Annotated in this window: 40 protein-coding genes (2 of these 40 running past the window's edge); 18 read left to right on the forward strand and 22 right to left on the reverse strand. The window is 46.7% G+C overall.

Translation table 11 applies throughout. The features are described 5' to 3' along the window. From H8S84_RS14090 to H8S84_RS14120, 7 genes are all read right to left on the reverse strand, one after another. Positions 1-261: the 5' end (the start) of an OmpA family protein gene (locus tag H8S84_RS14090; RefSeq protein WP_230407186.1), read on the reverse strand. 1734 nt of this gene lie to the left of the window's left edge; only the first 261 of its 1995 coding nucleotides appear in the window; its start codon is at positions 259-261; its stop codon lies beyond the left edge, outside the window. A gap of 12 nt (positions 262-273) precedes the next feature. Further along, positions 274-1236 carry a PorP/SprF family type IX secretion system membrane protein gene (locus H8S84_RS14095; protein WP_230407187.1) on the reverse strand — a complete coding sequence of 321 codons (963 nt, stop codon included), beginning with the start codon at positions 1234-1236 and terminating at the stop codon, positions 274-276. Positions 1237-1241: 5 nt separating this feature from the next. After that, on the reverse strand, positions 1242-6164 hold the full coding sequence (locus tag H8S84_RS14100) for an ice-binding family protein (protein ID WP_187068002.1): 4923 nt from the start codon (positions 6162-6164) through the stop codon (positions 1242-1244). Between the two features lie 582 nt (positions 6165-6746). Beyond that, on the reverse strand, positions 6747-7709 hold the full coding sequence (locus H8S84_RS14105; RefSeq protein ID WP_187068003.1) for a PorP/SprF family type IX secretion system membrane protein: 963 nt from the start codon (positions 7707-7709) through the stop codon (positions 6747-6749). Between the two features lie 3 nt (positions 7710-7712). Beyond that, entirely contained in the window at positions 7713-11408 is a 3696-nt protein-coding gene (locus tag H8S84_RS14110; protein ID WP_187068004.1) for an Ig-like domain-containing protein, read from the reverse strand. A gap of 355 nt (positions 11409-11763) precedes the next feature. After that, on the reverse strand, positions 11764-14139 hold the full coding sequence (locus tag H8S84_RS14115; RefSeq protein ID WP_187068005.1) for an endonuclease: 2376 nt from the start codon (positions 14137-14139) through the stop codon (positions 11764-11766). Positions 14140-14284: 145 nt separating this feature from the next. Then, positions 14285-16402, reverse strand: coding sequence for an Ig-like domain-containing protein (locus tag H8S84_RS14120; protein ID WP_187068006.1), 2118 nt, complete (start codon positions 16400-16402; stop codon positions 14285-14287). Positions 16403-16587: 185 nt separating this feature from the next. Here H8S84_RS14120 and H8S84_RS14125 point away from each other — a divergent pair, with 185 nt between their 5' ends. The 3 genes from H8S84_RS14125 to H8S84_RS14135 are packed head-to-tail and all read left to right on the forward strand — an operon-like array spanning position 16588 to position 18201. Continuing rightward, positions 16588-16752 (forward strand): hypothetical protein, encoded by a 165-nt coding sequence (locus H8S84_RS14125; RefSeq protein ID WP_187068007.1) that lies wholly within the window; start codon positions 16588-16590, stop codon positions 16750-16752. Positions 16753-16754: 2 nt separating this feature from the next. Continuing rightward, positions 16755-17570: a helix-turn-helix domain-containing protein gene (locus tag H8S84_RS14130; RefSeq protein ID WP_187068008.1), complete on the forward strand. Its 816-nt coding sequence runs from the start codon at positions 16755-16757 to the stop codon at positions 17568-17570. Between the two features lie 52 nt (positions 17571-17622). Continuing rightward, entirely contained in the window at positions 17623-18201 is a 579-nt protein-coding gene (locus tag H8S84_RS14135; RefSeq protein ID WP_222621666.1) for a P-loop NTPase family protein, read from the forward strand. Positions 18202-18336: 135 nt separating this feature from the next. Here H8S84_RS14135 and H8S84_RS14140 read toward each other — a convergent pair whose 3' ends face one another. Then, a complete protein-coding gene (locus H8S84_RS14140) occupies positions 18337-19509 on the reverse strand; it encodes a PepSY-associated TM helix domain-containing protein (RefSeq protein ID WP_187068010.1) in 1173 nt (390 codons plus the stop codon). Between the two features lie 159 nt (positions 19510-19668). Here H8S84_RS14140 and H8S84_RS14145 point away from each other — a divergent pair, with 159 nt between their 5' ends. The 4 genes from H8S84_RS14145 (at position 19669) to H8S84_RS14160 (ending at position 27219) form a co-directional block, all read left to right on the forward strand. Continuing rightward, positions 19669-22029 carry a TonB-dependent receptor gene (locus H8S84_RS14145; RefSeq protein WP_187068011.1) on the forward strand — a complete coding sequence of 787 codons (2361 nt, stop codon included), beginning with the start codon at positions 19669-19671 and terminating at the stop codon, positions 22027-22029. A gap of 233 nt (positions 22030-22262) precedes the next feature. Beyond that, positions 22263-24668 carry a TonB-dependent receptor gene (locus H8S84_RS14150; RefSeq protein WP_187068012.1) on the forward strand — a complete coding sequence of 802 codons (2406 nt, stop codon included), beginning with the start codon at positions 22263-22265 and terminating at the stop codon, positions 24666-24668. Between the two features lie 27 nt (positions 24669-24695). Then, positions 24696-25916 (forward strand): DUF4374 domain-containing protein, encoded by a 1221-nt coding sequence (locus tag H8S84_RS14155; RefSeq protein ID WP_187068013.1) that lies wholly within the window; start codon positions 24696-24698, stop codon positions 25914-25916. Between the two features lie 82 nt (positions 25917-25998). Continuing rightward, positions 25999-27219, forward strand: a complete 1221-nt coding sequence (locus H8S84_RS14160) for a PepSY-associated TM helix domain-containing protein (protein WP_187068014.1) — start codon at positions 25999-26001, stop codon at positions 27217-27219. A 457-nt stretch (positions 27220-27676) separates the two neighbouring features. On the opposite strand, the gene H8S84_RS14165 is transcribed toward H8S84_RS14160, so the two are convergent. The 3 genes from H8S84_RS14165 to H8S84_RS14175 form a co-directional block, all read right to left on the reverse strand. Continuing rightward, a complete protein-coding gene (locus H8S84_RS14165) occupies positions 27677-29146 on the reverse strand; it encodes a hypothetical protein (protein WP_187068015.1) in 1470 nt (489 codons plus the stop codon). A 35-nt stretch (positions 29147-29181) separates the two neighbouring features. After that, positions 29182-29889: a hypothetical protein gene (locus tag H8S84_RS14170; protein WP_187068016.1), complete on the reverse strand. Its 708-nt coding sequence runs from the start codon at positions 29887-29889 to the stop codon at positions 29182-29184. A 131-nt stretch (positions 29890-30020) separates the two neighbouring features. Beyond that, positions 30021-30599 carry an RNA polymerase sigma factor gene (locus H8S84_RS14175; protein WP_187068017.1) on the reverse strand — a complete coding sequence of 193 codons (579 nt, stop codon included), beginning with the start codon at positions 30597-30599 and terminating at the stop codon, positions 30021-30023. Between the two features lie 529 nt (positions 30600-31128). Between H8S84_RS14175 and H8S84_RS14180 the strand changes: the two genes are divergently transcribed. Both H8S84_RS14180 and H8S84_RS14185 read left to right on the forward strand, forming a co-directional pair. Continuing rightward, complete coding sequence (locus H8S84_RS14180) at positions 31129-31818, forward strand: hypothetical protein (protein WP_187068018.1); 690 nt, start codon at positions 31129-31131, stop codon at positions 31816-31818. A 214-nt stretch (positions 31819-32032) separates the two neighbouring features. After that, complete coding sequence (locus H8S84_RS14185; protein WP_187068019.1) at positions 32033-32752, forward strand: PD-(D/E)XK nuclease family protein; 720 nt, start codon at positions 32033-32035, stop codon at positions 32750-32752. Positions 32753-33344: 592 nt separating this feature from the next. Here the strand turns inward: H8S84_RS14185 and H8S84_RS14190 are convergent. The 3 genes from H8S84_RS14190 to H8S84_RS14200 are packed head-to-tail and all read right to left on the reverse strand — an operon-like array spanning position 33345 to position 36603. Further along, complete coding sequence (locus tag H8S84_RS14190; protein WP_187068020.1) at positions 33345-34727, reverse strand: GH1 family beta-glucosidase; 1383 nt, start codon at positions 34725-34727, stop codon at positions 33345-33347. A 50-nt stretch (positions 34728-34777) separates the two neighbouring features. Then, on the reverse strand, positions 34778-35764 hold the full coding sequence (locus H8S84_RS14195; protein ID WP_187068021.1) for a glycosyltransferase family protein: 987 nt from the start codon (positions 35762-35764) through the stop codon (positions 34778-34780). After that, positions 35761-36603: a UDP-2,3-diacylglucosamine diphosphatase gene (locus H8S84_RS14200; RefSeq protein WP_187068022.1), complete on the reverse strand. Its 843-nt coding sequence runs from the start codon at positions 36601-36603 to the stop codon at positions 35761-35763. The genes H8S84_RS14195 and H8S84_RS14200 overlap by 4 nt, the downstream gene beginning before the upstream one ends. Positions 36604-37039: 436 nt before the next feature. On the opposite strand from H8S84_RS14200, the gene H8S84_RS14205 reads away from it, so the two are divergent. Then, positions 37040-37354 carry a carboxypeptidase-like regulatory domain-containing protein gene (locus H8S84_RS14205; protein WP_187068023.1) on the forward strand — a complete coding sequence of 105 codons (315 nt, stop codon included), beginning with the start codon at positions 37040-37042 and terminating at the stop codon, positions 37352-37354. Between the two features lie 1341 nt (positions 37355-38695). Here H8S84_RS14205 and H8S84_RS14210 read toward each other — a convergent pair. From H8S84_RS14210 to H8S84_RS14220, 3 genes are all read right to left on the reverse strand, one after another. After that, positions 38696-40513, reverse strand: a complete 1818-nt coding sequence (locus tag H8S84_RS14210; RefSeq protein WP_230407188.1) for a cytochrome-c peroxidase — start codon at positions 40511-40513, stop codon at positions 38696-38698. A gap of 50 nt (positions 40514-40563) precedes the next feature. Further along, positions 40564-42048: an alkaline phosphatase PhoX gene (locus H8S84_RS14215; RefSeq protein ID WP_187068025.1), complete on the reverse strand. Its 1485-nt coding sequence runs from the start codon at positions 42046-42048 to the stop codon at positions 40564-40566. Positions 42049-42260: 212 nt separating this feature from the next. Beyond that, positions 42261-42455 carry a hypothetical protein gene (locus tag H8S84_RS14220; RefSeq protein WP_187068026.1) on the reverse strand — a complete coding sequence of 65 codons (195 nt, stop codon included), beginning with the start codon at positions 42453-42455 and terminating at the stop codon, positions 42261-42263. Positions 42456-42814: 359 nt separating this feature from the next. Here H8S84_RS14220 and H8S84_RS20220 point away from each other — a divergent pair, with 359 nt between their 5' ends. From H8S84_RS20220 to H8S84_RS14235, 4 genes are all read left to right on the forward strand, one after another. Next, positions 42815-42937: a hypothetical protein gene (locus H8S84_RS20220; RefSeq protein ID WP_262890237.1), complete on the forward strand. Its 123-nt coding sequence runs from the start codon at positions 42815-42817 to the stop codon at positions 42935-42937. A 924-nt stretch (positions 42938-43861) separates the two neighbouring features. Beyond that, the gene (locus tag H8S84_RS14225; protein WP_187068027.1) at positions 43862-44059 is read left to right on the forward strand and encodes a hypothetical protein; all 198 of its coding nucleotides are present in this window, start codon (positions 43862-43864) and stop codon (positions 44057-44059) included. A gap of 407 nt (positions 44060-44466) precedes the next feature. Next, the gene (locus tag H8S84_RS14230) at positions 44467-45036 is read left to right on the forward strand and encodes a recombinase family protein (protein ID WP_187068028.1); all 570 of its coding nucleotides are present in this window, start codon (positions 44467-44469) and stop codon (positions 45034-45036) included. Between the two features lie 1204 nt (positions 45037-46240). Continuing rightward, on the forward strand, positions 46241-46924 hold the full coding sequence (locus H8S84_RS14235) for a hypothetical protein (RefSeq protein ID WP_187068029.1): 684 nt from the start codon (positions 46241-46243) through the stop codon (positions 46922-46924). Positions 46925-47520: 596 nt separating this feature from the next. Here the strand turns inward: H8S84_RS14235 and H8S84_RS20000 are convergent. The 4 genes from H8S84_RS20000 to H8S84_RS14255 all read right to left on the reverse strand — a co-directional run bounded on the left by H8S84_RS20000 (position 47521) and on the right by H8S84_RS14255 (position 52954). After that, on the reverse strand, positions 47521-49509 hold the full coding sequence (locus H8S84_RS20000) for a T9SS type A sorting domain-containing protein (RefSeq protein ID WP_222621667.1): 1989 nt from the start codon (positions 49507-49509) through the stop codon (positions 47521-47523). 989 nt (positions 49510-50498) lie between these two features. Further along, a complete protein-coding gene (locus H8S84_RS14245) occupies positions 50499-50846 on the reverse strand; it encodes a hypothetical protein (RefSeq protein ID WP_187068030.1) in 348 nt (115 codons plus the stop codon). 701 nt (positions 50847-51547) lie between these two features. Beyond that, positions 51548-52288: a porin family protein gene (locus tag H8S84_RS14250; RefSeq protein WP_187068031.1), complete on the reverse strand. Its 741-nt coding sequence runs from the start codon at positions 52286-52288 to the stop codon at positions 51548-51550. A 30-nt stretch (positions 52289-52318) separates the two neighbouring features. Next, a complete protein-coding gene (locus H8S84_RS14255; protein WP_187068032.1) occupies positions 52319-52954 on the reverse strand; it encodes a porin family protein in 636 nt (211 codons plus the stop codon). 340 nt (positions 52955-53294) lie between these two features. Here H8S84_RS14255 and H8S84_RS14260 point away from each other — a divergent pair, with 340 nt between their 5' ends. Further along, positions 53295-54509: a T9SS type A sorting domain-containing protein gene (locus H8S84_RS14260; RefSeq protein WP_187068033.1), complete on the forward strand. Its 1215-nt coding sequence runs from the start codon at positions 53295-53297 to the stop codon at positions 54507-54509. A gap of 637 nt (positions 54510-55146) precedes the next feature. Here H8S84_RS14260 and H8S84_RS14265 read toward each other — a convergent pair. After that, positions 55147-55335, reverse strand: a complete 189-nt coding sequence (locus H8S84_RS14265; protein ID WP_187068034.1) for a hypothetical protein — start codon at positions 55333-55335, stop codon at positions 55147-55149. A gap of 117 nt (positions 55336-55452) precedes the next feature. On the opposite strand from H8S84_RS14265, the gene H8S84_RS14270 reads away from it, so the two are divergent. From H8S84_RS14270 to H8S84_RS14280, 3 genes are all read left to right on the forward strand, one after another. Beyond that, positions 55453-55719 (forward strand): type II toxin-antitoxin system HigB family toxin, encoded by a 267-nt coding sequence (locus tag H8S84_RS14270; protein WP_230407189.1) that lies wholly within the window; start codon positions 55453-55455, stop codon positions 55717-55719. A 162-nt stretch (positions 55720-55881) separates the two neighbouring features. Then, positions 55882-56181, forward strand: coding sequence for a helix-turn-helix domain-containing protein (locus tag H8S84_RS14275; protein WP_230407190.1), 300 nt, complete (start codon positions 55882-55884; stop codon positions 56179-56181). Positions 56182-57397: 1216 nt separating this feature from the next. Further along, positions 57398-57671 carry the 5' portion of a hypothetical protein gene (locus H8S84_RS14280; RefSeq protein WP_187068036.1) on the forward strand. 839 nt of this gene lie beyond the right edge of the window, so the window shows 274 of its 1113 coding nt (coding positions 1-274); it begins with the start codon at positions 57398-57400; its stop codon lies off the right edge, out of view.

A 57671-nucleotide genomic window follows, 5' to 3' on the forward strand; every position in this document is an offset into this window, starting at 1 on the left:
TGGGAAGTTTACCACTTGTGCATACCAGAACTCAGCCTCCTTGCTGTTATTCAGTATGCGGTAACTGTCGGCAATACGCTGCACTACTGCAATGTTAGGCTCGCCTGTGTCCAGTATTTTTTTATAGGCTTCTAAGGCAAGGCTAAACTCAAAGTTGTTAAAGTATTTGTCTGCCTGCTTCATATCCTGCGCCAGCACAATTGCCGGCTTCATCCAAACCGACAGCATCAACAAAAAAGCAAGACGTAAGCGTAATTTCATATAAGGGTGGTATTATAAATTTCGAGGCGTCAGGATTCTGCCACCATGCATTTTAAAGAAGGAGTAACCCAGCGAAACCTCGTGGCTTGAGTAGTTATTCAGCTCATTCAGGCTCATATCATAAGAGTAGCCTACACGCATTCTCGGTGTCACGTACAACTGCACCAGTGCCGCCGCCGCATTGCGCTTCGAGAGTTGTTTCATCTCCAGGTTTGTGAACATCGGAACAGAAGTACGGTAAGAACCGCCTACCCAGAAACGATCACTCAAAAGCAGGAATGTGTTTAGGTCCACGTTGGTTGGGCTATGGAAGTCTTCTTTCAGAAGTATACTTGGTTTCAGGCGCATATCATTCCCCAAGTCAAACATATATCCTGTTGATAGGAAATAGTGCCTGCGGGGATTAGTAACGATTAGTTTATCGCTGTTATAAGGCACTAGATTGGCTGCGGTTAAGCCCGCAAAGAAACGCTCTGTGTTGAAGAATATACCTACTTTGGCATCTGGCAATACCCTTGACTCACGCCCCTCCGGAATGGCCGCGTCCGGCGTCTGGCTACCCGAGTTCAGCATAGTGCCATCTAAGGTGTATTGAGCAGCACCAACCGAGGCGCCAAAAGCCAGCTTAGTGTATCGGTCCAGGTTTATCCTGACAGACATGTTACCGTAAGCTCCAATTTTGCTTTGCGCTCCCAGCCTATCGTGCACCAGATAGCCTGCCCAGCCAATATTAGACTTTTTGGTAGGGCCATCCACACTTAGTGTTTGCGTGGTTGGTGCTCCTTCCAGGCCTGTCCACTGGCTACGGTAAGTGGCGTTGATATTAAGTATGCCTTTACTTCCGGCATAGGCAGGGTTTATCACCAGCTCATTAAAGATGTACTGGGTATACTGCGGAGCCTGCTGGGCTGTAGCGGCATGGGCGCTTAATATGAAAAGCACCACAAAAAGTTTGTTCAGTAGATTTGTTTTCATAGGCATTACCTAACGATCATCACGTAACCCTTAAATATTTTGTCTTTACCGTCACACATGGTAGCACGCACAATATAATAGTAAGTGCCTTCGCTCAGGCCGTCGCCGGTCCAGTTGTTTTGGTATGATTTTGCTTTGTACACCTCGTTGCCCCAACGGTTAATAATGGTCAAATTGTTGTCGGTGTATTTGTTGAGGTTCTTCACCACCCAGGTATCGTTGTTGCCATCGTTGTTTGGCGAGAAGACGTTAGGAAATACCAGATCGGTACTGGCAAGTTCTTTATCCGCCGGAATACTAACCGGCTCACTCACGCAGGTACCGTTATCAACTGTAACTGTGATGTTGCCTTTACCCTCGCCTGCTGTTACCGAGATAGTAGTCGTGCCCTGGCCGCTGATGATCATCCAGCCTGCTGGTACTGTCCAAGTATAGGATTTTGCACCAGCCACTGGCTCTACTTCATACACTAGGCCTGAACATGGCGCGCTTCTATCCAGAATAGTAGCAGGAGGTGTTAAGATTTGTATACCTACATTCAGGGCAGCACTCTGTGTTGAAACTCCGCAACCGTTTTTAGAAACCACAGTTACGCTGCCTGCCTTTGTGCCTGTTAATACTGTTATCTGTGTGGTACCTTGGCCTGACACAATAGTCCATCCTTCCGGCAACTTCCACTCATAAGAAGAAGCGTTTGCAACATCGTCGATAGTGTAAGTTATGGTGCGACCTGCACATGCATTGGCAGCTCCGCGTATTGTGCCCGGAGTAGCAGGCACTGTGTTTACCGGCTTCACCTGCAGTTGTGCTGCCGTGCTGGCGCCACAGGTGTTATTTGCCGTTACGCTAACTGTGCCTGCTGTAGTAGTTGGTTTTACTGTGATTTTATTTGTACCCTGGCCGCTTACAATTGCCCAGCCTGCTGGCACTGCCCAAGTATAACCTAAGCCGCTTACGCCTGTCACACTATATTCTATTGTGGAGCCATTGCACGGATCAAGTGAGCCAACAATAGCGGATGGCTGTGCCGGCACTGTATTTGGCTTTACGGTTAGGCTCTGGGCGGTGCCTGTACCACATGGATTGCCTGCTGCAACTGTTACTTCTCCGCCAACTGTACCTGCCGTTACTGTTATCTCTGTTGTACCTTGTCCGCTGGTGATGGTCCAGCCTGTTGGCACTGCCCAAGTATAAGTTGTAGCGCCTGCCACCGGACTGATGCTATACTTTAGGTTTGGCTGGTTTTGGCAGAAGTTTGCCGCCAGGCCATTTATACTTGTAGGTTTAATTAGATTGGTTTGCAGTGGCGCCACATCCAGTGTGCTCGGTGTGCTGCTGTTGCCGCAGGCATTAACTGCGAATACCTTTACTGTACCTGAGTTGCTGCCTGTTTGCACCTGTATGCTGTTCGTGCCTTGACCGGCTGTTATCACCCATCCTGCCGGTACCTCCCACGCATAAGAAGTTGCCCCAGAAACAGGCGCCACCGAAAATATAGACGATGCCCCCATGCAAACTGCACCTGTACTTGTAATGGCTCCTGGTGCATTAGGCTTTGTTGTAGAGATGCTAACCTGCTTGCTTATCGTTGTAGTTCCGCAATCGTTTCCGGCTGTAAGGCTAACTGTACCTGCCGTTGTGTTGGCTTTAACTGTAACTTCTGTTGTGCCCTGGCCTGATAGAATTGTCCAGCCAGCCGGTACAGCCCAGGTATAAGTTGATACATTCACACCCGCATCTACTTTAAAGGTTGCTGTGCTGTTGCTGCATACATCTGGGCCGCCTTGCACTATTGTAAAGCCGCTTGGCCCTTCTGTGGTTGGCTTAACTGCCAGTGTTTGTGCTTCGCCGGTACCGCAGTTGTTTGTAGCGGTAACCATTACATTGCCCGGTGTTGTACCTGCTATAACTTTTATAGAAGTGCCATTCTGAGACACAACCTGCCAGCCTGCCGGAACAGACCAGGTATAGCTTAGGGCTGTTGGCACATCTGCAATGCTGAATGTATACTCTTTGCCCACACAAGGTATAGTTGTACCTGTTATGGCACCGGGCTTGGCAGGAGGAGTATTGGTGATGATTGTCGTAAGCTGGGTCTCGCTGGTGATGCCGCAAATGTTAACTGCCTGCACCGAAATAGTAGCTCCCACTGAGCTGGCATTTACAGTTATACTTGTGGTACCCTGACCTGATATGATTGTCCAGCCGTTGTTAACTGTCCATTTGTAAGAAGAGGCTGTGGCAACTGGTGCAATGGTATATACAAGGTTTTTCTGGTTGTTACAAACAGATATAAATCCAGATATAGCCTCTGGTTTGGCTGGTGGCGAAGGCACAACCTTCACGTCCATACTTGCAGCAGCACTTACGCCGCAGTCGTTTGTAGCTGTTACTGTTACCTTGCCTTCGGTTCCGCTTGGGGTTACGCTTATCTTGTTTGTTCCTTCGCCACTGTTTATCACCCAGCCGCTTGGCAAAGTCCAGGTGTAGGTAATAACTCCCACCATGGGCGCCACGCTGTACTCAAACCCAGGCACACCCTGGCATACTTCAGCTGGCCCGGTAAGCGTGGTAATTGGGCCCGGAACATCTGTTTGCGGTGTTACATCCAGTTCTCTGGTAGCTCCCACACCACAAATGTTGCTTCCTTTTACAGTAACTTTTCCTTTTTCTGCGCCTACAGTTACAGTTATAGATGTAGTGCCTTGCCCTGAAACAATTGCCCAGCCTGCAGGTACTGTCCAGGTATAGGTTGTGGCTCCGGCTACATTGGCTACAGTATAGGTTGCTGTGCTCTTAGCGCAGCCATATTGCTTGCCACTGATTGGACCTGGCAAAGCAGGAACACCCTGAGTAGGCTGCACCTCTTTAATACTTGCTGCACTTGGCCCGCATTCATTTACTGCTCTTACCGTAATCTGGCCACCGCTTGTGCTTGCGTTAACTGTTACACTTGTGGTGCCTTGTCCGGCTGTAATCACCCAACCTGAAGGAAAAACCCATATATAACTAGAGGCTCCTGCAACAGGCTCAACAGAATATATGAGACCTTTTTCGTTGGCACAAGAATTTAAGGCACCCGTTATTGGGCCTGGGGCATCCGTAGGGGAAAAGGTTGGTGTTACCGTCATGGTCTGTGCTGTACTCAGGCCACAGGCATTGCTGGCTTTTACTGTTATACTCCCAGATGTTTTACCAACTGTAACGGTAATGCTGTTTGTGTTTTGCCCAGACTTGATGATCCAGTCAGACGGCACCGTCCATACATAACCTGTTGCTCCCGGTGTAGCATCAATCTCAAATGTAGCATTGCTGCCCACACAGCTATTGTCTACACCGCGAATAGATACATTGATAGTAGGTACCTCTGTCGTTACGTTTACCTGAAAAGTTTGCGCTGCACTGGCCCCACACTTATTTGATGCCACCACTGTTACAGGCCCTGTTGTCGGGCCAGCCTTAACCGTAACTTCAGTGGTTCCTTGTCCTGCTGTAATGCTCCAACCCTCAGGTAGTGCCCACGTGTAAGTCGTCGCATCCTGTACCGGATCAATTTTATACTTCAGGCCTTCTGTGCCCACACATACATTGCTTTCTCCGGTTATCGGGCCTGGCTTCACCGGTGGGTCTGGCAACACAGTTACCTGTAACACCTGTGCTGGTCCTTCGCCGCAAATATTGCTGGCCTTTACTGTTATCTGCCCCGACTGCGTGCCTGGTTTTACACTTATACTTGTTGAGCTAAGCTGCGTGTACTGCCAGCCGGCTGGCACACTCCAAATGAATTTAGTAGCACCAACTACGGGTGCAATGCTGTACGTATAGCTCCCGTCGCGGCATACCTCAGATGGACCCGAGATATTGCTGGTTTCAGAAAGCAGCACGCAGTAGTTTATAATAGTAGAGTTGTTTAGAAGGTCCTCATCAATGTTGTCGCCCTCTACTACGGCACGTGTATAGCCAAAGCCAGATTTGTTTAGCCTTACTTTTAGCGTAAGTATAACAGACTCTTTATAGGATATCTTACCGATTTTCCATTCTCCTGTTTCAGAATTAAAGGTAGTGCCTGTTCTACTGGTACTGTAACCGAGCAGTTCTCCAATAAAGGCTACTGTTCTTACATAAGCATTATGCTCATCGGCAGGTCCGTTGTTTGTGATCTTGAAGTAGATGAAAACTTCTTCATTATGATGATATGATTCGGTACCAGTAGTACTAGGACTCATGGTAATCTCAATCTTTAAATCAGATGGCGTGTTTAGCAACGCCTGGTTCAAAAATATTTCGTCTTGCAGCGATATAATGCGCCCCTGCAATCGTGTGCCATCGCCAAGTGTTACTTTCCCTTTGGCAATAAATGTGCCTTCTAGTACAGCATTCTTTCCTACAGTCAGGTCGCCTTCTACTACCCAAAGGATGTTGCTTGTTGCAGCTTTGTTAGCATAATCTAAAACTGCATTGTTAGAGATAGTCAGGTTTCCGGCAATCTGAAAAATATAGGTGGGTTTTGACCTGCCGTTATCACTTAACACGACATTGCCTGAAAATATGGCGTCGCCTTCTATTCTATGAACTCCTGGGTTGTAGGTAAGGCTTCCTAAGTTGCGGTTATCTTCTACAAGATTCGGTGCGAGTGCAAAAGCGCTGTTAAAGGCCTGGCCTGCGTCCTGTATTGCCTGCTTAGCTGCACTGCTGTTGATGTCTGGGGTGCGCACTGATACGCCGGGAGGAAATCCAGCAATTGTTCCGTTGGCAACACCAAGGGTAGCGTTTACTACTGTGTTGCCCGTGCTGGTAACTTTTTTGTCGGCCAGGGCATTGTAGTTGTAAGCTAACCCAAGTGAAGGGATTTGCTGAGCGGAAGCAAGAAAAGACGGAGCGCAAAGGCATACTACAAGTAGTATAACTTTTCCTAATAAGCTTCTCATTAAGATGTTTTGTAAAAGTTTGCTATAAAGACCTTATTTAAATAAACTCTATACAGCTAATGCAGCACTCCCCCTTTGCACTAAATTAGCCACCTAGTTTCCGGGCATAACCATTAAGTATATTAAATGGTGCAATTGCCTGGATAAAAATTAACATTAACAATTACTTTAACTTCTAATTGCCTGTTGGTGTCTGTTTGCTCTTCTAAATTTTACATTTTTTTTGTACAATCCAAATTTTATCTAAAAAATAAAATTTAATTGTTTAAAACCCACCTTATTACATATGAAAAAGGAGTTATATAAAGGTAGTGCAATTTATCTTTTGTATGCACGCAGCAATAACAAACAACTAAAAAATTGGATTATACCAATTTTGTCTATCGTTAAAGGAACGCAAAGGTAACACACTATTAATCAGATACAAACAATTAAAGAAAATAATAGGAAGGGCAAAACAGGTTAGGCTAAGCCTACTTGAACATAATTTTAAATAGCAACTGAAAGGATTTTAGTTACTGTGCAAACAACTAATAAAAAGTATAACTGACTTGGGTAAATTAAAATTAAACAATTACTATATTACCATATCCATTGTGGGCAAATGATTCTTCTGGTATTTAGTAATTTAAAGCCAACCACTACCTCGTGTGTACCTGCACTTACCCGGTTCAGGTTTGACAAAGTGGCATCATAGGAGTATGAAATATCAAGCAGTGGATTTACATAAACACCCACCATGGCTACCAATGCATCATCGTGGCGATAGGAGGCACCTGCCCAAAACTGCTTACTATATAGAACACGCACGTTCACATCTATAGAAGCCGGGCTTGGATCAGCTAGCTTAAGCATAACTGAAGGTACTACGTCAAGCTTTTTGGTAGGAGAGAAGCGATAAGCCCCTGTTATAAAGTAGTGCCTTTGCAGATCCAGCGTGGGGTTTTTGCTACCCTCCGGCTGAAAACTGCCTACATCCTCCAACAGCTGCGCACCGGCCACACCCACAGAAAAATTTTGAGAATACACCCATAGCCCTAGGTTCAGGTCGAGTACGTTGTTGTTAAAGCTGCCACCGCCTACTAGTGGGTCGTTCGGGTTTGTGAACTCCAGATCATTGGCATTTACGCTGTTTCTGATAATCCCTACAGCTGCCCCTGCCGAAGCATTTATTGAGTTTGTTAAAGGCAAGTGATATGCATAAGAGCCTGTGACACCTGTTCTGCGCAATGGCCCTGTTTTATCTGTATGAAACGCCACTCCTACGCCATGATGCGCCAAGGCCCTGTGGTACTTTGTACTGGCTGCGCCTTTGTTTAGAGGAGTATGTGCTGTCAGGTATGTTGTTACCGGCGCACCATCCAAACCTACCCACTGCCTCCTGTGGCTTACCCTGATGTCAGCGTAATCCTCTATACCTGTAATGGCCGGATTTAAAAGGTAGTTGTTCAGCATGTATTGGCTGTACTGCGGGCGCTGCTGTGCCTGCGCCTGTGCCAAACAAGCCAGAAGTATAGTAAGTATAAAAAGTAGGCGTCTGTTCATCTGCTATCGGATAATGGTGACATGCCCTGAAATCGGCTTTTCAGACTTGTTCAGGTAAATCATATAATAGTAAGTTGCTACCGGCAGGTCTTCTCCCTTGTAGGTGCCATCCCATGGTGTGCCGTAGCCATTAGAGGTAAAGATGAGATTACCCCATCGGTTAAACACCTCTACTCTTGCCTCAGGGTAATTCTGGATATTCTCAATTTCCCAGATTTCGTTAACGCCGTCTCTGTTTGGCGTAAATGCATTCGGAACAGTGATAGCCGGTATTACCTCCACGGTTACCTCATCGGTATCAACGCAGCCTTCGGCAGTTGTCACAGTTACGGTATAGGTTGTCGTTTTATCAGGACTTGCCACCGGATTCGGCACATTCGGATCACTTAAGCCTTCGGCTGGCTCCCATACATAGGTATCACCTCCTGATGCCCTCAGCTCCACGGTTCTGCCCTGTATAATCGTCACATCTTCGCCGGCGTTGGCCTGTGGCGTAACCACTGTTACTGTGGCTGTGGTACGGGTGGTGCTGGTACATCCGCTGGCACTTACAGCCTGCACAAAGTACATAACCGATTGCGTAAGCGTTGGCGTCTGGAAAACAGGTCCGATAAATATCGGCGATCCTCCGGTAGCGACATCATACCACTCATACGTCTCTCCATTAGGATTCTCAACTGTAAGCGTTGCCGATTCGCCCACACAGGCTTTTGCATTTTGCACTGTAAGTTTAGGGGCAGCCGGCACCGGTATAATAGTTATAGAAACTACATCTGACGTATCAGTACAGCCAGCTGAGGTCACCAACCTCCTGAACCAGGTATTCTGGCTTATGGCTGGAGGCGCATAGTTTTGACCGTTATTTGTGCCGCCGGCATTCACGAAGCCTGCTGTCGCGCTTATCGTGCTGCTTTGCCACAAGAAAGTAAAGGCGCCTGTTCCGCCGGTCGGTGCACTGCCTGTTAGCTGCTGTGGCTGCGTTCCGGCACATACTGTCTGGTCTGCAGCAATACTGTTATTAGTAACTCCCGGATTGATCGTGACTCTGACAACAGCACTTGTATCCCCGGAGCATCCCGCTGAGGTTACTACTCTTCTGAACCAGGTGGTTCGCGTTACAGGGCCCGGTGTGTAGCTTTGGTTAGTGTTATTACCTGCAGCCGGGGCAAAGCCTGCTGTTGCCCCTGTTATGCTGCTTTGCCACAGGTAAGTATAAGAGCCCGACCCTCCGGTTGGCGCTGTACCTGTAAGAGGCGCAGGCGCAGTACCGCGGCACACTTCCTGATCTGCAGAAATGGTGTTATTAGCCAGCTCTGGTAGCACTGTAATTTTAACAGCCTCTGATGTAGCTGTACAACCGCCGGATGTTACCTTACGCCTGAACCAGGTATCTTGCGTCAAGGCACCCGGTGTGTAGTTCTCGCCGTTGTTGGTGCCTGGTGCCGCCGCAAAGCCTGTTGTGGCACTTTGTGTACTTACTTCCCATAAGAAAGTATAAGGAGCACCTCCACCGCCTGTAGGTCTTGTTCCAATTAATGGAGCTGGCGTTTCACCCTCACATATCTGCTGCGGTCCATTTATACTATTCGCTGTAGCCGGAACCGGATCCACAGCCACAATCTCCACTACGTTACTGGTATCGGCAGAGCAGCTCCCTGAAATAACCAACCTCCTGAACCAGGTAGTAGTGTTTATAGGTTGGGTAGGCGTATAGTTTGGTGTATTGTTTATACCTGGAGCATTAGTAAAGCCAGTATTGGCATTAGTAGTGCTTATCTGCCAGATAAAGCTATAAGGTGTGCTAGTATCGCCTCCTGTTGGCGCACTGCCAGTTAATGCAGCCGGTGTTTCGCCTTTACAGGTATTTCGCACTGGATCTCCTATTATGGTGTTGTTTGTAACAGCCGGCACCACAGTTAATGGTACAGCCGTTTTAGGACCGATACAAACAACAGAGTTAGCTGTATCCACCGCTGCTACATAGAAGGTAACATCTGCAGTAAGCGTAGGAGTAGAGAAAGACGGACCTGTGAAAATTGGTGTGGCGTTAGGATCGTTGGATTCAAACCATACATAAATTGGCCCTGGACTAGTTGGGGTTAAGGTAACGATATCTCCGGCACAAGCTGTTTTAGGAGCTTGTATAGATGGAGCTGCAGGTTGCTGAAGTATAACTACCTCTTGTACAGGCGCACTTTGCCCTCCCTGGCTACTATAAATATCGTCGGAGCTACCGCACTCGTTCACGGCCTCTACGGCCACCGTATACTTTCCGGGCGTGGTAAAATCATACTGGAAGTCAAAGGTATCGGAATTAAAGGTACGGGTAACGCTGGTTGGACCTGTAATAGTAATAGTTACCGTTACCTGCTCGCCCAGGTTCTTGTCAATAAACAAGCCTCCTGAGCCACCTCCTCCTGGAAAACCACCTCCACCACCTGCGCCGCTGCTACTGTAGTCTATGGTAGTTGGTCCGCACTCGGTAACACTTGCCGGCAGCTGTACTTGCGGCCAACCAACTACCACCGACTGTGAAGTAGTATCACTGCCGCAGCCATTGGTTACCACCAGCTCAATATTGTAAACACCGGATTTGGTAAACTTGAACACTGGGTCCTTAGATTCAAGAGTGCCTGACTCCAACTCAAACCCTTGCTCTGGTTGTATAGCCCATTTATATGATAGACCACCGCCGGTTGAACTATCGGCAGGAGCAATAAGCACGGGCACACAAGGCGGCTGCTGGTTCTCATCTACCCGTTTCTTATCATTTGCAGAGAAGTTTGCTTTAGGCTCTTTACTAACAGCATAGTTCTGCGTAAAGATTACTTCGCAGCCATTACCGGCTACTGCTCTGATAGAGATTGGGTAAACACCTACCGTGTCGTAAGCTGTAGGGTTTGAAATAGGAAATGCACCGGGGCTATACTGTTGCTGATCACCGTTGCCCCAGTCTACAAAGTATGTCCTGATGTCGCCTAAGTATGGCGCTATGGTTTCATTTGTGATTTCAGCAAACACTTCAATGTCTTCGTCTGCTATGGTATCGGGCAAGCAAGTCTGGAAGCTGTTCTTTTCTGCAAAAGCCACCTCTGGCTCCTTACGGACTGTAATGGTCTGGCGTACTGTATCAGACTCGCAACCTGCCTGATTTGTAGCTACTACTTTGGTAATAAAGTCTATCGTACCAACCCCTTTCGACTCATAAGTATGCTTTACTTCCGGCCCTCTGTCCGTACTACCATCACCGAATATCCAAGTATAGGAAACATCGGGTAGAGGATTATTTACTGAGAAAGTTAGTTCTGTTCCGGCGCATTGCTGCCCTGTGGGGCTTACAAGGAAATTCGGATTTGCCGGCAACTCATTTACCGTTATTTCGCGCTCAGAAGATGTATTCGTCTGGCAGTCGGAGCCTGTTACACGCACCTGGTATCTTCCGGCCTCACTAACCTCTATCGAGCTGCTTATTTGCCCCGGAAGCACATTGCCGTTAAGAAGCCACTCATAAGTTAAGTTGGTACCTGTATTGGCTCTAAGTATAGTAGTTTCGCCTCTACATAATACTGTTCTTCCATCTACCGTAATGGTAGCTGTACAGAGGGGATTTCCTCCCTGTGCACTTACAAAAGTACTCGTAAGCAAAATCAGGCACAGTAACAGGAAAGTGGTGTATAGTTGCTTCAGCAGAAGATGCATTTAAAAGTGATTAAAGGGTGAACCTCAAGCTTCATCAGCCCTTACTACATTACGATAACAATATATTTTCAGATTCAAGATTGATTAAGCTGACCAAAAGTCAGGGATAACCAACAGAAGGTTTTGGGAGGGTGGGCCCACTAGAAGAGAACCAGAGGCAGGCACACAATCACCCTTTACCTCTATTGTTAAAACCTAAAAAAGGTTACAAACCAGCTTGTTTTTTTACCAGCTGATATATATTAAACGGAATAACAGTTTTCAAATTGTATTGTTTGCTACTGAGAGAATTACAAAAGAAAAGGCCCTGAAACCGAAGCTGCAGGGCCTTTTCTTTTTACTTTTAATGAAGGATTTACTTGGAAACGACTAGCCTTTGAACAGCTTGCATGTTAGCTGTTTTGATGTGCACCAAGTACATGCCTGCCGGCAAATGAGATACATCTAAAGCCTGCTGGCCTACAATACTGCCAAAGCTCTGGTAATATACTGTTTGCCCTAATGTATTTACTAAAGCGACCTGCACCTGCTTTAGCGGTTGCTGTGTACTTAATATTACAGTACCTCTGCTTGGATTTGGATAAACCACCACACCCACTTTAGCTGCAGGTTCTGCTATGGCAGTTGCTGAGGCAGCATAAAGCCCTACATCATCTAAATTCCATACTTCATTAGAGCCGCTTGTTTTTACCACAACTTTCAGCTTTACAGAAGTAGCACCCGCTGGTATGCTTACCTGCAGTTTAGAAGGCGCTTTGTCATCTGTAAGTGTACCTGCTTCGCCGTCTGCTTTAATAAATGTTTTGGTTATAGGAGTACCGGCATTTGTGATTATTGCAGCTGTGCCATTCATGCCATAGCGCACATTGTTGTCTGTTTGATCGCCGGTAATTTTGATATCTGGAGTGGCAGAAAAACTGTTTCCGTTTAGCGCCACGTATACTTCCAGATAATCTGAGGCCTCAACACCGTTGCCTGTAGTAACTGAAACAGAAGAATTAAAGAGCTCTACAAATACATTCTCTTTGCCGGTTATGTCTACTGCTGCAAACTCTAACGTGCTGGTTGTTGCCGATACCTGATGACTTGAACCGCTACGCACACGCTGCCCATCTGGAGTTCCAGTATTGGTAGCCGACGAACTGAAGCCAGAAGTAACTGCCCAGCCATCGGTAGCTACCCCATTAAAGTTCTGGATTGTAATAAGATTACCGTTATTGATAGGAGTAGGTGCTGCTGTTGTTGTGATAGCTAGTGTAGGTGAGCCTGCTGCTGTGTACATATAGCCGTTTGAGCAGCTCTCAAACACCTGCGCATAATATGTCGCGCCAGCTTCTAAGCCAGTTACAGTTACATTGCTGCCTCCGCCTTTGTACACCAGTTTACTACCGTCTGCTAAAGTATTCGCCAAAGTATAATCTGCGTTTGCACCTATGTAGTTGATGCCGTTCACAGGCTCGAAGGTTACAGCAGCGTCTTTACGCAACACTACAATTCTGCCGTCACCCGTTCCATTTGTCCAGTTTAAGGTAAAGCCTCTCTGTGTGATGTTGCTTGATGATACCGCCGAGGCAACCGTTGGCGCGCCACTACAAGTATAATCTGCAGTTGTAGCAGTTATTGTTGGAGCACTTGTGGCATTATAGGTCTGGTCGGTTGAGCAGGACTCAAACACCTGTACATAATATGTAGTGTTTGCCGTTAGCCCAGTTATCGTTACGGAGCTGCCATTGTTATAGTAAACCACGCGTTGGCCATTTCCCTGGTCTGTTGCCAAAGTATAATCTGCGTTAACACCGCTATAAGTACCCGATGGCGTAAAGTTTACAGCAGCACCCTCACGCACTACTACTAATCTTCTGTTTCCGGAGCCGTTTGTCCAGTTAAGCGTGATGGATGTAGTAAGTTTTTGAGGAGCCGTAAGGTTAGTTACCTGAGTAGCAGGAGAGCAATTTACCGGGGTCAGGTTCCAGGCTTTTGCCACTAGTTCCGGATAGTCGATGTATGGGTTTCGGTTGCCCTGCACCTGCTCTGTGCGCCTGTTGCGTTCACGCTCACGGTCGTCCGCCGGGTCCTGTAAGTGCCACTGGTAAAGCGTATTAATATCACCTGCTGCCGAGATTACATTTTTACCTGCGTCAAAGCTCTCATTGGCGTGCATAGTATAAAAGTAGAAGATGGCTCTGGCCACGTTACCTTTGTGATCTTCGCGCGGCTCGAATTGTGTATAGGTGTCTTCGCTGTACTCGTCAATATTAGAGGTCGGGATGGTACTTAGAGCAGTAGTATTGCGCACCCATTTTATTGTCTGATTATCTGGTATCTCGGCAAAAGGGTCGCTGCCACGATCGCTGTTCCAGGTATCATACGTCGGGAACAAGTGATGAATATCGGTACGCATGCGTTCCACTTCATTAAACCATGACTGCGGAACTGTGTGCTCACAGTTTATCCTGTTCATGAGGGTAGAGGTGGATGTCTCGCTGTATGGTTTGTTTTCCTGATAACCGGAGTAAACACAGCTAACAGTACTGTTGTAGTTGTCGATGTAGTTGTACATCTTGCCGCGCGCTGTGGCGTAATCCAATACTACACGTTTTCCGTCGTACCAGTTCGTACGCAACCATGTTTTTAATTCTTCTCCGGATAGATTGGTAGGAGGCGCAGTTTGTGCACCGGCATATTGTGTGAAAAGCAACAATGCCAGCACAATGCGTAAAAATTTCTTCATGAAAAGGATTGAATAAGTTGACTTTGCGACAAAATTAGCTAATCAAATCCTCTCTTCGAATAAAATACTGATTATATTAATGTTACGACGCAAACATCTATGCCATGTGTTAATTTTTCTTTAGATATGGCAAATAACCAGCTCCTTATTTAACTATTATAATTCGCTGCACAAATTGCTGTTTGCCTGTTCTTACAAATAACACATATACTCCGGATTCAAGATGCGCCAGATTTAATTCATAGGCCACTGCTACTGCTCCAATTGCTTGCCTGTATACTTCTTTGCCCGCCAGGTTATATACTGCTGCAACAGCATTTTCTAAGGGCTGCCGCGTGTGCACTACTATTTTACCTGATGTTGGATTTGGAGCTACGGAAACACCCATATTTGCTAGTTCAGAGTTTAGTGCATTTGGCTGTGGCGTCGCCTGCAGCGCTTCCGAAAAGTCGGAGTAACAGCCTTGCTCATTCTGTACACGCACTTTATAGGAGCCGGCGGCATCAAATGATATACTTCGGGTGGTTACATTGCTTAGCTCTACCCCATCTTTTAGCCAAGTGTAAGTCACTCCCGCTATACTAGCTGTCAGAGTTGTAGCACCTAAATTTATACTTGGCTTCTCAGGCTTAGGCAGCACAGTGATTTTTACAGGCTCACTTACAAGTAACGGACACGATTCCGAGACTATTTTTCTCCTGAACCAGGTTGTCTGTTCCAAACGATCCGGAGAATAATATTTTGTAGTGTTTAAACCTGTCGCCGCAGTGTAGCTAACCCCATCTATACTTGCTTCCCATAAATAACTGTAATTCATATTTCCGCCTTTAGGAGCCAGCCCACCTAATTGCACTGCTATATCTCCTGCACAGATTGTATGTGCCTCCCCGATCGTGTTGTCATAAAAAGGCTCTACTAAAGTTACCACCACACTTGTGCGTGGCCCCACACAGCCTGCCTCGTTAACCGCCTCTACATAGTATAGCGTGTCTTGCATAACAGGTGCAGAAAGTATAGAAGGACCAACAGCAAATATGCCATTAGGCTGCCCTGCAAAATACCAGCGATAGGTAAGCTTGGGATCAGGATTATGTACGTTGAGCTTAGTGATACCTCCCTCACAAGCAGTAGCATTACCTGCCAGAGGTGCGGCTGGAGCGGGAAGTATACTTAGGTATATAGCATTACTGTAAGTGTATGCACAGCTGCCAGATAACACTTTTCTCCTGAGCCATATGGGTTGGGTAACCGCACCAGGACTATACGATATGCCATTATACTGCCCAGATGCCACCATAAAGTTTACGCCATCATAACTCACTTCCCAGGTATAAGAATATATACCATTGCCGCCAGTAGGCACAGAACCGGTTATACTCTCCGGAATTTGACCAGCGCATAATGCCTGTTTCTCCTCAATAAGGTTGTTGCCAATGGGTGCCGATACATTTACAGTAACCTCGCTTCTGGCGCTAACAAAACCACACTCGTTCTCTGCCTGCACATAATACTTTTGAGTAGAGGTTAATGTACCTGTTACCAAACTAGCACCAGTTGCAATCCTTGTACCTCCTGTAGCAGTAGCATACCAAGAATAAATAAAAGTAGGTGTTGGGTTTTGTACAGATAGAGTTGCGCTACTTCCAGCACATATGTAAGCATTAGTTACATCTGGCAATCCAGGAGTTCCCACTACATTAACAGCCATACTAGTTACAGGTCCTTCTCCGCATGCATTCACAGCTTTCACAGATATTGTACCGCTGCTCCCGGCCGTTACTGTTACAGAGTTTGTGCCTTGCCCAGATTGTATAGCCCAACCAGATGGTAATAGCCAGGTATAGCTTTGTGCACTCGCTATAGCTCCAACGCTATAGGTTACCAAAGCTCCTGAACATACTTTTGATGAACCAGAACTAAAAGAAACTATCCCTGGAACTGACCCAGCAGTAATCTCTATACTTGATGATTCAATAGTACCGCAATTACTGCCAGATGCTTTTAGAGTATAACGACCCGCTACACTTGCCTGGTAGTTTTGAGTTGTTGCCACTGGAGTTGCTTGTCCTTGCAAGTACCATTCCCACGATTCTGCAGCAAAGCTTGCGTTTCCTGTTAGCTGCACCTGCTGCCCCTGACACAGCAAAGTAGAAGATGCCGAAACAGACACTGTACAAGTTTGAGCTACAACAGGCGCAACGAAAGAAGCTATTGAAAAGAAGAAAAGCAGGAGGATAGATCGCAGGAGTAAAGTTTGTTTCATAAGCAGTTACATTACCTGTTTGGGCTTAAACAAATATAGTAGTAACGCAATACTTATCAAATTTATATACAGACTATGTTAAGGCATTTAAAGTGCTGATTAATAGAGAGGATGCAATACTAGCAGTTTTGTTGGCAGGGGCAGATTGGCCTTTTGGCAGAAAAAGAGTTAAAAACAACAAGGCCTTGCAAGTTATACTTACAAGGCCTTGTGTATCTGAGGTAGACCAACTAGCGCAGCAATCGAACTTTTTAGAAGAAGACATTGCTGCCTTAGAAGCTTTCTGCCACCAAACCGGCTACACATCTTCTAGCCAACCTAAGTCATCTTCTGAATCTAAAAAGAAATAGAGATGGCAGAGAAACTCTCCTATTCACTGGACACAGGAGGCTCAAAGCAACCTGCTGCAAGGCTAGGTATCAAAACTATCCTAACTGCTGAAGTGCGTTACGATAAGCGCCTGAGCTCAACTGCAAAGATCATTTTCTCTGAAATAATAGGTCTTGCTAAAAAGCATAAAAAATGCTGGGCTACCAATGCACACTTTGCCAAAAAGTTTGGTGTAGATCCTAAAACTATTTCCCGGAGCATCACCTCCCTTGCCAAACTCGGTTATATCCGGGTTGAAATCAATCAAGAGGAAGGAAATAAAAGAAGCATTTTTTTGTGTGAAGATACCCCAGAATTGTCTATACCTATGGACACTAATGGTTCTACCTCGGGACAAAATGGACCAGAGAATACGGCTTCACTCCTTATATATAAAAAGAATAATAAAAATAAGGATGATAGAGAAGGGTATTCTCAAGCCAGAAAAAATTCTGAAAAATTTTCTTCAAGTCATTTTGAATCAAAGTGGCCTAATCAGGAACAAGTAGAAAATTATATGCAAACCCTAAAGTTGCCTTGGCTTAGCAAGAAAGAAGGCAAAGAGGCCCGGTCATTTGTAGATTATTATTCCGCTTTAGGCTGGCAAATGAAAGCCGGCCCTATTCTAGATTGGCAGGCAGCAGTTAGAAACTGGTTAAATAAAACAAATAGCAATTTCCAAAATTCAAATACTAACACAAATGAACACAGCACGATCAATAAGAGAGATAACAGATGGATGGGCTTCTCTAGCTACCACAGCACCGACAGAAGTAAAGAATACAGCGGCAAGTTATAGCATTGCTCCTCAGTGGTCTACAGAAACAATTCTAGCTTACTTCATACAGACCATGCAGTGTGTTAATTGGCCAAAAGAGATAAGAGATAAGCTTATTCAATTTAACTGGCATCGCGATATATTGGAAAAGATTGCCGCCTATGTTGCAAAAGATACAGAAGCCATGCAAGAGCTAAATATAAACCCCCAAAAAGGGCTTTTATTGATGGGACCTGTTGGTTGTGGAAAGACTGAGATCATATTGATGCTCAAAAAGTTTATAAAGCCTGGCATTAAGGAGGAATATGTTTATGATATAATGATGAACTGTAGTGAAAAGGGCGAAAAAGCACTTAGCCCATACCGATTTGGACCTATTTTTTCACAATCAGGTAAACCTATTGATTGTTTATTTGATGACTTAGGAGTAGATCCTCCAATTACTCACTTTGGCAGAAAGATTATTGTTGGCCAAGAACTAATTTATATACGTCATCTATTTTTTAAAAAGACAGGTGCTAAAAGCCATTTCACTACTAACCTAAATGTGGAAGAACTGACAGAATATTATAAGGATATTTCTAGGTCTAGACTTAGAGAAATGTGTAATGTTATTCAATTTCCAAAAGATGCCCCAGATCTAAGGCATTAGAAATCATAGCATCAGGCAAGAAATTTCTCAATAGGTATTTTACATAATACCTGTTATGAGCTATCAGCAAGTTCCTTTAAGCTCTTTCGATGAATTGCTATGAAACATTGAATTTAAAATCAATCAAGAACAATTTTATTTAGCTGCAGGCTTAACAGCTTGGAAGTTGTTCTTAGGACGCTTGTGTTGGAGTGCTATTTTATCTGCTTTACTATACTTTAGTTTCCACACAATGAAACCTGAGACAGCCAGCACACCGGGCATCATGCCGAAGAAACAGTAAATAAGCTTTACAGCGAGACCGGCATAGTCGCCAAAGTGCAGTGGCTTTAACACCAGGAGCACGCGTTCATGCCAGGGCTTGTCTTTTACAAAATTCACTCCCTGCATCTGCCCCGAGTATAAATTCACCTGTAGGTTGCTGAATGTTTTCCCGTAGTAAGCCGGGTCTGATTTTACCCTCCCGAGCACCGATAGGGTGCTGCCCGCCAACCGGAGGTAGTTGGCCTCAAACTCCGGGTAATCTTTGTTGACCTTCTCAAGCACACCATCCACTGACACTAAGGCTGAAGTACTGTGCTCTACCGGGGTGGCACTAACCTGGGGTATGGCGCTCTTTAAAATGGTGTAGGCAATCCAAGTGCCGGTAACGCTGATAAACAGGTTAAATACCAGGCTCCATACACCAATTACCCGGTGCAGACTGGAGAAAAAGGAACGCCTTCTTTTAAAGGACACACGCTGCTGAAAGGAAAGCACCTTCCAGATAGACCTGCGGTACAGCAGGAAGCCGGTGATGGATAGTAAAATCAAAGACAGTCCTCCCATAAGCACCACTATTTTCCCCGGCGTACCGGAGAGCAGGTTGTAATGCAGGTCCAGCAGCACATGCACCAGGCGCTTGTCTGCGCGCGCTACAGTCGCCAACGTTTCGCCTGTCTCAGGATGCACGAAAACCCATTGCCGGATGCTGCCCTGTCGAATCTCATATTTCAGCGCCTTGTCCGGCTTTCGGGGTAACTCCGGCACCCGGATGTCGCTTCCGGGATACGTCTGCAGCATGCGAACAATTGAACGATCTATCTTCAACTCAGCTGCGGGCGTTGCCAGCATGGACAGCCCATCGAATTGCGCGTGGTCAATATCATGGTGGAAAACCAGCACGGAACCCGTTATACTTGAGAGCAGCAGGAATATCCCTGCCACCAGACCCAGCCAGTGATGAATGGAAAATGTTCTTTTGACGCGCTTCTTCAAATCCTTGTCTTCTTTGGTGCTACCTGCAGGTACTACTATACTTTCATTCACTGCTGCTTTGCAGGGGCAAGTACTTAAGCAAAGCTATAGCTTAATCATGTTGGATCAAAGCTTATTTGGAATAAATCTAAATAAACGTTTGGCTTTTTGAATTTCCCCCTTACTTTTGTTGCAGAAATTATTTGTAATCATTCTAAATAATAATAGCTAATGAAAAAATATTTACCAATGCTGATTGTATGTGTCTTGCTGTCAGTAGGCGCCTTTGGCCAGACTGGCAGCATAAGGGGAGTTGTTCTGGACACAGATAACAAGCCGGTTTCCTTCAGCAGCGTGTTTCTGCAGGGCACCAATTCCGGCACCACAACAAATGAGAACGGCGCTTTTGCGCTGGAGCGGGTGAAGACTGGGGAACATAAGCTGCTTATTTCCGCTGTAGGTTTTGAGCGTAAGACAGTAGCGGTGCAGGTAAAGGCAGGGGAAGCTACAGAGGTTAAGGTGAGCCTTTCGCCAAGTCAGCAGGGCTTGAGCGAGGTGGTGATCTCGGCCAGCCGCACACCCGAGACTATCGACCAGGTACCCTCTTCCATCACCGTGCTTTCCAGAAAGGCGATTGAGGAGGATATGCTGGTAAGCACCAATGTGATAGACATACTTAGCAACAAGGTGCCAGGCCTTGCGCCGAGCACGGGTACCAGCAGCAACTGGGGCCAGACCCTTCGCGGTCGTGCCATGCTGGTAATGATTGACGGGGTGCCGCAATCCACCCCGCTTCGGAACGGCGCCGTGGATATGCGCGCCCTTGACCCGGACGCTATCGAACAGGTGGAGGTAATCAAAGGGGCCACGGCCATCTACGGAAACGGTGCGGCAGGCGGGCTTATCAACTACATCACCAGAACCCCTCAACAGCAGAAGCCTTTTAGCTCCCGCACTTCGCTGGGCACGGCAGGCTCACTGGTGAACGCAGACAACAGCATCGGAGCCCGTGTAAGCCAGATGTTCTACGGCAAGACAGGCAAGTTCGACTATGTGCTGAGCGGTGCCTATGAGCAGACAGGCGAGTGGAAAGACGCCGAAGGAGATGTGCTTCCGCCTGATTACGGATTGGGGGAGACAGACTCCTATAACGGGTTCCTGAAGCTAGGCTACGACTTTACGCCGTTCAACCGCGTGCAGCTGACTTACAACTACTACAGCAGCGAGCAGAAGACGAATTATGTGCCGCAGTACGGCAACTACCAAAACAGACAAAAGTCCAGAGCTGTTCTGGGTGAGACACTGGGTGTGCCGCAGGGCGTGCGGTCTAACCACAACCTGCACCTGCGCTTCTCCGGGGAGCAGGCTTTCCTGAACAGCCGTTACGAGGCAGATGCCTACTTCCAATCGGTGGACAACGTGTTTTTCTGGTCTCCTAACTTTGAATTCGGGGGGCAGTCTATGATCTCCTCTGTGAAGAAAGGTGCCAGAGGCCTCCTGACCACCCCTTATAAGATCAGTGCTGCTATGGAAGGCGATGTTACTTATGGCCTCGACGTATTGAATGACATAACCTCACAGCCACTTGTGGACGGCAGGACATGGGTGCCGGAGATGAACATGCTGAACGTAGCGCCTTTCGTGCAGCTGAAGACGACCATCGCTGAGGACCTGATCTTCAAGGGCGGCTTCAGAGCCGAAAAGGTGCACATTGCGGTGGAGGACTATACCACCCTCAGGACAGTGAACCCGAAGACAGGGGAGATCGATAACCAAGGCTTTGAGGTGAAGGGCGGTGAGCTGGGGTATGATGCTTTCCTTTTCAACGCGGGGCTGCGATACAACAAGTATGAGCTGTTTACACCTTACGCCAGCTTCTCGCAGGGTTTCTCGGTGGCCGACATCGGGGTGATGCTGCGCTCGGCCAGGGTAAACGACATCAGCAAGATCAGCACGGAGGCCATCGTGATCAACAACTATGAGGGAGGTTTTGTCAGCAAATTCAGCAAAGTGAGGCTGGAAGGAGTTGGCTTTATCAGCACCTCCGAGCTTGGGGCCAGCGGACAGTACAAGGACGGCGTGTTCGTGGTGATGCGCACGCCGGAGAAGATCCACGGCTTTGAGGCAACAGCCGATGTTGCTTTGCTTTCAAACCTGAGCCTGGGAGCCACTTACTCTTACGTGGAAGGAAAGATGGACGTGAACCAGAACGACAGCTTTGATGATGCAGAGGATGTATACCTGGGCGGCGAGCGCATCGCTCCTCCAAAGTACACGGCGTACCTGCGTTACGCGCTGCTAGACAACAAGCTCGGGTTTAACCTACAATATACAGGCATCGGCGCAAGAGAAAGGTTTGAGCTGAATGAGAAAAGCACTTACAACTTCTATCAGGGCCCTGTGAAGCCTTACCAACTGGTGAACCTGTCAGCCAGCTATAAAATGAGCAAGAACACGACCTTCAACGTGGGGGTGGAGAACCTGTTCAACGAGGACTATTTCCCTGCGCGCTCGCAGTGGTTTACATCTCCAACCCTGTATACAAAGGGCAAAGGGGCGGCATTCAATGTGTCTATGGTGGTAGAGCTATAACGAATAGGTTAGGTTAGTTGATTAATAGGGCTTGGCCAGAATGGCTGGCCCTGTTTTTTTGTGCTTAGCGAATCGAGACATACTTTGAAGGGGGCTCGGAATATGCAAGCAGAGCCGAAGAAGAAAAAGTTCGTTCACTAAATTTGTTTAGAATTATTCTAAATAATTTTGTCTGCTGCAGATTCTGTTATAGCTTTGCCTTAGTTTAAAACGATTCTAAATAACAACAGGCTTTGCTGCAGTACATCAAAATCATTCGGGCGTTTATAGGAATTTTGGGGCTGGTTTGCCTTACAAATGTTGCCTGGGGTCAGCAACTGGATAAAGCAAGTGTATTCGGGAAGGTAAGCTCATCCTCGGGAGAAACATTAGCGGGCGTAAGCGTAGTGCTGAAGGATGCCAGGATCGGTTCCACCACAGAAGCCGATGGAAGGTTCGAGATTACAGGCATTACACCTGGCAGTTATACTTTATACATAAGCTTTTTAGGGTTTGAGGCGCAGGAAAAAGCAATAGCGCTAAAGCCTTCACAAAACCTGGAAGTAAATTTCAAACTTCGCGACAAAGCCTTCGAAGTGAAGGGGGTGGAGATTGTAGGCAAGTCTGCTACACGCCAGGTAAACGAGCAGCCCTATGCCGTTACCGCCATATCTACCAGAGAGCTGCAGAACAGTACCTCAGATGCCAAAGAGGTGCTGAATCGTATGTCAGGGGTAAGGGTAATGGAAGAAGGTGGTCTGGGGTCTAACTTAAGTTTTACCTTAAATGGATTTTCGGGAGATCAGGTAAAGTTCTTTCTGGATGGCATTCCGATGGACAACTTTGGCTCCTCGCTTCAGATGAGTGATCTTCCTGTTAATACCATCGACAGAATAGAAGTATACAAAGGCGTTGTACCGGTGTGGTTGGGTACGGATGCCCTGGGCGGGGCGGTTAACATCATCACCAACAGAAAGGCTAACTTCCTGGACGCCTCTTATGCTATCGGCTCTTTCAATACACATCGCCTGTCGCTAAACGGGGCTTACACCAATCCTAACAGCGGCTATACTTTCAGAGGAAACGTTAACTACAACTACTCCGACAATAACTATAAGGTATGGGTGCCGATCAGAGAAGGAAATAATGTGGCAGACACAGCAGATGTGGAGCGTTTCCACGACCGCTACCGATCTGGTACCGTGAAACTGGAGACAGGCTGGGTTAACAAGAAATATGCTGACAACCTTCTCTTCGGCGTTATCGCGTCGGGCAACGACAAGCAGGTGCAGACAGGGGCTACCATGAGCAGCGTGTATGGCGGTATTACCCGTTACAGCCAGTCTGTTGTACCTACCCTGAGGTATAGCAAAGACAACTTGTTTATAGACGGGCTAAATACCAGCCTTTACACGGCTTACAACATAACCAAAAGCGAGGTGATCGACACCTTGCGTGGGGTTACTTATAACTGGCTGGGAGAAGCTACCTATACCCCGGGTTCTAATAACGGAGAGTTGTCCCGAACCTTTACTACCCTGAACGACGAGGACTTCAACAGCCAGTTTAATGCCGGCTATACATTCACTCCGAAGCATTCGCTGGCTTTTAATTATGCCTTATCCTATTTCCGTCGCGAAGCTTTCGACACAGAAAACCCGGATAAGATCGAGAACCAGTTCCCGACATCATTGAACAAGCAAGTGCTGGGGCTAGCCTATAAGTTTGACCCGAGTGAGAAATGGAGTGCCACGCTTTTCAGCAAAGCGTACTTTTTGCATGCCCGGACAAGCAAAATGTATGACTTCGCCCTTGAGACACAGCGCGTAGAAGCCTTGGAGGCCATTAAGCAAAACTTCGGCTATGGATTGGCCTCTTCATACTTTATACTTCCCGAGCTGCAGGTTAAAGCTTCTTACGAGCATACCTATCGTATGCCCTGGGCTACCGAGATTTTCGGTGATGGCCTGTTTGTAAAGCCGAACCCTGACCTGGGACCGGAGCAAAGCGACAACTTTAACGCCGGGGCAGCCTATGGGTTTAAGCTCGGCCAAGACCATCAGTTTAACCTGGAGAGTAGCTTTATCTACCGCGAGGCAAAAGACCTTATTTACCAGGTAGTAAGGGTAGCCAGCCCGGAAACCTACTATGATAACCTGAGCGAAACCCGTACGCTGGGTGTAGAGGGAAGCATGAAATACCTCTGGAGAGAGGCTCTCCGCTTAGGTGGTAGCTTCACTTTCCAGGATATTACAGATCAGGCTGATGTTGTTTATAACGAATCCTACACCAACACCGGCTACCAGCGGAATTACCAGAAGGGCTACCGCCTGCCTAACATACCCTACATGTTCGGTAATGCGAATGCCGGTCTAATTTTTAAAAATGTGCTGGCCCGCGAGTCTGTCTGGAACATCAACTACCACTTCAACTTTGTGGAGCAGTACTTCCTGAGCTGGGCAGAGCTTGGCTCCCGCGACTCCAAAAAAGTTATCCCAAGGCAGTCTTCGCATAACCTGGAGCTGGCCGGTAGCTTTCAGCAGGGCAAGTATAACATCGCGCTTGAATGCCGAAACCTGACAGACGCGCTGCTTTACGATAAGTATTACCTGCAGAAGCCCGGGCGCGCTTTTTACTTAAAACTTAGATACGTTCTTTAATAAATATTTTAAACTTTAGTATAACCTATGTTTTCAATTACAAATGCAAGAAAGCTGGCTTTGCCAGTCTTAAGCCTTTGCTCAGCCTTGTTGTTCACTTCATGCGACAGCAGCAACGACGATAATCCAAACCCTGTTGAAGATGATGCCTTTGTTGTGTCGCTTGCCGTGCAGGGGAGTGACAACAGCTTTACCTATTATACTGTTCCTTATAGTGATGTAATGAGTGGAGCCCTTTCTGCCAAAGGCCAGGGAATAGAGCAGCCTGGCTATTTTGACTTTACGCAGATAGATAACACCATTTATAGTATAGGTGGACTGGGAGACGTAAGTGTGGTAGGCATTTCGAAGAATGAAGCCGGTGAACTAAAGCAAATAGGCAACACTTCTTTCACCAACAGCTTATCCGATATTATAAAGGCCGATGACAATACCTTGGTAGGGGTGGAAATGTCTTCAACTTCTGATATGATAAAGTTCCACAAGATCAATTCCAATACTGTTTCGATAGCTAGTACGGTGCAGCATCCGGTTTCTGATATAACTACTCTTAAAGTTCCGTCATATTCCGGCATGAACATCAGCGGTAATTATTTGTTCCTGAGCTACTACATCAGCGATCCAAACACCTATGCCACACCACATACTGATAAGGCACAGATAGCTGTTTACACCTACCCTGGTTTACAGTTCCAGAGAGTGATCGAAGACACCCGTACCGGCCCTATCGGTGGCTTTAACACAAAATCAGGTCTGATCAAAGACGAGCAGGGCAATGTGTATGCCTTGTCGCACTCTAACCCGGCCAACGGCTATAGCCAGACAACAAAACCAGCTGGCATTCTGCGCATTAAGAGCGGGGAAACTGCATTTGACCAGAACTATTTCTTTGACGTGGCTGCAGCAACCGGTGGTAAAACCATATCGCACCTGAAGTACCTGGGCAACGGCAAAGCTTTTGCTGAGATCAATACGGTTGATAGAAGCCAGCAGGCAGCATGGTCTGACGGCCCCTTGAAGTCTGCTATCATCGACCTGAACAGCAAGACAGTTACATACATCAGCGGATTGCCTGAGCATGCCGGTAATGGCCGCAGGCTGGCTGCATTGCAGGACGGAAAGCATGTGTATATGAGCATCCCGGAAGGCAACGCTATCTACATGTACAGAATTGATACTGAGAGCCACACAGCCACGAAAGGTGCTGAAGTGCAAGCCAACTTTGTAGCAGGCGTTTCAAAGCTTTAGTAGATAAACAACTCTTATTACTTGCTCCATTGTAGCAAAATGGAGCAAGTATTTTCTCTTTATAAGCTCCGCTTAAAATAAAATGAAAGGCAAAAAGAATAGCAGCAAAAGTGCATTCAGACGATTGAATGACTGGTTACACCTTTGGTTGGGGCTTACATCGGGTATTGTAGTGTTTATCGTCAGCATCACAGGCTGTATCTATGTTTTTCAGCAAGATATAAAGGACGCCCTGGAGCCCTGGCGTTTTGTAGAGGCCCAGGACAAACCCTTTGTGCCACCCAGCCAGCTGCTGGATACGGCCCAGGCATACATGCCCGGCCAACAACCGACCGGCCTCACCTATAGCAATAAGGAAGGGGCGGCTGCTGTAGGCTATATGGGCTCAGGAAATGGAGAGGCCGATTTTATTGCCATCTTTATCAATCCCTACACTGGGGAGTTCTTAAAAAAGCAGACCCACGGGGAGGGGCATTTCGATTTCTTTCATTTTATCATAGACGGCCACCGCGCCCTTTGGCTGCCTTATGAAATTGGTCGTCCGATAGTAGGTATAGCCACGCTTATATTTGTGGTGCTGCTTGTAACGGGGCTGGTGATGTGGTGGCCTAAAAAGTGGAACAAAACGAACATCGACAAGAGTTTTAAGATTAAGTGGAACGGCAGTTTTAAGCGTGTTAATTACGATCTGCATAATGTAGTAGGTTTTTATAGTTTGATCCTGGCTTTTGTGCTGGCGGTTACTGGCTTGGTCTGGAGCTTCGAGTGGTTTGGGAATGGCCTGTACTACATCACATCAGGCGGCGAGTCTAAACCTGTACACCACCATCCGCACTCTGATGTCTCTAAGGCAGGCATGTTTGCTGGTGATACTGTTTCGATGCTGGATAAAGCCTGGTATAAAACGCTGGCGCTGGAGCCGGATGCGCAGGGCTGGTATATGACGCCCATACTGGAAGATGAAGAAGATGCGATCGAGCTTACAGCCTATAAGGACTTTGGCTCATGGTATAATCGAAACGAGTATTATTACGACCAGCACACCCTGGAGCTTTACCGCGTGCAGAGCGACAAGTTTTCGGAGGCTAGCCTTGCCGACCAGTTAGTCATGCTCAACTATGACATTCATGTGGGCATTGTGTGGGGGATGCCGGGCAAGATCCTTGCCTTCTTTATCAGCCTTATTTGCGCCAGCTTGCCTATTACTGGCTTTCTGGTGTGGTGGAACAAAAAGAAGAAAGTAAAGAAGAAGGACTCTATAATGAATAGACAGGCCAACACTATGGCTTTTAATGTCTCTTAAAAGAAGGTTGGCTAATAGCAGCCATCGGCAGAATTAAGGGACTTACTTAACCGAAAAGGATAAATTATCGAATATAAAAAGCCGCTCCATTTGATATGAAGCGGCTTTTCTACTAAGGTAGGCCAAGGAAGTCAAAAATCAAACATTATGACTTAACTGCCATAACAGAATTCTGCAGGTCTCAGGAAGGAGATAGAACTTACGAAAAGCTTTCAGCAAAATAGATTGTTGCTCCTACTTATTAGCCTAGCATTTTACGCAATTATGACTCATACAATCCTAAACAGGACAAATGTTTAGCAGACTATGGGAGCCTTTTTAATCCCAACAAAGGTTTGTGCAATAGTCATATCTCTTTTGAGTCCCTGTGTCAAACAAATGATAAGAAAATTAAACCATGACCAAAGGGATTTCATAGCTGTAGATTAGTGTGTGAAGATATAAGAATAACGCCTTCTTAAAGATTATACCTAAGGTTCAGGTAAGGGCCTATGTTCAGGGTGTAAGTCTCGTTAAACCTAGCAGGCATATTTTCACTGCCCAAGAAGATATTTCTTAGCCCTCTCTCTACACTCATGCCATAGCCAACAGTCAGGCCTCCGATCCTTTTCTCCTGGCCCAAAGCCCCGCGTACACCATAGTCATATTGACTGTACCTGCTTTGAGTTTCTCGCAGCTCACCTTGCTTGTCGTACAGAAACCCACCGAATAAACCAGCTTTTATGGTGATGTCAGAGAGCAGGGATTTCCTGTTTTGAAGCAAGTTGTACTGATACTGTACATACGCTTTATAGTAGGTTAGTTCGAGTCCTTTTCTGATATAGCTGCCATCCCCAAAAGTCTTGTATTCTTGCCCACTCTTTGCCAGGTGAACCTCGGTGGAAATCATACTTTTGCTGCTAAAATGGTATCCAAGTGTAAGACCTATACTTTCCTTGAACGTCGGGCTGGTTGAGATAAGGCTTCCCCTATCGAAGCTCCTTTGGGTTTCATTATTTAGTAACCAGCTATTGTGATAAGATAAAGCTAAGCCTAGGTTAAACCTGCTCAATAATACTTTCTTTTTCTCGTACTCTTCAGCAGCATTGTTTTGAACCTCAGCCATAGGCCTGAAACCCAAGGAGTCGAAGGCTGCATAAATTCCCTTGTTCAGCGGGTCAGGTACCACCGTCCTTGTTTCCAGGAAATCCGAAGGAATACTTTTTGATATACTGCCCAGGGAAGCCAAACTATTATCTGTTGAAGGAAGTGTTGATGCTTTATGTACAATAATATTCTCAGGCACTCCGAAAGCTGATTTGGAAGAGACTTTCGAAGCATCCTTGTCTTCATGGAAGGAGATCTCTTCCTGCTGCTGGTTCTCCTGATGCTCAGACATACTTTCGCTACCATTTCCTAACTGGGGCAAACGCTGCTTTTCAGTAATGTCTAATGTATTTTCATTGTTCTTGTCTACATCGGAACCGTTGGGCAGGTTTCCATCTGCAAGAGTTTCTGTTAATTGGATGGGGGCTCCTGAGTTACTGCCTGATAAAATTAAAGAGTCTTCCAAACTTAAAAAATAGGCACCTGCAAGCCCAACCATAAACAGGAACGTGGCAGCTACTGCTGTCCACTGCCATCTATGCCTGCTTATGCCTCCAGCCCCATCAAGCTCTTTGCTGACCCTTGTCCAGACCAGATCGATGTTCAGTTGCTTGTTGATGGACTGCCAGACATGAGAAGGCGCTATACGGTGCTGTGAAGAATAACTCTCCCTTATTTTCTTATATAAATAAGGGTCTGCTGGTTCAGGCGCAGCATCAACAGGAGAATTTTCATCAAGAGAAGCGGACAGACCATTCCACAGAAGGTCTGGAGCCTTCTTGTTCATCTGCCCAAAGCTGTTTTTTATCTTCCCGTTCAGCTTGTCGTTCATCTCTTTCATCACCTAAGCCATTTGATCTTTAGGGTTAGCACCACTTAATAGGCAAATACTACTTCCGCACCTTTGTTAAAACGGCTTACCACAATTTCATAGATGTCTTCGTTTACTTCTTCACTTATAAGAATTGTTGCTACCCCATTTCTTTGAACCACTTCCGCGTTTTCCAGATAAGAAGAGGGAACAGCCTGAAACCAATAGAAAGGGTTTAATCTGATGGTGGCAGCGGTAGGTGTTTCCCGCTTTAGGATAATCTGATTTCCATCAAACAAGCTTTTGGCTACAACTTCAAAATCTTCCGATGATTGTAGCTCAAGTATTAAAGGAAGTTCAGCTCCTCCACTCGAGCGGTACATACCCTTCACTAAAAGACCGCTCCCTCCCTGATTATCATCAGAATCATCATTCTCAAAGGTTTCAAAACCTATGGTTATTCGGTTATAGTTTCCCTGCGGAACTTGGAACTTCAGTTCCCCAATATTTTGATTGGGAGAAAAAAGGGTATAAAGTCCCTGCTTGTATTCCTTTTCGAAGTGAACGCTCTCTGCCTGCTCCCTGTCTCCTTTAAACTCAAAAGAAGATAAAATAACATGGCCTTCTGTAAAGCGAATGCTGCTGCCAGAGGTCTGCTCCCGCTGCATATCTACTTGAAAGCTTACATCAACGGGTATTTTGAACTCATCTTCTTTCTCACATGAAAGAAAAAAACAGGACAGAAAAAGCACGATGAACGATACTCTTTTCATTTTAAAAACTCCTTTACTATAAAGTCTTTCCACTACCTTGTTAGAATAAGTGCTATTAATATTAAGATGCACGGCAGGTCGTAAACGTTGGAAGATAATTATAATTATTTTTAATTTTTCTTATGACTTGTTTAAGCTTCTGCTGTTTTAGTTTCATTTACATTCTTTGATAAAGCGATTACCTTACCTTCCTGTCTCGCAATAGATTCTTTTAGCAGGAACCTTGCTCTGTTGAGCTGCGACCTTGAAGTTCCTTCTGATGTGCCCATCAGCTCCGCTATTTCCTTGTGGTCATAACCTTCAATGGCGAAAAGTTTCAAAACCATGCCTGCCTTTGATGGTAGCTGGTTAACTAAGGCAATCAGCTCATCAGCATGGAGCCTGTCTAGAATACTATCCACCAAAGGATCGATATAGGTCTGGTAAATATCAAGATGCTCTTTTTCCCGCTTTTTCTTTTGATAATAGGCAAGCGCCGTATTAACCATTATTTTCCGGACCCAGCCTTCAAAGGAGCCGGTAAATTCATACGAGGCAAGGCTTCGGAAAACCTTAATGAAACCTTCCTGCAGCACATCGCAGGCTTCGTCCTCATCTTTGGTATAAATAAGGCAGACATTATACATTTTATCTGCATACTGCCTGTACAGCATTTCCTGCGCCCGACGCTCCTTGGCAATACATTTCTCGATTAGTTCTCTCTCAGACATAGCAAAAACGCTGGGTACTATAAAATAGAATGCGGACTTAAGTAAGCCTTAGATAGAAAAAGCCCACCAAAAGTTGGAATTCGCGAACCAGCAAGAAGAAAAAAAGTAATAATACCATTCTTCTTCCTCAAAAAGCATTTTATTTTTAATGATATTATCCTATATGCTAAATATCCCAATTTGCTAATAATTGATTTCTGAAAAACAGTAATGTTAGTTAATTGCTCGTATTTAGCAAATTAAAAGAGATTATAGCATCTTTTGACAAAACAATTTCTAAAGCACTGCATTAGAAACGTACAAAAGTAAGCATTTCTTGAAAAGTTAATGCTCAAGAAGCTTTAATATTTAGAAGTATTTTTTTTCATGCCGCTGCAGCTTATAACTTCCTGTGCATTAAATATTTAATAGAAAGTCGCAGTTTGTTGACTTATTTTTAAAAAACGAATTACTATTTTTTTCTGCCGCTATTCCAACGTTTAGCAGCCTGCCAGTGTCTTCCCCACAAAACAACCTAAATCATAACTTTATGAAAACCTCATCCTTATTACTTATTGGTTCTTTAGCGCTTGGCATGTTTGCCTGCGGTGAGAAAGAAACTGCTGCGCCACAACCCCAGGTAGGGCTAAGCTTTAACACTGTCAAAGAGGCCGCAGCAATGGGAGCCAGGCTTTCTGCTCCAAACAGCTTGTCCTTTACCTCCGGCACCATTACTTTGAAAGAGATCCAGTTTGAGGTGGAGAGCGATGTTGACTCTCTGGAGGTAGAATTCGAGTTGGAGCAGGATGTAACCATTGATTTCGCCACCGGGGCCACTTCCCCTGATATTAGCACCATAACCATCCCCGCTGGCACCTACGAGGAGTTTGAAATAGAGATGGAGCTTCAGGATCAAGGTACTAAACCAGCTATTGTGTTGAACGGCACGTTCATCGATGCACAGGGAGAGGCCCATCCAATCCGGTTTGAGTTCAATTCAGGTGAGACATTTGAAGTGGAGAGAGAAGGTGTAATCACCTTTGCAGAAGGGCAGAGCATGGTAGCCCAGGTTACTTTTGACCCTACAGTCTGGTTCGCAGGTGTTTCTTCTGCACAGTTGGCAGGCGCAGTTAAGAACGCAGAAGGAGTTATTGTTATCAGCTCGACTCAGAACACAGACATCTTTGAAGTGGTGGCCGATGGCTTGGACCTGGCGACAGACGTAGAGATGGAAGACTAGAGCAGAGAATTTAAGAGTTTAACCTGCGATGAGCAGCCAACTCCGGAATGCAGCCTGCCACATCCGGTCCAAAAAAGGAAGAGCACTCTGACTGGGTGCTCTTCCTTTTAATCACTCTAAACCTGTTAGTGTACTGCATCCATGTTCACTTTTGAGTAACGCCCTAACGCTGGCATCTTACAGCATTTTATTTCAACTTAAACCAGCCAATCATATGAAATATCAGTTTCCCTTTAAGACATCAGCCCTCTTGCTTGCAGGGCTAAGCTTTTTCACATCCTGCGAAACGGAGGAGGTGAACCGCGCGAGTGCCAATGTCGCAGTTCAGGCAACTGCGTCCCCCCTTACGGCGACGGAAAGCCAGCAGGGCCGTATTGTGATCACCGATTTCCGCATTAACATGAAGGAAGTTGAATTCGAATTTGACAAGACCGATCCCAGATCTACCACTGAGGTTGCTATCAAGGATGTAAAGCTAAAAGGGCCTTTTGAGTTCGACCTGCTCGGCCCAAGCGGCTCTTTGAGCGCGTTAGCGGCAACGGTAGAATTGCCTAATGCCGTTTATGAAGAAATTGGTTTTAAAACCCACAAAGGCACCAGTGGCATCATGCTGGATAGAGCTGTATTGATGACTGGCACCATAGACGGTGTTCCTTTCGAGTTCTGGCATGATATGGACGAAGAGTTTGATGTGGACTTCACGGATGCGAATCAGGACTTTGTTGTTGACGGGCAGGACCGGGCACTGATCATAGACTATAAAATAGGTTCCCTGGTGGGTGCCGCGTCAGGCGTGGACTTAACTACCGCCATGGACGGAAACGGGGACGGCAGGATAGAGATCCACTCCAAGGACCCTGACGGAAACCAAAACCTTGCAAAGGCCCTGCGTGACAGCCTACGCAATGCCATTAAGCTGATTGACGACAAGTAACTAGGAGCATAAGTTAAAATCGTTCTAACGAGTTTGGCTTAAGCAGTTTTAACTTAAGTAAAGAAAGATTTTGCAAAAGGTTAAAGGGGGAGGTCCCACTTACTGACCTCTCTTCAATAACCCCTATTACATCTTAGCATGCTTTGTGAATGTCTATCTTGGAGTACAAAGGTGGAGTAGGGATAATAACGTTTTTCAAATGAGGTTAACACTGAGCAGAACCAAGAAAGGGCGGAACAATCTACAGGCTTTAAAAGAGCAACTGGAGGGTTGTACTTTCAGGTATACTATTTTACTATAGAGTTATGATAGATTGCTAAGGCTCTATTCAAAGGTAGCAGAATATGATTGCACCGGCCATACATTGCTTTGCTTTCTACACAAAGCAGGAATCCTCCCGAAAAGGAGAAATTATCGAGCTAAAAAAGCCGCTTCACTATGTGAAGCGGCTTTTTTAGCTGAGGTAGACCAAAGGATGAATTATCGAACCATTTCCACAGTGTTTTAGCTGCTCTTGCGCTATCTTTTGGTGTTTATTTAGAGGAATAATTTTTACTGTGTGGGTACGTCAGGCTCAAATAGAGGTCATTCATTATTTGCTCCTGCACATTAAAAAGTCCCGATACCACAGCCCGGATTCTTTAATAGTACGCTGCTGCGTCTCATAGTCCACGTGTACCAAGCCAAAGCGGGGATCGTAGCCCTCTGCCCATTCAAAATTGTCGAGGAAAGACCACACGAAATAACCCTGTACGTTCGCGCCTTCCTGCTTGGCACGCAGCACCTGCTGCAGGTAACGCTGCAGGTAGTTTAAACGCTCCTGGTCATTTACCTGCCCATCCTTTAGCTCATCCGGGAAGGCCGCACCGTTCTCTGTTATGATCAGCTTTCTGATGTTCTTGTACCGGCTAAATTTGTGCAGCAAATGGTAAATGCCTTCCGGGTATACTTCCCAGTTCATAAGCGTGTAAGGTACATTCCGCTTTTTGGCTGGCACCAGGTTGGCCTGCAGAAAGGGTGTCCAGAAAGAGTATTTTACTACTTCACGAGTATAGTTCTGTATGCCTATGAAATCAAAATCGAATGGGAGTAGCGCTTCATCGTCGGGCTTGATGTATTTTTCAATGCGCCGCATAAATTTCAGGTCGTCCAGCGGATACCCGAGGCCAAGGGCAGGCTCCAGGAAAAGCCTGTTGAGCAGCGCATCTACCCGATGCGCTGCTTTAATATCCTTATCGCATTGCTGCAAGGGCTCTACGTGAGAGCAGGAAATGGTGGTGCCCACTTCTGCATGCGGGAGTATACTTTTTAAAATGCGGCCACCCTCGGCCTGGCAAAGCGCGGTGTGGTGCACGGCAGGTATAAACGAGCCAAACCCCCTGCGACCTGGCGCGTGAACACCTAAAAAATAACCGGCTCCGGTAAATACCATGGGCTCGTTCAGCACCATCCAATGGTTAACCCGATCGCCGAAGGAGTTGGCACATAGCGCAGCGTATTCACTAAACCAGCTGACGATGTCGCGGTTTGGCCAACCGCCTCTTTTCTCTAGCTCCTGCGGTAGGTCCCAATGGTACAGGGTTACCCAGGGGGTAATGCCCAATTCCAGGCAATGGTCTATCAGGCGGTTATAGTAGTCTATTCCATGCTGGCTGATTTTACCCGTGCCATTTGGGATAAGGCGGGACCATGAAAGCGAGAAGCGGAAGTTCGGGATAGCCAATTCCCGCATCAGCATCAGGTCGTCAGGGTAGCGGTTAAAGAAGTCGCAGGCAATTTGGCCGTGGTGATTCTGTTTTACCTTTCCTTTTTTATTCGTGAAAACATCCCAGATAGAGGCGCCTTTGTCTGCTATGTCGTGTGCGCCCTCTATCTGGTATGCCGCTGTGGCAACTCCCCAGTCAAAGTTATCTCCGAAATCTAATCTGCTCCATACAGGCTGATCCTGTACCTGTGCTGTGCTGTTTTCTGTCATAAAATAAGCAGCAGAAGCGGCTCCTGCTGCACCCTAAAGCTGAAATTATACTATGTATTTTCCTGCATTATACGTGCTACAATGGCATCCGTCTCGTCAGGGTAATGCACCTGAATCTGCTCGCCATGGTCCAGCCACTCCTTTATCTTGGGCAGGTGTTTTTGCTTGAGGCTTTTAATTGTTGCTACCCCCATGTGCTTTAAGGCGGCGGCGTTACAAACCTGTTCATACTGGTTTTTCATGGGCACTACCAGCAACTTCTTTTGCAAGTATAAAACTTCTGATGGCGTTCCGAACCCTGCTGCGCAAAGCACCCCTGCCGAAGAGGCCATACTTTGCAGGAAAGCGTCGTTTTGTATTGGTTTTACTGAGATGTTTTCATGCTGGAAAGGCTGCTTGTTGTGTTTTGAGAAGACCTTCCACTCCACATGCTTAAAGCATGAGAGCTTGTTTATAATTTTATGGTCGTCGTGTGCGGGTAAATATACCGTGTAGTGTCCCCGGTTGCTTACCTCCAGCTCCCGCACTTGTTTCCGTATGATAGGGGTAAAGATGGTGTCGTCGAACCTGGCAAAGTGGAAGCCATACTGCGCGGTGGTAGGGGCATAGTTTTTCAGAATGAATTTACCCATGTGGTCTGTTACTTTTGGCTTTGGCACGTTTGGGTTCAGAACCGCCACCTGGTTGCTCAGCCCCACGCAGTGTTTTTTTGCCCGCATGCAGGCCCAGGCTGTTATAGGCTCAAAGTCTGAGATCACCAGATCATACTCATTTACGGGTAGCTGGCATGTTTCTTTATAAAAAGCCCTGGAGTTAGCTTTTACAAATGTCCTGTAAAAGTCTACGCCTCCGCTCTTCCCAAAAACAAAACCAAGTCCTTTCAGCCTGTACTTTACCGGGTAAGGCAAGCTGAGGTCTACCTGGCTGCCGCTCACCACGATGTCTACCTCACCATGTTTTTGCAGAGCCGGTACAATGTCCAGGGCACGGGTAAGGTGACCGTTACCCGTGCCCTGAATGGCATATAGGATTCTCAAGCTGATTTCAGGTTAAATTCTACCATCAGGCTTTGGAACAGTTGTATATTGGTTGGAACCAACTCATCATCCTTGTCCATGACCACGGCATCCAGGTTCTCCCGGAACTTGTACAGGCTCCACGCTCCTTTGTCATACTCCATGGCCGTTAGGTTCTCGATCCAGTCGCCTGAGTTGAGGTAGGTAACGCAGCCCTCGTTGTTGGTGATCTCGCGCAGCTCAGGTTGGTGAATATGGCCGCAAACCACATAGTCGTACCCGTTGGAGATGGCGATGTCGGAGGCCGTTTTCTCGAAGTTGTTGATGAACTTGACGGCGCTCTTTACCCGGTTTTTGATGTTGCGGGATATGTATACTTTCTCCCTGTTCAGCTTCAGGCAGAAAAAGTTAACCATGCGATTAAGCAGGATGAGCAGGTCATAGCCTTGAGCGCCCAGTTTCGCCAGCCACTTGGAGTGCTGCATCGTTACGTCAAACACATCGCCATGAAACATCCAGGCACGCTTGCCATCCAGCTCCAGCACCAGCTTGTTCACGATCTGGAAAGTGCCAAGCTTGAAGCCCACGAACTTACGAAGCATCTCATCGTGGTTGCCGGTGATGTAGTATACGTTGGTGCCTTTGGCGATGAGCCCCATCAGGTACTTTACTACCCGCATGTGCGAGGCAGGCCAATAACTTTTACTAAACTGCCAGATGTCAATGATATCACCATTAAGAATGATGGTATCGGGCTTTATACTTTTGAGGTAAGCCAGCAGTTCCTTTGCATGGCAGCCATAGGTACCGAGGTGCACATCGGATATGACAACAACCTCTACTTTTCTTTTTCTTGCCATACACTAGGCGTGGGTGAGTATAATTTTAGTCTCTGTTAAATTTAAAGGGCGAGTAGAAGGAGTGCAGCCTGTACAGGAGAATGTCTAGTAGCTTGCTTGTAATAAAGCCTGCAAGTGTTTTTGCCTTTTTCATTTTCGTGTGATTTAGGTTATACACCCCCTGGCTATAGGTTGTCCTAACTACGCTACTAAATTACGCATGTATTGTTAGCTGCAGGTTATGAGGAAGTTATGTTTTGGTTAAGATTGATTGAGTGGCTTAGGCATCGAGAGGTGCTATTATCGTTTTAGCTTTTATATGAAATACTTTTCATGTGAAGTTTTTGTGAATTTATCCTGCCGTATAGGGCATGAGGATTAATAAAAACATAGTACACCATTAATATTTGCGTAATCCACCAAACATAGTTTTGCAGGCAAAATCAACCAAAAAACTATGAGGATGAGAATCTTTACAATTTGCAGGTACAGCATGATCTGGGGCCTTGCCTTGCTGTGCTGCTTTAACGCTTTTGCGCAAACGCTCGCAGTTAAGGGAAAAGTAACAGATGAGAAAGGTCAGGGGCTGCCCGGCACCAGCATTGCCGTGAAAGGTACCGCCAACGGTACTATTTCTGACCTGAGCGGCAACTACAGCATTCCTGTAAACGATGAAGCGGCGGTACTGGTGGTTAGCTTTGTGGGCTACCTTACCCAGGAGACGAGCATCGGCAACCGCGAAACCATCGACTTCCAACTATTGCCCATTTAAGAATTAGCGCCATTTCTAAGTTTTTCAACTTCAATACCCTTGCATCGGGTACTTATTTAGAAACGCCATCAGGAGTAGGCATATTTGTAAGCTACCAACAGGGAAATTTCAGAAACCAGAATGTGTTAGTGGAGATCCTTTCGGTAAACTGGTTTGGTATAAAGAGGAGGTGCTTGCAAAGCCTATCGGAGCGGAAGCAGCTGTGGTGTGTCTGTCTCATAACTCCTACTCTACAGTACAGGTTGGCCGCTTTTAAGTGGAACGGGATGTTTTTACTGGAGCCTTTTTCAATCGAATGGTATAAATTATCGAACCAAAACAGCCGCTCAGTTTGATGTGGAGCGGCTGTTTACTCTGTAGCCCGAGGAATGGAATTATCGAACAATTTCCACAGGGATTTGGCGGCTTTAGAGGAGTGGCTGCAAGCGGGGGAAGTATCTTTTTGTCCATGTAGGGGAGCATACTCCAGCCGGAGGAATTTATCCGAGATGAACATGAGAACCTGATAAGAAACGTGAAAGTAGCCTATTCGGCGGTGCTTAACTTGAGATAACGCTGTAGCCGAGGCTTTTCTTCAAAATACTGAAGACCGAGCTGGTAGGCAGTCTGTATGAGGGTGAACTCTTTTCTATATTGATCAAGATTTGAATGGGAACCTGATAGGTAGCCCTTATCCCTGTTTTTTATAAATACTACCGTAGGGCTTGTACAACAGGAGCTAAAAAGCTTTTGTACACTTCTTATCTCAAAATGTTGGCAAAAATTCCCATACTAATTATTGATTTCTCCTGCCAACGTTTCTGCTTATTAATAATGTATATCTTGCAAGACCGGCTTTTAATTGAAGCTTTTAACTTCACATGGTATTTAGGATGGAAAGTTGAGAGTTCTTATACTGCAGGAGGACATTAAGGTGATTTCAGGATGGTTCCGATTTATCGGGGACCCGATCAGAATACTTTCAAGGCCTAAAGTTAATTCCCCTGAGATATTTTCTTTCACTTCAATCCCAAAGCTGTGGAAAAGAAAAGCACGCCCATGGAGAGCACGGACACCAAAAGGCAGAACCTGTTTGCTACACTAAAAGATGCCATTTTGAAGGTATTGCTATGCAACGGCGAGTTCCCCAAGAACTTCTGTACAGGTTGCTCACTTTATATTTATTTATAATAATTGTGCTTGCATGTCCATCGTCAAATAATGTTCTATCCATAACAGCAAGGCTGCTCTGATCTAAACTAAAACCGGCCTTGCTGCTTTCAAATATATTCATCAAAAATTTAATTGAAATTATAGCGACGCTACGGCACTATTATTAGCTATCATAAGAATGTAAACAGTTTACTTTGCTGAAGTAAGTTGTTTTGGTTTACTGTTTTGATCGGTTAGAGTATTCAAGAAAGCGATAATGTCTTTGATCTCCTGTTTCGTAAGCGAAAGGGCATCCGGTGGTAATGTCTGGTGCTCGAGTTGTATCCCTATGCCTGCGCCTCCGCCACGGTTGTAGAAATCCATCACCTCTTCCAGCGTAGTATAAACGCCATTGTGCATGTAAGGTGCCGTAAGGGCCACATTACGTAGCGTAGGTGTTTTAAAGAAGTGCTTGCGCGATTCTGTTCCGAATAAATTATACCTGCCCAGGTCCGGATCAATCTTCGCATTTACAGTATCCTTGGCTGCAGGAACACCTAAAAGCTCCATCTCTGTTTCGGTAAACTCAGGAGGTACTGTACCGTTGAAAACAGGTGCAAAGTGGCAGGTAGCGCATTTTGCTTTTCCCATGAACAAGTTAAAGCCCCTGATTTCCCTTTCTGTCAGGCTCTGCTCTTTTCCGCTGATGTTACGGTCGAACTTTGAGTTGAACGGCGAGAGACTTTTAATATAGCTGGCAATCGCATTGCGAATATTCACCTCTGTAGCGCCCTGCTCATATAGTGCTTCAAACTGCTGCTGATAAGTCGGTTTTTGCTTCACTACTTTGCTCATAGCCTCCAGACTTGTGTGGAATTCGGTTTCATTGTTCACCACGGCCACAATCTGTCCTTCCAGGCTACCGGAGCGCTTGTCGTAAAAGAAACCCCGCTGCAAACCTGCATAGCTCATGGTGGGGCTGTTACGTGTTTGGCCCACCGATTTTGCCATGCCGTCTGTGAAGGCAAGGTTTTCCTGATGGCAGCTTCCACAGCTCATAGTGCCGGAGATAGAAAGAGAAGGATCGTTAAACAGCTGTTTTCCCAGCAGCACCTTTTCAGTAGCTAAGTCACCTGATTTAAGATCGTCGAAGTGCTTTAGATTAAAGGTGCTATCCGAAAATAAAGACGTGGCCCCGTGGTTAAAGGCAAGGGTAAACGGAAACTCCACTTCCCAGTCTTGCTGCGTCTTTACCCAAAGCTCCAGCTGTGGGTGGGTGTGTTTCTTAATAAAGCTGTATCGATCAAAAGAAGCAAAGTCACCCTTCAAGCTTTCCATACTTTGATCCAGTTGCTGGTTCCATGCCTGGTAAAGTGCCTCATCCTTAAACTCGTGTTTAAAATAGCTCAGGTACCTTTTCAGTCTTTTATAGGCAAAGGCGCTTTCCTGCAGCGATGCCTCCAGCACCGGGGAGTCAAACCCTGTGATGCCGGTAAGTGCCACGCGGGCAATCCCGTTTCGTAGTATCCACAGAAAGTGGTATGCCTGGTAACTCTGTAGCTGTGTATTGCTGCGTATCAGCTTTAACCTGTTCGACATCAGCGCAGCATGCTTTGCTACTTCTGCCCTGTCAACGCTATCGGCGTAAACCAGCTCCTCCAGCACCTGGAAACCTGAAGGTTCTTTCTCTTTTATATCTGTTTGGTCTTCTTCCTCTACTTTTAAAATATTCGGCTGATTAAGGAAACGGAAATTTTCCGTGTCAATAAACGAAAGCACCAGCTCCGCATACTTAAAGTACATTCTAGCCTTCTGGTAGTGCTCGCGCATCGGCCTTATGACATCCTTGTTGTTACGGGAGGCACTGTTTTTGAGCTTGTCCAGAGCGCTGATACATGCTGAAAGATCGCTTACATAGAGCTCTTCCATTTCCTGAAAGGCTACCGTTGTATCAGCGGCTCTGTTGCGTTGGCTGCAAGAGTCTAATACAATAATGCAGGAAATAAACAAAGCAAAGAGGCTTATCATAAAATAAGCCTCTTTGTTCAATCTGAATCTACTAAACATTTAACGTAATTTTACCTTTCCAGGCCTTGTAGCAGGTATAACTGGCTTCCTTCTTTTGCGCTGTTTGCCACATCCGGGTTAGCCTTCGGATCCGTGAATGGAGTACCGTCCGCTTTTACCCAACCGTGGTTCTGAGTGATTACCAGGAAAGTGCCCGGTACTCTGATGATGTCAGAAATATCGATCATACCTGTAATCTCCCAATCATTATCTGTAGTGCCGTAACCTTTAGCGGCAGCGGCTACCTGATCGCACTCCAGTACTATCTTCAGTTCGCCAGTATTCAGGTTGTACTGGTACAGGCGGGCAAAGTGCGTTTTATCAGCATTGTCGTAGTAGCCATTTGGGTCTTCCTGAATGTAGGCGTAGTTTTCTGTCACTACAATGTTGTCCGGGCTATGGAAAGGCTTCGCTTTTCCGTTTGGGATGTCGCCATCCAGCACGCAGGTAATTTTACCGCCTTTTGTAGGGTCTGTATCGTTTAGCTGTACCTTATACACTCTGCCGTACACGGAACCTTTGCCTATCAAAGCATCCTTTTTTCTGCCTGTCACGGAAAAGTATATTTCGCGGTTGTTTTTGGCCGAACCTCTTCTCCAGTCAATGTCCTCAAGCCTTGAGAAGCCCATTACACCTTTGGCCTTCGCCTCAGCATCCAGCAGGTCGATGTTCTTCTCCGTCAGCTCCACGAACTCCACGTTATAGGCAACGCCTTCTTTCATGTCCACCTCGTAGTTGATGCCAGACGAGGTAACTTTCAGACCGTACAGTTTGCCACCTTCCAGATCGCCTCTGTTGCCCACATACATACCTAACTGTCCGGAAGGAACAGTATTGTCAGAGTGGTCATCGCCGATGAATACTACTGTCTTGCCCGGATAGGCATCTTTGCCGATGGCTACGGCGTTCTCTGTAGACCACTGTCCCATGGCAGTAAGCATTTTAGGCACTTCAGCACTAGCGGCATCCTTCAGCGGATTAGTTGAAAAAACTCCTTTAGAAGAGCCTCCCCACTCGCCACCGGACAGGTATACCGGACCAAAGCCGTGCTCTTCCGGCGTAACAAGAGTGCCTGAGCATTGCGCTGTGTTGGCGGTAGCAATCGCGTTCAGGATATACTCACCTTTTACAGGCTTCAGGTTTTTATCCAGTATAATGCGTGCGATAGAGTAGTCTGCCTCAATGTTGTTGATAAGCGTGAAAGTACCGTTGTTGTTTCTCATTAAACCCAAACCATCGGCCATAGAGCCATAAACGAAGTTTGGTGATTCAGTTAGTTTGTCTTCAGAAGATAGAAGCGGGAATACTTTTGCGTTTTTGAACTCAGGCGTAAGCGCCAGAAAAGATGGCGTAACAGAATAAGTTTTCAGGTCCCGTACTACAGAACCGATGGTTTCTCCGTCAAGGTCATCGTTTTTGTCGCAAGAGGCTAACGTAAGTCCCGCAAGTCCTAGAAGGAGTGCTTTTTTAGTGATGGTGTTGTTTTGAAATTTCATGTACTCGTGTTGTTTTAATGGAGGTATGCAGCAAAGGTAGAGTGGCACTATTACCTATTATTTAAGTACACATTACTATATAGTTAACTTATTTGAGTTACATTATCTCTTTGCTGAGATCAGTAACAGGTAAGAGACGTTACCTGTTGTCGTTGATGATGAAATAAGCATAAAGTGCATTTTAAGTTTATTTCTGTTAAACTTGATTTTAGCTAGGCAGCATCGATGCTAGGGAAGGTGTTGAGAAGGATCGGCTGGTAAATGTTGGAGAACTTTTCATAGCACCATTGCCTCAGCAGCACCATCTCATGTTCTTCAAGTGCTTTCAGTCCTTTCTTTAGCTCTTTCTCAAACAGCGTTTTGTCGAAGCTCACTTTCAGTAGAATTGTTTTGACGTAATCCAACATCGTTTAATTGCTCATTAGTTGTTCAATGCAAAGCTATGCTTTCAATGTTGCCTTAAAGAAAAGCGGGCTTTAACATACCATTAAACTAGTTGTTGCTTGTTTACCTTTTCTTAATGTGAAGAGGGTAAAGCTTGCGTCACAGCCTAAGTGCTATTAGTATAATTGGATTGGCAGCTAGCGTCTATTCGTGTAGTCTTCCATTAGTTTTTCATAGGTCACAAAGAGCTAACAGTCCAGTTATCAATAAGAGCCTGAGGCGTTGTTTTCCACCCCTAGTTTTGCAGCAGCTTCCGGAATGACCTTAGTAAGTTCCTCTATGGTAAAGGGCTTGGATATAAAATTATCCAAAATGAGGGTTCGTGGTAGCCTCTCAGCAGAACGTACTGAAGGTGCTGGTTATTTTCCTAGTACTGGTGCTGAGCGGCGGAAAAGCTGTTGGAGAAGTACTGGAATTGCTTTTGCTTATCACTCAGGAAAAGTAAAAGCAACCCACACTAGTGGAATGCTGATTAACGACAGAAAACTAAAGAGGATTTTTGTACGGAATGAACGTGGGGTATTGAAGCTACTAATACGCATGTGTGGAAAACTATGCTGCGAAAGTAGGGGAGCGTTTATAAAAAGCCTGCTATGTAACGTTATATAATCGTAATGTATGTTTGCTGTTAGGTTGAATGCCGTTTATGATGGACGTCCTTCATTAACTGCAGCTTTGATGTTAGCTAGCTGGCTCTATGATTTTGGGAACAATAGCACTCCTTAACCAAGTCGGTCCTGCTACTCATCAATTCCTGAACTTGTCTGACTTGATTGTAAAGGGGAAGAGGGTTTACAAGATCTTTAAATTTAATGAAGAGCATCAGCATATTTGCCTGCTGCAAAGGCAAGGCTTTTGAAAATCTTGTTCTTGTCCTGCATAAGTGCCGGCAAGTACGCGTGCCATTTCTAACTGGTGTTGACTGAGGTATTCCGGTCAAGCTGGTGGCTTTTTTCAAATCTGTAAAGACGTAACAGGGGGTTCTATTATCAACTCATACTTTATGAATGGCTTAAGCAGGAGTGCTTTCTATAGCTATTCGCTTTGTTTATTACCTCTACATTAGAAACGGCCATCAGCTCCTCCTTCCTTGAATAAAAGGCAATGAGTGCAGTTCACTCAGATAACCTACCTGCTCCACGCCTCTAACTCAGATTGTCTTTCAAGTGGTACTTGATCAGAGTGAACATTTTGAGAAGTAGTGGTCGTATTGGAAGCACATGGAAGATACTTCGAAGGTCAGCCTAAGGGAAGGCGGAGGGAGGAAGCTAGAGCTAATATAATGTTGTAATATCTGCTTAGTTCGTAAGAATTTTGTTACTTTGTACTGAACGATTGCTTAAACATTTGTTAACATTTCGTTTATATCATGAAGTTAACAGCGATTACAAATGAGAAACAACTCTACGCGGCAGCAGTTCGCATTGGGGAGTTGATGAAAGCAATGGGAGCAGAGGCTGAAAATGAGAAGAAGAGGCTCATGAAATTGCTTGTTGAGTTTGAAAACGGGGAGTTTGACGAGGTAAAAGGCAAATTGCATCAAAATAATTTACTGGTCAACGGATAGCGCTTTGGGTGCTGCTACACTTTGTATAGCACATCACCATACTGGCCATATGTTGTTTGAAGCTAGGATTAAGTTTACTAGGAATAAACCTTTGAGTAGAATCAGGTCTTTGGCTGAGAGCAGCTGTTAGATTTATTCTTTGAACTGTGTACTAACAAATATGTTATTCTTTAGATTCTTGGAATCTGCAATCATACTTCTAAACTTCTTTTCAGGACGAGGCAAGGTTCCTGGCCTGCCACCGTCATCTCATAAAACGGCCGTTATTTGAGACATAGAACGCCGCCCCATCACAACCTACATATTACTGCCAGCAGCACGGAGTCCAGATTTTTAAAATTCTCAAATTGCCGTCTCATGAATCAAAAACTTTTCCTTATATTTGAGACGAGTTACTGAGACAGATTATGAAGATAGGCTACGCCAGGGTCTCGACACAGGACCAAAAACTGGAGCTGCAGCTCGACGCGCTCACCGGGGCCGGCTGCGAGCAGGTGTACAGAGAGAAAAAATCCGGCAAGAATAAGGAGCGGCCGGAGCTCGAGAAGATGATCGCCCATCTCCGGCCGGGCGACACGGTGGTGGTGTGGAAGCTCGATAGACTGGGCCGCTCGCTCCGGGACCTGATCGACCTGGTGGCGGAGTTTCGGGAGCGGGGGGTGGACTTCGTCAGTCTTCAAGACGGCATCAATACGGCCACGCCCACGGGCCGGTTCACCTTCAACGTCTTCGCCTCGCTCGCCGAGTTCGAGCGCGAGCTCATCCGTGAGCGCACCAAGGCCGGGCTGGACGCGGCCAAGGCCAGAGGCAGGAGAGGGGGGAGGCCGCAGGGGCTCTCCAAGGCGGCGCTAGAGAAGGCCAATTCCGCCCGGATCCTGTTTGACACCGGCACCAAGACCGTGGAGGAGATCGCCCAGATTCTGAGTATCTCCAGGGCCACCTGCTACCGCTACCTGGCTCTTGCAGCAGAGAGCTAAGGCAAATTGGTAGCTCTATAGTATTCTCTCCAGGCAGCGCTGTCTCCAGGCACAGTGTCACCACTCCGTTGGCACCTGTCAATGGAGTGGTGACACAGAAGACTTAGCCCCAGACCAGTCCTTAAGACTCGGGGGCTAAGTGAAAAGGACTGGCTTAAGTTGATACAGCGGGGCTTTGAAAGTGAAAGCAGGTGGGCATTGCTGTGTGGTAGGAATAATGAACAGAGGGCTCCGGTATAACTTCCTTTCTACAGGTGGTGCAATAGGCCGCTAGCTACAAGCAGGAGAGGCCCCCCTTGTTAAAGGAGCCTCTCGGGAGTCACAGAAGTAATAGGAGTCTGACTTCTGGCACTTTCCTTAACGGGGCCATAGGAAATGGTTTAATGGGCGGTGCCGGGAATGCGTGCTACACCATCTGCGCTAATTAGTAAGCCGGGGAAAGAGAGAGCCTGCGCCCTCAGGGGACTCTGTTAAAAAGTAACTCACTCCCCTTTGGGCTGCGGTCTTTGGCGGAGGGGCGGCAAGCCGCATACGATAGTCCTTTGCCAGCTTGCAGGCAAGGGGAGTGTACCGGCCGGCCAGGCAGGCGCTATGATGGAGACGCCCTTTGCCGACCGGTGCCTCTGGGAAACTATGTCTCCTCTATAACGGTCTACAGCCCGGCCTGGTTTTGCTGCCGTGCCTGGCAAGGCTATGGGCGCTCGTTTCCCCGGACCCGGCCCAAGGCCTTCGAGTGGGTTCCTGAAGTGCCGCCGCGCCAGCGGCCACGGGAAGGCTTAGACTCAGTCCCTCCTCTTCCTCCCGCCGCGGTGCCGGCCAGGCAGCCGCCTGTGCTTTAGCCTGGTACCGATCAGCATAAAAGTCCCCACCAGTACAGCCTTTGGAGCAGTCCCACCTGTGCCCACAGCGCCCGCACTATTATCATAGGCCTTTGAACCCGGAAATATCCCAAAGGGCGGCCTCGTCGCAAAGTCACCTGCCCCCCCGCTTGCCGATGCCGGAATAGTTTAAACTATTTCGGTACAGCAAAAGCCGCCTTCCCGGCGCGCTATCGGCGTCTGCCACAGATTGCGCTCTGGAAAGAGTGTAATATTTGTTAATTAAATTATATGACTATTAAAAATAATTATATTTATATGTAACTTTAGACCAACTCTGTCTGTATTAGCTGTTTATATGTTTAATCATTAAAATTTTAGTTATTATGAAAAAAGTTACATTACTAGGTGCTTTGGTAATTCCTGCATTACTGGCCGTAGGCTGCACAGAAGAACAGGACGCAGTAGCTCCTATGAGCGCCTCTAACGTATCGGAGGCAAACGGCGCGCCGAGCGGTGCCCACTACACCCTTAATATCATTGGTGTGCCCAAAGGCAAAACCGCCCCGATGGACGGCAACAGCGGCCACCGCATTTTCGTTGACCTAGAGGGAAACACGAAAATTAACCTGCAGAACGCGGACCTCACGGACGGCGCGTTCCGCGTGCTGGACGCCAACGGCACGGATAGTGACGGCGCATTGTTCCAGTTGCCGAGTGCTGACCTGGACAACGACGGAATTACGTCATACTCGGTGTATGCGCGTGCGTTGGGCAAGCCGGGCGGCTCGTCTACCATGACCACCTGCGCCACCGACCCGACCACAGGGGAGGATGTGTGCAGCCTGGAGTCGCTGGTGAGCCTGCGCGAGAAGGGCGGCTCCAAGTTCACGAACGTGTCAAGAGACCTGCTCTACATCTACGCCGACCTGGAGAATGACAACGTGGATGGCGTGGTGCGCGTGCCGCTGTTTGACGACCGTTTGGAGGACTACTACTGGAGCTATGACAACAACGGCTTGAAGGTGCTACAACTGCGCTTCTACGACGTGCCGACTAACGTCAACTAAACTATCGCGTTAATTTGTTTCATAATTGTAAATGTAAGCCGCTGCCCATTGGGTGGCGGTTTTTTATGCTGGGTTCGGTTAAGTGGCGGGAGACAGGCATAGCTAGTGGGTCAGCGGGCAGTGTTGTCTGAAGTCTGAGGGGTAGGGTACTTGAATCACATGTCAAGCTGTCTTTCTTGATTGAGGTATACCCGGGTCAAATAACACCAGGCTCCACTGCTTCCTTTATCGAGTTCCCGTTGGAAGCAAGCCCCACTGCCAACTGCTTGAATGGATTGCCAAGTACGCATTTGACCGACCGATCCGAAACCTGAAACTGTGTCCAAGGCTGCCATCTTAGTCTCTCCGGCTGCATGGAGCACGCCAAGATTGGCAACAACCCAAAGTCTATGGAGCGATTGGTCCTTCCAGTTATTTTTAGAAACCGTAGCCTTCTGTCTGTAGGTAAAGTCATGTTTGGCGCTCCTGCTAGAGCTGAAAACGGGCTCGCACCGGCTAGTGAGGACATATTAGTTCCCCGAAAAGCGCGGGGTGCCCGGGAGCAAACTCCCGGGCACCCCGCCTTAATAAACAGCCTCACTGCTTATCTTTTCTGCTTATCTACTCTTTTTTAATAGTTTCACCGTTTGCGCTCCCGATCCGCTGACCATACGGGCCAGGTACATGCCTTCAGCCATGGCCCTGCCGTTTACCTCGATCTGGGTGACTTCGCCCGCCTTTGCTGTGCCTGCCTTCAGCTGACGGATTAGGGTTCCCTTCATGTCGTAGAGGTTGATCTGGTAGTTTCCGTCCCGCTCGGCTTTGAATTCAAGCGTTACATTCTCTGAGAAAGGAATCGGGTAGGCGGTAAGCTGATCCTTTGCTTCGGGCTGCTCTTTTGTTTGGAGAGTGCCGGTGGCTTGGGATGTCAACCCGCTGGGCACCTCGCAGGCAGTGGCCTCGGATATACACTCACCGACTGTCGCTGTGACACTGTACCCTGTGCCAGGCACTCTGTTAGCGAAGATCACCGGTTGGCCTTCCTGCGCTACGATGCTCTGCTCGTTTAGCTCTCCCGATACCAGCTCTATAGAGTTCTTAATGGTGTAGGTGGCGCCTGCCTCTGGGTTGTTTACCTCTACGCTGAAGGTGGTCTGGTAACACTCAGGCGCAATGTAGGTGACTGACGGTCCTGCTGCCGATGGGTTCACGGTCAGGTCATTCTCTGCCACGCCCACGCATCCGCCGTCGGCGGCTGCGCCCACGAGCTTGGCGTAGACCGTGTTTCCGGTGGCCGACTCATAGTTCTCCGGGTCCGTGATCGGGGAGGAGAAGGCACCAGTGGCCGGGTCGAAGGCCTCGTACCAGCCCTCTATGCTGGCGCCGGTGGAGCCCACTACCGTCGTGTTCTCGGCCGTCAGGTCAAAGACGGCGGTTGTGCCGCCGATGCTACTGGAGCAGAGCGCCTGGGAGGTTGCTGTACCGACCGGCTTGGCATGTATGATCACCTCTACCGGTACCTTGCTGCCTTCGCACCCTTCGGATGTTACCTGTGACACGTAATATTTTTCATCGAAAACGCCTGCCACCGCTGTGCTTGGTGTAGGGGCTCCGGAAAGCAGGGTGTAGGTGCCGTTTGTTCGCTCATACCATCTCAAGGAAACGCCATTGGCGCCCAAAGTTGCGGTCAGCGGATCGGCCGCATCGCCCTGGCAGTACGCCACATCATCCGGAATAGGCGTTCCTGGCTCCAAAATAGTGAAGTTGAAGAGATTGAAGTCCTTCAACTCGCTGGTGTAGGAGCTGGACGTGCGAGTCTTCACAAGCATGGTGGCCTCCGGGTCACACACACTTTCTCCTACAAGCCCAAGCGCTGACAGGTTAACCCCGCCCTCCACGAATTGCAGGGCCAGAGACGTGTTCGAAAGGGCGCCGTCACCAGAGAAGGCGGTGTTCGCACCGGCTGCGTCCACGTTCTCACCGTTGGTGACGATGAAGGTGCTTCCGGCCGGCGGGGTGATTTTCACCCACGAAAAAATGGTCTTGTTGCCTTTCGTAGATGATTTCCACTCATACACGTCAACAACCGGCTGATTGCCTCCTTTGGAAAAGTCCACGACAAACAGGGCATCCCCTTCTTGGCCAGAGCCCGTATCCTCCGGGGTCCGGCCGCCGGTTAAAGCGCTTGCGTTACCCGTCAGCATGCCGTTTGCCATAGCGATGCCTTTTTGGCTGTACTCAAAGTCCAGGTAGCTGGTGCCGTCCACGGAGCGCGTTTCCGCCCCGAAGAACAGCCAGATGTCATTGCCAATCTTTTTGGATCTGACGTAGATGTTTGTCAGGTCGTTTTTCTGCGGGGTGCTCGGGCTGGCTGTCTCGATCGTGTAGGGAGACTGCAAAGGACCGATATAGTCACCGTTTTTGTTACTGGATCCTCTGAACACCTCTTGCTCTGTGTAAATGAGGGGCGCCGCGTTACCGCTGTTTCCGTCTACGATCCAGCTGGCATTTTCATCGGCTACCGAGCTTCTTCCAGGGATAATCAGGCCGGCGTTTGCAGGGTTTGGGTCTGGCTTCAGGACCGTTCTCCAGTCCTGCAGGCCCATGGCGTTTCTAGGGAAGTTTGCGTCTATCTCAAAGTCGCCCGCCGTGCCGGGGGATCCGATAGGGGCCCCTTGCCCTGAGGCAGTTAGTGGGGCAAGGAGAAGAGTGCCAACTAGTAACACCATGGTATAGCACCACAGGTGCTATTTCTTGGAGAGAACGTGTTCCGCCCTGCTCGTGTGACATGAGAATTCTTTCATAGCTGTAAATTTTTTACAAAAATTCAATCGATTTATTGGGGTGTGCTGTTCCTAGCTAGGTGTGACCGAGGATGGGAATGAGTAAGGCAGCAGGCTGTTGCGCCGCAGTTGCTGTTTCGGAAGCCCTGGAGCCATTTAAGCTCCGGCGAGCTAAGGAGGCTGTGCAAGCAGGCAATAGGAATTCCGGCCTACCTTTCCTGTGAGGCAGGGATTTGTCATATGAGCTTTTTTAGCTATCGTTAGAAATTTGGCTCAAGAGGGTAAACTAGAGTCACAAGTGTATGAGTGTGTAGAGTGCACCGGGTGTTGGGGCATGCAAAAAAAAAATGGAATTGGGGATCGAGTTTCCAAAGAAAAAGTCACAAGTGCCATTATTCGGCAGGCTCAGGAGGATAGCCTGCTTCTTCACCTTCAGTCATTGCAATTGACTAAAGTTACAGGGGCTCTAAGCTGCTGTCGCACCGATAGTTACTTTCTTGTAATGACCATTTAACGGCAGTCTTACATTAGCTTACGCAAGAGAGTATAATATGTATAAAATTTATGAATTATTAAAGTGAAAGAGGGTAAAATAATAGTGAATAGTGTATTATTGGGGTATTAAGAAGTAGGCAAGGGTGAAATGCCTCAATTTCCATCTTGTAGGCCTCCAAGATTGAAAGCAACTGCTGGTGATTTCGAAGGTGGTTTAATGAACTTGGGGAAAGCCCTCTGCGCCGGCCTTCTGGTTAAAGCAAGAGGCGGCGCCGGCGCCGCTCCCTGCGTTGTGAAGAAAGTGTTTTCAACCGGTATTAGTCGTTTCTATCCCGTGCGGTTGTCGTGATGTTGTTGTTGGCATCGACGGTAATGTCATACTCATAGCACTCGCTCATTTGCACACTCTCCACGAGTTCGGCTTTGTCCACCGTGACGGTGAAGGTGACCATGCCCGCCCCGTACCCCCTATAGTCGGAGGAGGCGCCGGCGGGGACGTTGTTGAGGTTCTCGGTGTTGCCCCCTGAGGTCTTTATCTGGACGCTGGCCTCACCGGTGCCGTTGTTGAGAATCCTTGCGCGCGGGTTTTCGCTGTCGCACTTGTCGCAACTGCTTAGCGTGGCCGAAAGCGCTATCAGCGCCGCCAGAAATGGAATTTTTTTCATATATATGCTTTAATGGTTTCCTGCTAGCGGATTTTCGGCTGCGCCCCGCTTTTGCCATTGGCGCAATCTTTCGTGTTTTAATTTATATAAGTATAGTACAACGCAATGTTTGTTAATAGCGCACTCTTGGGAGCCAAACCACTACAAAGGTATATTTTTAATCACAGAAAGCCCGAAGGCTCAAACATAGGGATAAAGGGCGCCATTTGCAAGCGGTTGCTGCCGAACATGCGCCATGCCTCCAGAGCCAGCCAGCCGTGCTCTTAAAGGAGCTTTGCATTGTCGACGGCCGCCCCTAGGCGTAGCAACCTCTGCTTTCACCTGGCAGTATTTCTCGGTTATTTTCTGTCCTTCCCGCTTGCATGGAAGGCTGAAAGAGCGGGCTGGGAGGAATCGACCGCCCGTTTCGCCAAGATGTGGGGCCCTCAACGTGCCCGTTGATAGCAGAGGCTTCGGTGCTGATGTGGAAGGCCGTTCAATGCTAATCCTCTTTTGGTCACTCGACACTACACGTCCTGGAGCATGTTTCACGAAATCTCCCTTTCACGAGAAAGACACGCGTGAGTGCTGTCAGATATTCAATCCATGGCGGTGACAAGGGCTCATAAGGAGTCTCTTGTCAGGAGGCTTGCGCAGGTTCTTGAAAAGTAGAAACTGTGCCTCAAGCGAGTATCTGCCTTTGCCTGCTTAAACGGCAATTCTTAGCTTCTTGGCCTCCTCTTAGACTTTAACATGGTGAGATAGCCAACAGTAACAGTAATACTGGTATTATGTGAGCTGACACTATTATCTTCGGTTTTGAAAGTACTGTTGAGGCTTCTTGTTAGCCTTCCTTCTAAGCTAAAAGCTCCGAAAGATGTTTTCTGAATTAAACCTGCTCCAAGGCATAGCCCTAATTGATATGGCGTGTCGGTTTCCTTCGGGTAGTGTTCAGAGCTATCGTCTCCTTCATCAAAAGCAGGTATTTTGTCTCCGCTCGAAACCAAATATCCAAGGCTCGGGCCAAAGTTCAAATTAAAGTTTGTGTTTCTTCTCCCGAGGGTGATATGTGTCATAAATGGCAGCTCCAAGTAGTTTATTCTTTTTCTGTAGCTTCGCGTTGTGTCGACTCTCTCTGCGAAGTCTCTTTGCGCTAGATTGAGCTCCAACTGAACTCCTAACTTTGGCTCCGAAACATGTCTCAAAACTATTCCAGCTGAATATCCTTGGGCCCATTCCTGTGTAGATGATCCTAAGCTGTATTTTGAAAGGTTAATGCCTGCCTTGAGACCTACCATAGTTTCAGGTGAGAATTCTCCTTGGGCATGAGCCGTTATAGCAACGATTAATAGTAGCAAAGCCGTAAGTCTAAGAGCCTTCATGAGTATCATTATTTTTCTTATAACAATTTCAGCAAAAAATACAGGGACAGTCACTCCCTCTGAGTCCCTGCTATCAAGCACTGCGAAGTTGATCTATCTGAATTTTTAGTTCTATTCAAATTCACTATCTGCCAGCTTTAATCTGTAGTTAACCCCTATCTGTATCATGCGGTGTGCTCCATCAAGCTTTCCCGTGTTTGCCCCTCCTGAGCTGTGATGATCCCTATGCTCCATTATTACTTTGAAACCGTGGCTGTAGCGGGTCTCAACGCCCATTCGCCGTGTAACCCTGTACTCTATGCCCAGCTCAGCTGAAACATCAAATCTGTTGTAATACTCCGTAATGTCATATGCTCCGCTGTCTAACCTTGTACTAGCACTAAGAAGGTAACCTACTTGCGGACCAATAATCAGGAAAAGGCGCTTAGCGGGGCTTAAACCATGATACCAACCTACCGATGCATAGTGGAAAGAGGAGACTGCACCACTTGGCGACAAGGTGGAAGGGGGATATTTATTCCCCTTCTCAGAGTAGAGTAGCTCTGCCCGAACAAATCTCTTTTCTGTCAGACGTACCTGAGCAGAAACTCCCCCAAAATAGCCAGGCTTCAAACCATCAGTTTCTGATTCTTCTCTGTCTAGCGCAATCTTTGATAAGTTGAGGCCTAGCCTTGTGTCAATAGTGACTTGAGCGTAACTATTAGAGCCAACTAGCCCCATCACCAGTAAAAGAATTTTTATTCTCATTTGTGGGAATGCTATAAAGGTGTTTTAAAACAGCTCTTTGGCCTACTATTTCGTGGTCTAACAGAACTGTCATACGGCTTTCACTAAAATGCCTAATTATACATTTATAACCTTACTTCCAAGCTGTAAAATGTGCATTTCTTTAATGGTTAAATGTATAGTATGTTACCTTTTATTGTTTATTTGCCATATAAATATTGATTTATCTTATTTAGAGCTGCATTTCCACTCTCGTAGCCATTTGTTAATCATGTTACTCAGAAGCTGAAATATTCTCATTTCTTTATTAAAACATATGTCCATATTTACATATAAAATTTAAACTAAGAAATATTCTGCTATGAAACACTTTTTCCTATTTCCAGCACTCTGCGTCCTCCTGATTCTGGCATCACCATTGAAGGCACAGAAGCATGAAACTCTTTATTGTTCAAGCGAGCCCGACACCTACATACTTGTGCCAAACGTTTCACACTCAATAGTGCCTGACATTTATTGCGGAAGCACCGCTGAAGTGGTATTCACTATATATACCTATGCTGAGCCCAGCTCTTATGTTAGATCACAATACGCCTCTTTTATCTGGCCGCAGTCCTTTGTGCTGCCCAATGGATGGCAGTTTGTAAAGGTTGTGTATGTAGGAAAGGAAAGTTCTAATGGCTTAGATTTTTACAAGTACAATATACATCTGAAACCTGATGCGTATACGGGTGGGGCTGTAACCTTCAGGAAAGTGTTTAAATGCTCTGAAACGGAATACCTGTACGCTCAGGACTATACTGTTAATATTACCAGGAAAGCCTATACTCCGCAGCTTTCCGCAACTGCTAACTCACTTACTGTCTGTGGCAGTCAGAGCCAAACCGTAAGTGTTGTGAACCCTCAGCCAGGACACAGCTACACATGGACCTCCACTAACTCTAACACACAAGTAGTCCCTTCTGCTGACGGGCTTAGTGCCTCAATTTCAGGTATCGGATCATTCCAAGTGACAGCTTCCGCATGTGGCTCTGTAAGCAGCCCTTATGTTGTTAACGTTTATGGCGTATCGAACCCAGGCTCGATATTTGCAGAAAGCCTTATTAGGAAGATTCAATGCTCCATTGATGAAGTTCCCGGAGCGAGCAGTTACAACTGGTACAAAGACGGCGTAAAAGTCATTTCGAATGGATCAAACTTAGTCAGCTTTCCTGTTTATGATACAGATTGTGGAAATTCCTTTTATATTCAAGTAGAAGCGGTGTTCGATGGCTGCGGGGTATCCAGCAGAAACACCACATGGGCGACTTATGAGTGTGAGGATGGCAAAAGCCTAAGCTACTCTGTTCAGGTTTACCCTAACCCGGCGACAAGTAAGATCACAGTTAAGGCTCTGGGTAAAGATAGGGCGCTCGAGGCAAGGCTGTACGACCAATATGGACAATTAAAGAAGGTCGCTTCTTCCGACTCAGGAGATTTTGAAATGGGAGTGCTGGACTTACCTGATGGCACTTATTACTTACACCTCATCAATAGTATCAAGACATACACCCAACAGGTGATTATAAAAAAATAGTTGACTAGAGCCGGGGACATTAGACGTTGGCTTAGATTCTTTACAAAGAGCATTGGGACAGGGTTTTCACCTGATGGCCCAATGCTCTTTGTAATATGCAGGAGCATGAATACGAGCGCCCGCTTTGCTACCCTTGTAGGCAGTGTTGTTTTCTTACTCTGACTTTTCAGTTAGGACCTTACTTGGTTAGTTCTGCAGACTTGTGCCTGCTATAAGTGGAATGACAGAATGAGTACTGTGAAGCTGCACTACCAAAAACACTCCAATGCTTGGTGCTTGTTACTTTTCAATTAAAGACACACTTTGAAAACGATTCAAGAAAATCTCCCTTATTTGAGATGGCTCCCTACGCAGGCCTGAGTAGCCGACTTAGGCAAGTTTAAGGCCAGAGGGATAAACCCCAGGTGCATTAGGTTATGTGAGCACGTATCCTTTTGATCCGTTGTTGCGGCTTTGCAGACATACAGGTTAACGAATTGCGTATTTATATGCGCGCAACTAAAACGGAGTTAACCCGATAACCTGCTTTTCTGCCATGCTCCGCCGCGGCAGACACAATGCTCTCCTTTGCAGTGGGGAATGCCGGCGGCTTGGGCTTCTCAGGATTGGATACACAGTACTCTCGCCGCCTGTGCGTCTAGTGCTGCCATTCCTGTGGGGTATGGTAGGCCCAGTTCTTTGCCTGGATCTCCCTTATCCTCTCCAGTTGGCCGGCGTAGACTACTGCCTTGCTCTTCTCCTTGCACAGCTGCAGTACGCGCTTGAATTCTTTGTAGTCTTCAAAGCCCAGCACCGCAAAGCCTGTCTCTAAAGCAACGTATTCCATGTTTCTTGCAAAGAGAAACTTTTTTTCTGTATATTTGTTGTCAATATGACAACATGTTTTTACCTTTGCCGTATTAAAGTTAAAGAGGAAATGCATGTATTAAGTAGAAAGACAATATTGGAGTACGCTAATAGGCACGCCGCAGCCAAGCAGTACCTTCTCGCGTGGCACAAGACCACCGAAGCGGCACAATGGAACTCCGTTAACGATATGCGCGCCGATTTTCCGAGCGCGGAAATGGTTGTAGATGGCAAGGTCGTGTTCAATATCAAAGCTAACGACTATAGGCTGGTGGCGTTGGTGGGATTTGGAAGCAAGAGAGTATTTGTCCTGTGGATTGGCACACACGCCGAATACGACAAAATCAGAATAGAAGACCTCTAATTGGAGAGGCAAAGCCAAATAAATTAGTAGGCTATTGGAGCCTTTACTTTAAACTTAGTCGGCGAGAGAGAAGCCGAAGCGTTGCAAGAAATAAGAAGCATGAACATTCACTTAATCCATAACGAATCCGAGTATCACGCAGCTCTTAAAGAGATTAGAAACTTGTGGGATGCTCCAGAAGGAACCCCGGAGAGTGAGAGATTGGAGATTTTAACTCTGATTGTTGAGAAATACGAAAACGAGAAGTATCCTATAGAGGAACCGGACCCGATCGAATACATTAAAATCCGCATGGAGGAACTTGGTTTAAACCAGGAAGATTTGGTTCCTTACATGGGTAATAAAGGTAATGTGTCGAAGGTGATGAACAGAAAACGCGGGCTTTCGCTCGAGATGATCCGCAATCTGCACCGGGGGTTGAGATTCCCGCTGGAGGTACTGATCGCCGAGCCATCGGTGTAACATAATAAACAGCGATAATGGAATCCACGGCACAAGCTGCCGTGGATTTTCGTTTTGCGGGCCCCTCTTTTATTCTTGCTGCAAAGGAGCTTCAGAGCGTCGTAAGAGAAGCAAGCCAAGATACCAAGAATTAGGGGTGATGATGCTGTCGCCATAGGCCTCTACTAGCTTTTAGAGTATACACCAGAACAGCGGCCCGCCCTCTCGTCAAAAAACGCGCTAAGTAAATTCCCCGGCGTGAAAATGAACCCTCCTAAGGCTCACTTCTGAGTAGCCGCAGGATTGCTGTGTATCTGCGAAAACATATGCCAACACAGTACGTATTTCCCCGTCTAAGTTAGTGTTGCTGTGCCCTACTTTTTAGTGGCTCCGAGGCAGTTGACAGGTGCGATCAAAATGTGCTTCTCGCTGTGCTCTGTTGAGTATAGGAAAACACTGCATTTTCACCTTATAGGGGCTTCTAAAGACAGAGTGGCAAACAGGGTATTTTAGCTTAGTAATATAGCGTGCATTTCTCCCGTGAAACAGGTGTTAACTTGATACCAAAAATCAAAGCGTGCTTAAAAGCGAAGGCATTGCTTTTGGCATAGGTAAGACACGTAAAGCCAATAAGTTACGCAGCTGGTTTGTTCTTTACCTTTTGCGCGTAAAACCATGTCTCTAAAGCTCTTTTCTAGGCAATTAAAATTCGTCTGTTGGAGGCTTCGTTTTTACACGCGTATTTGTGTGTCTTTATAGAGTACGGACGCGCTGCAATTCCTGCTGAAGCAGCCACTCTTAAAACTGATAATTAAAACCTCAAAATTTATTGCTTCACTGCGCGATTACACGCGCGGAGCACTGCACCGGATCATAATCTGCAGCGATGTATTTCGTGTAGTACGTGGAGACGCAATAAAACGCGCACAGCAATTAGTAATGGTCCATTTCTTGAGATAAAGCCAACACTAGCACCAACAGAGATTTAAACCGCATAAGCCCTCTCACTAATATTCTAGCCCAGGGCAATGATTACAAAGAAAGTGGAGAGCATCTGTGCCTACGCACATAAAGTGATTAACTGAATAGCGGGCAGGGGTCAAACGGAAATTATCTTGGAATTCCATATATTAGATAAAATATATATGCATAGAAGAAGCATAATTGAATATCTGCAGTATTAGTGCAGCCAATTAGGTTGGAGCACTGAGCTGTTTACTACTTAAGCGTTTTTGTAATGAGGGCTAGTCAAAAAGAGTACGTTGGGTACAAAGATCAGAGAGATGCGCTGTTTGTCTTTGGAGCTGGCGCATCAACCGCAGACGGGGGACCATTGCAGAGAGACCTGTTACCTCATATTTTAAACACGAAGCATGAGCGATCAGCGACTGTTGAGTTGGTGAAGAGGTTCATTGAGGATAACTTTGATGTTTCTAGTGGTCACTATCCATCACTAGAATCTATTTTTGGGTTTCTGGATTATTTTATCTCAAAGCAGGAGAGCTTGGGAA

Source organism: Pontibacter cellulosilyticus (assembly GCF_014306105.1).
Taxonomy (GTDB): Bacteria; Bacteroidota; Bacteroidia; order Cytophagales; family Hymenobacteraceae; genus Pontibacter; species Pontibacter cellulosilyticus.

Excerpts from the sequence above, each read along its gene's own strand:
- H8S84_RS14165 (WP_187068015.1), bottom strand. The coding sequence starts at position 29,146 with ATGAAAGAGATGAACGACAAGCTGAACGGGAAGATAAAAAACAGCTTT.
- H8S84_RS14110 (WP_187068004.1), bottom strand. The coding sequence starts at position 11,408 with ATGCATCTTCTGCTGAAGCAACTATACACCACTTTCCTGTTACTGTGC.
- H8S84_RS14145 (WP_187068011.1), top strand. The coding sequence starts at position 19,669 with ATGAAAAAATATTTACCAATGCTGATTGTATGTGTCTTGCTGTCAGTA.
- H8S84_RS14205 (WP_187068023.1), top strand. The coding sequence starts at position 37,040 with ATGAGGATGAGAATCTTTACAATTTGCAGGTACAGCATGATCTGGGGC.
- H8S84_RS14225 (WP_187068027.1), top strand. The coding sequence starts at position 43,862 with ATGAAGTTAACAGCGATTACAAATGAGAAACAACTCTACGCGGCAGCA.
- H8S84_RS14185 (WP_187068019.1), top strand. The coding sequence starts at position 32,033 with ATGAAATATCAGTTTCCCTTTAAGACATCAGCCCTCTTGCTTGCAGGG.
- H8S84_RS14230 (WP_187068028.1), top strand. The coding sequence starts at position 44,467 with ATGAAGATAGGCTACGCCAGGGTCTCGACACAGGACCAAAAACTGGAG.
- H8S84_RS14095 (WP_230407187.1), bottom strand. The coding sequence starts at position 1,236 with ATGAAAACAAATCTACTGAACAAACTTTTTGTGGTGCTTTTCATATTA.
- H8S84_RS14160 (WP_187068014.1), top strand. The coding sequence starts at position 25,999 with ATGAAAGGCAAAAAGAATAGCAGCAAAAGTGCATTCAGACGATTGAAT.
- H8S84_RS14105 (WP_187068003.1), bottom strand. The coding sequence starts at position 7,709 with ATGAACAGACGCCTACTTTTTATACTTACTATACTTCTGGCTTGTTTG.
- H8S84_RS14180 (WP_187068018.1), top strand. The coding sequence starts at position 31,129 with ATGAAAACCTCATCCTTATTACTTATTGGTTCTTTAGCGCTTGGCATG.
- H8S84_RS14120 (WP_187068006.1), bottom strand. The coding sequence starts at position 16,402 with ATGAAACAAACTTTACTCCTGCGATCTATCCTCCTGCTTTTCTTCTTT.
- H8S84_RS14175 (WP_187068017.1), bottom strand. The coding sequence starts at position 30,599 with ATGTCTGAGAGAGAACTAATCGAGAAATGTATTGCCAAGGAGCGTCGG.
- H8S84_RS14170 (WP_187068016.1), bottom strand. The coding sequence starts at position 29,889 with ATGAAAAGAGTATCGTTCATCGTGCTTTTTCTGTCCTGTTTTTTTCTT.
- H8S84_RS14255 (WP_187068032.1), bottom strand. The coding sequence starts at position 52,954 with ATGAGAATAAAAATTCTTTTACTGGTGATGGGGCTAGTTGGCTCTAAT.
- H8S84_RS14265 (WP_187068034.1), bottom strand. The coding sequence starts at position 55,335 with ATGGAATACGTTGCTTTAGAGACAGGCTTTGCGGTGCTGGGCTTTGAA.
- H8S84_RS14155 (WP_187068013.1), top strand. The coding sequence starts at position 24,696 with ATGTTTTCAATTACAAATGCAAGAAAGCTGGCTTTGCCAGTCTTAAGC.
- H8S84_RS14220 (WP_187068026.1), bottom strand. The coding sequence starts at position 42,455 with ATGTTGGATTACGTCAAAACAATTCTACTGAAAGTGAGCTTCGACAAA.
- H8S84_RS14210 (WP_230407188.1), bottom strand. The coding sequence starts at position 40,513 with ATGATAAGCCTCTTTGCTTTGTTTATTTCCTGCATTATTGTATTAGAC.
- H8S84_RS14260 (WP_187068033.1), top strand. The coding sequence starts at position 53,295 with ATGAAACACTTTTTCCTATTTCCAGCACTCTGCGTCCTCCTGATTCTG.
- H8S84_RS14215 (WP_187068025.1), bottom strand. The coding sequence starts at position 42,048 with ATGAAATTTCAAAACAACACCATCACTAAAAAAGCACTCCTTCTAGGA.
- H8S84_RS20000 (WP_222621667.1), bottom strand. The coding sequence starts at position 49,509 with ATGGGCCTGCAGGACTGGAGAACGGTCCTGAAGCCAGACCCAAACCCT.
- H8S84_RS14235 (WP_187068029.1), top strand. The coding sequence starts at position 46,241 with ATGAAAAAAGTTACATTACTAGGTGCTTTGGTAATTCCTGCATTACTG.
- H8S84_RS14135 (WP_222621666.1), top strand. The coding sequence starts at position 17,623 with ATGCAGTGTGTTAATTGGCCAAAAGAGATAAGAGATAAGCTTATTCAA.
- H8S84_RS14115 (WP_187068005.1), bottom strand. The coding sequence starts at position 14,139 with ATGAAGAAATTTTTACGCATTGTGCTGGCATTGTTGCTTTTCACACAA.
- H8S84_RS14190 (WP_187068020.1), bottom strand. The coding sequence starts at position 34,727 with ATGACAGAAAACAGCACAGCACAGGTACAGGATCAGCCTGTATGGAGC.
- H8S84_RS14200 (WP_187068022.1), bottom strand. The coding sequence starts at position 36,603 with ATGGCAAGAAAAAGAAAAGTAGAGGTTGTTGTCATATCCGATGTGCAC.
- H8S84_RS14100 (WP_187068002.1), bottom strand. The coding sequence starts at position 6,164 with ATGAGAAGCTTATTAGGAAAAGTTATACTACTTGTAGTATGCCTTTGC.
- H8S84_RS14130 (WP_187068008.1), top strand. The coding sequence starts at position 16,755 with ATGGCAGAGAAACTCTCCTATTCACTGGACACAGGAGGCTCAAAGCAA.
- H8S84_RS14245 (WP_187068030.1), bottom strand. The coding sequence starts at position 50,846 with ATGAAAAAAATTCCATTTCTGGCGGCGCTGATAGCGCTTTCGGCCACG.